The organism is Cupriavidus sp. 05T41, assembly GCF_056396525.1.
Window position 1 is genome coordinate 1 of the sequence record NZ_JBFTLQ010000031.1, and the last position, 54,094, is coordinate 54,094.

Below are 54,094 nucleotides of genomic sequence, written 5' to 3' on the forward strand. Positions count from 1 at the left end.
CAACAGGCATGCTGGGTATTGGAGGATTTCCATAAGGTTGACGAAAGCGAAAAAGATCAGCTATCCCAATTGATGAAAGTCTTCATGGACTTGGCGGACGACTACCCGGATCTGAAAATCATAGCGTTGGGAGCGGTTGATACAGCACGTCAGGTCGTCGACTACGATCCGGAAATGCGGAACCGAGTAGCTGAAATTCAGGTATCGCTGATGACGGAAGCGGAGATAGAAGCCATCATTGCCAAGGGTGAAGCTGCATTGAACATCCGCTTTAGCAACGACATCAAGAAGGTCATATCGCGCCACACGAATGGCTTAGCGTCGGTTTGTCATCATCTATGTCTGAATATGTGCAATGCTGCCGGCATCACCGAAACTGTGCACGGCGCGCCTCTTCAATTGACCAAACAACATTGCGACGAAGCTGTACAAACGTACGTAGATGAGGCGTCAGATAGCATAAAAAGCGCATTCGACAAGGCGCTCAAAAAGCGACGCACCGCTCAGTACGACAATGCGCGACTCATTATTAAAGCACTCAGCACTCTCAGCGAAGCAGGCGCAGCCCGTGCCGATATTCATCGAAGAATTCAGCAAGCCGAGCCACGGTATCCTGAAAACAATTTGAAGTATCTTTTGCCAAAGCTTTGCACGGAAGAGTATGGGGCAATTATTCGCTTTGACTCCAATTCCGGGCGATATTCGTTCTCTGACCCTATTTATCGTGCATACGCATTAGCACTTTTTCAACAGGAAAGCGAATATAGTGCGCACAACGACTTCGAGGAAACCCTAAGGCGTCTGCTAACCGCTAAAATCGGGAGAGACGTGCATATTATGATCACCCATAAGATGCCAGACAACCCTAGCTGATTATATCTGCGGCCGTTCGTTTTCTAGTGCATCTTTGTCGTGTGCCGATTCGCCAGGCTTCAGGTGACACACGGAAAATAAGAGGCGTACCCTCACATTCTGCCCACCCCTGAATATCGGCATTCGATTGTATTCGCAGTTCATTCAACGGGCCTCAAAGGCTGAAAAGGGTCGAGCTCGGCCGTGGGCCCCGTCCCCAGCGCCACGCCGTTCCGGGTGACAGCCTGACTCTACCCATCCCGCAGATCGGCGCAGGCAAAAAAAGCGCACCATAGCCGGGTGGTATGGCACGCTTGACAACCAAGATGGATCGTCTGACATCAGTTTCTGGATAAACGCTCGGCGGAGCTTGACGTAGCGCAAAGCGAGCCCGGTCACACTGCTAGCCGTGGCAGCCTAGCAACAGCCTCCCAGCAGGCATGCCAGCAACCGATGGCCGAGCCACAGCCATACCAAGCAAACGACAAGCAGGCAGGCCGGAGCGATGACCAGGAGCAGAATCGCTTGCAGGAAGATCATGCTTGGCCTCCCGTCAGCACTGCTGCCTTACGGTCGAGCTTGTCCTTCAGCGTGGTTGCTGCCCCCGCTGTAACTTGGCCAACTGCCTCGCCCTCCGCATAGAACTCCTCCACGATGGCCGGTATTTCTTCTTCGGAATCCTCGAACGCACCGTCGCCAAATCCCGCTCTGGCGACAGAGTCCAGCGCTGCCTGGTCAAATCCCGATGCCTTCTGGTGAACGTCGGTTTGCTTGGCTTCCGTGATGGCGTCCTCCAACGTCATGCCCTCCCGCACCGTCAGGTCCACATAGTAGATAGGAGTACGGTAGCTTTGAGTGGTGGACTTGGCTCGGATGCGCAGCTCCAGCGGCAGGGAAGCCAGCAGCCCGCCAGACACGGCATGGAAGTAACGCAGCCTGGCAGCAATGGTGCGGATACTGTTGTAGCCCGTGGTCCGGAAGATGAAACTGCCAAGCGGATCGTCATCGCCAATGCGGACATTGAGCCTACCGTAGGGCTTGCATCCCCCCTTGGCCAGGTCACAGCCGTCGGGCGACGGGCACGGCAAGGACTGCAACCCGGCAGAGGTGTAGCGGCGACAGGTCTCGCCATTGCCGACACAGACAGGCCTCCCGCTTTGCCGGTCGAACAGGCTGTACTCGGCTCGGAGGTTGAGTTCGGGATCACTGAACAGGACCGTGACCGGAATCGAGCGCAGCTTGCCATTGCTGGCCTTGCGGAGAGCCTCATCGAACGGGTGCAGGATCCATCCGTCCTTACCCTGAACTTGAGTGGTGACGGTGAACTGATCGTCCTTCGCAGGCAATCGCTTGCCTTCCTTCTCTACCACGTGACCGATCGAGATGCGACCCAGCACGGGCGGGGTAATTGCCAAATTTTTAAGCATCGGTGTATCTCCAAGAAACGCGCAGGCCCGCCCCCAGGGTTCCGCAGGGGCAGGCACGGCACAGCCCAAGCGAACAAGGGCATTGGGTTACAGGATCAGGAACCGACGGCTGCCGGGCTTGGTGAGGGGATAGCGTTGCAACAGGTCAGGCTGGTCTTGCAGCAGCTTGTCGGTGTCTAGGCCCGTGCCGTCCTTGCTACGTTTCCAGGAGACGGACCCGGTTTCGAAGATCGCCTTGGTGGCTTCGCCCATGGACTGCTGCAGGCGCTGCTTGAGCTGCGCTTCGAGCTTGGCTCGTTCTGCAATCTCGGCCCGAACCGTTACCAGGTCAGCGAAGGCTGCCGACAGGTTGCAGTCTTCCGAGAAATCCGCAGTCGCCCCGGTGTCGCGTGGATACAGGCATTGAAGAGCAGAGGCTGCCGAGTCCGAGCCATCTGCTGGCGGCGGCGTGTCCGTTTCCACGTACTGCCAGAAACGTTGCTCCAGTTCGATCAGTCGGGCGATCAGGGCATCGTCCCGCTCGATGCGATGGATTTGCAGATCCTGGCCGCAGATCAGCACCGCCACATCTCCGGCTGCCTTGCCCGTCACAGCCAACTGATGCTGGACCTGCAACTGGACGTACCCCGGCACTCCATCCCGCCACAGCCTCGCCCCGTTCATGCCCGCCGTCTTGCACTCCAGCAGACCCACGTCAGGGGCTCCGACTACCTCCCGGTCGATGTTGGCCAGCATCCACGGAATCTCTCGATGCCGAAGCACGGCATTGACCCGACGAACACGATTGCCGGTGCGTTTGGTGTAATGGGCGGCGACGATGGGCTCCAGCAGAGTGCCCCAATAGATTGGCTGAGTTTCGTCGTCTGGGTCAGGCTTGCGTAGTTCAACATCTCGGCCCGTTTTTTCCAGCCACAGCTCCAACTGCGATTTGTACGGGTTAAGCCCGACTGCTGCTGCCGCATCCGAACCGCCGATGCCTTGCTTGCGAACTTCCAGCCAATCGCCTCGGCTCATGTCATTGGTGGAGACCAGGCGCAGTGCTGGCCGCCCCGGCTTTCCTGCTTGATTTAATGCGGGTTGCATAGGACCTCCCAGAGTGAAAAATGCCCGGCGAGGCAGAACCTCAACCGGGCGACACGTGGAACTACTGTGAACTTCAGGCAACCAGTTTCAGGGCCTCCTCCCAGGCACGCTGCTTCAAGGTGGCACCGGCACCGAACCAGGCAGCGTCTCGACGGTGATCTTCGCTTCGGGCACGGCGCTCATGATCGACATATTCCGTTATCGAATTAACCAGCCCCCACGCCGTTCCAGAGGCCGACGGAAGATCCGCCCCTTTGCCGCGTCCGGCGAAGAGCTCATTGACCGCTTTGATGGCTCTGTCGTTCGTTGCTGTTGCCGAGCTGCCCGATGCTGTGCTTGCCGGGTATGTCAGGACTCGCCGGAAATACGATTCGACCGTTTCAGGCTTGACCTTGCGCTCGGACAACGCTTGCATGCGGGCCATAAATGCCCCCCAAGATGAGATCGCAATACCGAGTTGTCGCTTCACGGCCTGCGCATCGAATTGACTGCGGTGTGGGACTTTGACGGCGCCCGTGTTGTCGCCCAGCGCCACAGCGAGCGTGTTGTTGCACACGACGCGCACGGAAGTGAACTGCGCGGTGGTGGCGAGCGTGCCGTCGCAGGCCGTTGCTAACAGCAGATAGCCGTTCACTTCGTCTTGGCCTTGGAGGGCGACGCTTTGGCCTGTGCGTGCCAATGCCCAGAGCTTCTTGCCGTCTTTGAGGACGCCAGCCGTTTCCAGTTCGAAGCCGCCAACCTCAGTGAGGTCACGATAGAACTCAAGGATTTCACGGGGCTGGACAACCTGATAACGACTCGACACGACTGACAGCGGGGCCTTGGTGTCGCTTCGATACAGCACCTTTTGCTCTGGGAACGCATGAATGGACCCAAGACCGCCGTCTCCGGCAACGAAACGGACATCGGCTTCTTCGATGTGCCAGTCCATGTTTGCTTGCTTCGCCCAGACCTCGATGGATTGTTTCGGGGCAAGTTGATTACCGAGGCCGTGCCACGGCTTCTGGCCGACATAGGCCATTGATTGAACGAGATGCATGGGGACTCCTGAAAATAGACGAGCGCAGGCCCCAGGCCAAGCCTGGAAGGACACGAGGAGGATGAAAGGGGGGAGATCGAACCAGCCAAGGTGGCTGGGGCAGGCAGAACTGCCTACGGAAAACTAGAACGGATCAAGCGAAGGCGTCGTTGGGCTCAAAGCCCGTACCCTGCATGAGGCAATTCTTGACGTAGCAGATAACTGCGGTGACCGCCTCAATGATGATCGCAAGAACGAAGTTACGGAATGACCTCATGATGCTCCTTGGTTGGCAAGGGAGGCCGGGTGGCTTCCTATGCTCTTCTTATACCAAGGGACGTTCGAGTAGTTGAAAGCAACCGGACTGTTACTGAGACCGCATGTCCGTGTCGAGAGACAATTGCTCTGCCAAATCCAGGATAAGCTTTCGACGAGCCTCAGGCATATCTCGAATGCGGCTGAGCAACCGGAGTTCGTCCGCAGTGGGAGCCAAGGGTTCAACCTTGGTCTGTCTGGCCGAGCTCGCTTTTGATCGAGCTGCTTCGGGAATGCCAAACCGAAGCCACTGCACCGGCACGCCTAGCCACTGAGCAAGGGTGTCGATCTTGTCGGGCGTAGGCATAGCCTTGCCAGTGAGCCATTTGTGGGCTGCCTGAGCCGAGACAGGCTCACTCGGGTGTCGGAGGTTGAATTGCAGGGCGAGTTCACTCGGCGCGTCAATTTTCTTGGGGCTGCGCGTCAGGGCCTGCTTCAAACGGGTGGCAAAGGCTTGCTTTTCTTCCGGGCTGGGCATGACCCCGAGTGTCGGAGAACTTAGGAGTCACATGGAAACCATATGGTTGTTGACATCAACCGTTAGGTTTATATTTGCCACCTTGACCCATTGTGCGTAGAGGTTCTCGTGGCAAATACAGTAGATACTGGCCTTACCGCAGGAGGGACTGCCAAGGCTGCTCTCGGTGGAGCCGCTGCAGGGGGCGTGATAGGCACGCTGATCCTGGATGGTGCTCTCATTGGGGCCGCAGGGGGGCCTGCGGGGGCACTTGCCGGGTTGGCCGTCGGCGCAGTCGCCGGAGTTGCGATCTACGGGCACTCGAAGTGGCGGGCGGCACAGACGGTCGGTTCATGCTCCAGCTGCGAACTACCGGTTCTGGCCGGCGATGCCGACGGAGGTGCTTCCACATGTGCTAAGTGTAGGGTGTCGGTCTGCAAGGCTTGCAGGTGCTCCAACCTGCTGGCGGAAGCGTTCGTGGACTCCGACTGGGTTCGGACGGCGTGTCTTTGCCCGTCATGCTCCGTTGAAGCCAGCCGTCTCCTAGAGGGCGCCAAGTCGTTGGAGCTGTATGCAGCAACGTACAAGGGCGCAGTCACCTTCGACGCAAGCCGTCCACAAACTGACATTCAGTCGGACTTCTTCCGCTCGCAGGAAGAGGCCGAACTGAACTTGCGGCTGCTTGCTGCTGAACAGGGCTTCAATCTCGTGGCTCACAGGCGGTACGAATCCCGACAGCAGCAGGATGGCAACTACGTCTACAAGGCTTGGCGGGCGTCTGGTTGTGCGGGCTACAAGGCCAGTAACCAGCGGTGATTGAACAACAGGGGATGGGTGTGCAAGATCAAACGAAATCCAGAACCGCAATCACGTGCCTGAAGCTCGTTGTTGTCTGGGGACTTTTCGGGGCTCTTCTGGCAAAGGTCGTTTTGGAAGAAGGCTTCGGTGCAAGCGCCGATGTTGCAGTTCGTGGAGTCCAAGGAGGCACGTTGATTGCGGCGCTGCTTTCCATTGGCTGTTACGCAATGATTCTAGCTTGGAGGCGTGCGGCTGTGGGCAATGGTCAAAGCACCGACTCCGGGAGCTTGGAGCAAAACTTTTTCCATGCTCGGGCCACGTGGTTTGTTCGGGCAGCCATCGGTCTTCTGGTGGCCGTCGGCGTCCTTGTTGGCATCGCCAGGACGGGGCAGTCCAAGCTAGCTGATGGGAAAGTGGCAGCAGCATCCGCAAGCGGGAGCGAGGCTACGTTTCCTCCCTGCAAAGCAGCAGGAATGTTCGCTAATGCGGCGGCATCCAAGCGAGATCAAGGCATGCCCAGGGAAGAGATGCTGCGCCGCTACCAGCCCAATGAGATCATGAACCGGCGGGCATGGGGTCAGTTGGTGAATATGGTCTACGATCACCCAGAGCTGAGCCCCGAGGCCATCGAGCGAGCATTTACTTCCCACTGTTGAGAAGCCGGCTGGCACCGTGGAAGCTTGATCGACAGCCAGCTTTCCACTCCATCCATGCGCGTGAACTAAAATAGTTTTAGTCAAGCAATTATCTAGAAATTGTCTTGCGCTGAATAAAAATAAAAGGAAAACGCGCATGTTCTACGCACAGAACACAGTCCGCCTGGCAGTGGAGCGTATTGGCGGACCGACAAAGGCAGCCCACGCTCTAGGCTGCTCGAATGGCAGCATCCACAGCTGGATCAATCGGCAGTACATCCCCAACATCGACAAGGCCAAGCTCTTGGCGAGGCTCGCCAACGTCGACGTCAATGACCTGAGGGGGACGAGATGACGGTAATCCCAAAGCCCTACGAGGAACGTGCCCAGGCCAAGCGGAACATCGCTCAGGCCAAGCAGGAAATTGAGGCAGCCCTGAGAAAGACCTGGCCTTCCTTCTATGAGGAGCCGCCAAGTGACGAAGTTGGCTCAGCTAATTGCCACAAGCTGAGCCGCCCCCAAATCGACACGGGAGTACGGGCGCTGGTACTGGCCTGTAATTTGTACGGCGGGTCCATGGGTGACATGGATATCTACAGACTGATGCGTGCCTACCTCTGGGACCAGGACGCAAGACAGCGGATCAATCAAATCATCGAGGCAAGTCAGGCTCCCAAGCGCAAGGCTCCCGGCCCACACTAGTAGGCCGAAAAATGCGACTCAAGAATTGGGTTCGATGAGGACTTCACCCTGACTTTCGCCTTGCATGGGGCGTTGCAGTATCCCTGCGAGGTTTGCGGACGCCTGACCGACATTCAGCATCTCCTCCGTCGCCTTCATTACGGCTGCTCGAACGGGATCATGATCCAAGCGTGCGTAGATTGCCGTAGTCGCCGTCGATCGGTGATTCAAGCTCTTTCCGACCACCACGAGTGTTGCGCCCGTTTTTACCTGCCAGCTAGCCAAGGTGCGACGCAGATCGTGGATGCGCAGGTCTGGCAGCAGTTGCGAGGGGGCGACAACCCCAGCGTCCATCGTCCGATCACGCAGCAACGCCAAGCCTTTTTCCACCTCTGTCGAGCTAAGGAATCGCTGAATCTCCTCAGCAAGAGTATCCTCCTCCCACACTAGGTGTTCGCCTAGTTGTTGCAAGAGTGTCTGCCCTGCCATGCGAACCTTGATCCGATGCCACCCTTTCTTTGGCTCAACAAGGTGGCCCGTATCTCCAGACCCCGGGAAGACATAGAGGCTTGCGCTTCCCTTCTTGCGGCGCTCCAGAATTTCCACGGCTTCCTTGACGAGCATAACTGTTTGCGCCTCCCCGTTTTTTGTCCGTGGGATTCGCCACATGCCTTCCGCCAAGTGGAGCTCAGCCCAGGCCATCTCCAGCACGTTGGCACGCCGCGCCCCGGTCAAGAGTGAGATCAAGAAAAAATCCCGAATACAGTCGTTGGGCTCAGCCTGGACGGCTCGGAAGAAGTTGGGGAGTTCTGCGCCTTGTATGAAGCGATCCCTAGATTTCGCAGCATTCTTCTTGATACCTACGGCCGGATTCTGGCCCCACATATCGACCGAATTTGCCCAACCAAACACGCTAGAGATCAATGCGAGCACCCGATTAGCAGTGGCGGCGTGCCCATCCGCTGTGATACCCGAATGGACGTCGGCGATGTTCTTGCGGCCAATCTCCGACAACCGCTTCCTCCCAAGCGGCGCAGAAAGATACTGTCTGTACTGGCTTTCATCCTGCTGCCAAGTTCGCTTCTTGATCTTGCTGTGTCGCTTCATGTACTCGGCGAAGAGATCAGCAAAGGTCATCACCGCACGAGCTTTGCGCTGGCGCTCGGCAAGGTCAGTACCGATAGCCAACTCGGCAGTGTGAGACATCGCCTGTTGCCTTGCCTTCTCAATAGAGATGTCAGGGAAGCGGCCAATCGTCAGGCGTACTGGGCTACCGCCCTTAACTCGCCGAAATACGGAGAATGTCTTGACACCCGCCGCTGTCACTCGCAGTTGTAGACCAGGCGTCTTAGTGTCGTGGTAGGTGGCCCGCCCCTCGGCCGGGGCCGGAATGGCGAGCAATGCCGCTTTGGTGAAATTGATATGACTTTCGCTGGGCATCTGGGGTTACGCTGGGGTTACGGAGTCAGTGAAAAATAGCATACTCTCATCACCCCCAGTCTACCGGCTGCACAGATTTTTCCCAATAAAATCAATGACAAAATGTGCCAATCGACGTCAGTGAATGATATGGCCTTCTGATTCGTAATGAGAAGGTCGGGGGTTCGATTCCTCTCTTCGGCACCACAAGCATTCCAGAGTATTGCCAGCAGTGCCAAGCAACCCGGACAGCCCAGAGCTCTCCGGGTTTTTTGTTGCCCGGCGCCGGCGAATCCCGGGGCGCCACGCCTGCCAGTCACCGCGGGTCCTTGGTACCATCCAGCCCAGCCTCGCAAGCGAACCCGGTTGCGCTGCGCCGCCCGCAACGCGACTCTTTGGAGATCATGCCGTGAAATACATGAAGGTATTGGCAGCAATGGCCTGCCTGGTATCGGCGGCTTGCACCACGTCTGCGCCCGCGCCCGCGCCATCCGGCGGCAGGCAGATGTCGACGTACGACGCAGACACCGAGTACACGGTCGAGTACGTCCCGGATGGCTTCACGCTGATGGTCAACTATCGCTACCCGGGGTTCACCGTGCGGTCCAGCACGGCGCAGACGGCGTGCAAGGCAGCGCTTTCCAGTGTGGCCAACAGCCTCTCCGAGCGCCGTCAGCGGCAAATCGAACCGCTCGACGACCGGCTCGTCAAGCTCACCACCCGCAGGAACTGGTCCGGCACGATGGCCACCTGCTCTGCCACAGCGCCAATCGCCTGGAAGCGCTGACGCCGGGCCGGCACGCCCGGCAGAGCATTTTCTCTTTCCCCCCGCACACATCCCGCGCCCGCCAAAAGCATGGCGGCAGGACAGCCGTTGACAGCCTCCTGTCCGTCACATCCCTCCTTGGGCTTACGCCGTTCGATTCATTGAATCTGCACGCCCCAGGCACCAGACTGGTATCACAAGACAACCAGAACAACGGGTAGCGACTCCAGGCGCCCGAATACACAGGACGAACCGGCCGGCAGCGTTCCGGCACGCGTTCGCCATTGCTGCGCAACCGGGGAACAGCATGCATACCGCTCCGACATAGCCGGCGCCGCGCCGGATTTGCAGGTTGGCCGTGCCCGCGCGCACCCGCGCGCCGCGCGCGGCCGATCCACGCCACGACAAGAACAAAGGAAGCGGCCATGGATGCTTGTCCAGTCCCTGGTACGGCGAGCCGTTGTCTTTTTCCGCGCGGATTCGTCGTGCTGCTTGCCATGTGCGCATCACTGGCAGCGGCGCCGGCGCGCGCGGACGATGCAAAGCCGCCGGATATCCCTGTACCTTCGCCGGAAGGCTTGCCGGCAGCGGACACGCCCGCCGCCGCTCCCGCTCCCGGATTCTCGCCGCAGGTCTGGCTCAATGCGGGCTTTCTCTCCTATCACTTCAACCACGCTGCGCACTACAACGCGTACAACTGGGGATTCGGCATCGATCTTCGCGTCAGCGAGGATTTCACCTTGTCCGCCGGCGAATACCGCAACAGCATGCGCTACCACTCGACCTACGCCACCGTGAGCTGGCAGCCCCTGCACCTGGGACCGCTCCGGATCGGCGTCGCGGCAGGCGCGGTGCGCGGGTATCCGGATATCAATCATGGCGGCTGGTCACCGATGGCCGCACCGGTGATCGGTGTCGAGTACCGCCGCGTGGGCGCGAGCCTGATCTATGTGCCGACGATGCGAGGCAAGGTCGACGGCTGCATTTCCTTGCAAATCAGGATACGGGTCTGGTAGCGCGCGCGTATTCGCACGAGGGCACGAGGGCACGCGGGTGGCCCCAGCGGCATCAATTGCGATGCGCTGCCCGATGCGATGGGTGCCTGTCCCCCGGTGTGGCTGGATGCCTCCGACCTTGCCGCAAGCCGCGAGGCGCGCCGCGAGGGCTTCTGCAGAAAAAAACGCCGCATGCGCAAGCATGCGGCGTTACGGAAGGAGGGCCAAGGGATGGACCCTCATCGGGAATACCACCCCCGGGGAAGAGAGCGGTATGTGGCTACTGTAATCACTGGCGCCACGCCAACCAATCAGCCGCTTCCTAATTTCCATTCGGAAATTTCGGCAAATCAAACCCGCGCGCCAAGTACCGGGGGGGGCATTGCCTACCTTGACGGCATTGCGCGCCGCTGCCGGACAACGCGCAGGACAAGGGGGAGAAAAAGGGAGAAGGAAATGGGGATCGCCCGCTGGCCGGACGATCCCGCTGCGAGGTCAGACCAGCGCGATGCGGTCCTCGACCAGCCGGAACTGGCCGCCCGGCTTGTCCTCCATGATCTTCATGGACTTCTGCCCGATATGCGCGCTGACCCCGCCGTGGATGCGCCGGCTCACCTCGATCACCGCCCCGGGCGAGGGGCGCAGCTGCTCGGCCAGCCTGGCCAGCCTGGCGTCCAGCTCGATGGAGTCGCGGGTCAGCTTGAACAAGGTCGCGCGCGCCTTCTCGCGCAGGTCGCCGACCGCTTTCTCGGGGTTCTTGGCGAAAAAGTTGACCAGCTGCTGCACCTTGGCCTGGTCGGTCTCGAGCTGGCGGCGCTGGGCCTCCGCTTCGGCCTTCTCCGCTTCCGCATAGGGATTGGTGCCGACCTGCACGATGGTGGCGGTGCCTGCGGACGCGCCGAGGGTGGCGGTGCGCACCGCCGCCTTGGCCCGGATGCGGCCGCCGGTGATATTGCCCTGTCCGCCCTTGGGACTGCCCGCGAGGATGCTGCGCCCGGCGGCCACGTCGCTCTGCCGGATGCCGCTTTCCACGGTGACATCGGTGCCGGCCTCGACCACCGCGCTTTCGATGAAGCGCGCGTGCAGCGCGCCCTTGCAGCGCACGCTCGCCAGCGCCGCCGCGCCATCGCCGCCCTGGTGCGCGCCTTCGGCCCGGCCGATGATGCCGCCCTTCACCACGACGTCGCCGCCCGCCTCGACATGCGCGGCCTCGATGGTGCCGCTGACGATGACATCTCCGGTCACCCGCACCGTCATGCCGGTCTTGATATCGCCGTTGACGCGCAGAGTGCCGTCGAAGGTGACATTGCCGGAATGCATGTCCACCGCTTCTACGTCGACCACCGGGCTGACCGAAACGCCATGCGGCAACAGCGTCGGCGAGCCGGAGATCGCCGCCAGCAGGACGCCCGGATCGGCGGGATCGGGGGCCACGCCCGTCAATCCATCGGCATAGGGCGGATCGGCCGCCTCCGGCGCCGCCACGGGCTTGCCGAAGACGTCGACGCCATCCGTGCCCTGGCGGGCCGGGATGCGGCGCATCAGCGGCGTGCCCGGGTTGACCAGCAGCAGGGTCCCGAGGTCGCGCAGGTCGACGCGGCCACTTTCGTCTTCCGCCACCAGGGGCTTGCGCGGCGCCAGCAGGCTTTCGAAGCGCGCTGGCGTGCCGGGCCGCGGCGCGCGCCCTGCGGCGATCTCCACGCTGTCGCATAAGCCCGCCTCGAAGACCGTGCGCAGGATGTCGCGGTCAGGCTCGGCCACGATGCCGCGCTCGGCCAGCGCGGCGCGGACATCGTCACGCACCACCGCGCGGCCGCCTTGCGCCGGCAGCAGGCTCAGGCGCACGCTCAGCCCGTCGGCGCTGATGTCGATCTCGAAATAGCCGTCGGTGACCTCTCCGATCAGCGCCTGCACCGGCGCGCCTTCGGTGGCGCGCTGGCACTGCGAGAGAAAGCCGCCGACCGCGGCTGTGTCCAGCCTGGCCCCGCCCCAGCCTGCGGCGGCCAGCGCCGCCTCCAGTGCCGCGCGGTCCGGCGGCATCCGCCCCGGCGCCATGGCATAGGTGGCGTGCAGATGCCGCGTGGCCTCATCGAGACTGACCCGCAAGCCCCCTTCTACTGCGTCAACTGGGTGTTCTCCCCGACTTTCCATTCCGTCGTTCCCTCTGGTGGATCTGTCCGGGCGCGCGGTCCCGCCCGCTGCGCCACTTGCCATTCCGGGCCGCCCCCGCCGCGCGCTGACGCAGCCCGCGACCAAAGGGTGCGGCGGCATCGCCGTGGGTACCTGGGCTTCTGGCATCTGCCCGCGGGCGCCGCGCACGGGGCCCCGGGTTGTCTTTGCGCGCCGCTGATCTTTGTTCTTTCTGGCGCACACAACACCAACGGCGGCCTTGCGGAAAACTTGAGGGCCGCGCGCCGGGATCCCGCCGAAACCAGGCGGCAAGCAGGTGGCGAGCACCGGCATCCGCTGCGGCGGTTGCGCCACTCCGCCCGGCCGCCGGCGACTTTCGGTAAACTGCCGCTATTCCGGCGCCGCGTCGTCCGCTTTGGCGCACGCCCCACTGCCTCACCGCTTTTCCCAGGTTCCCCAGATGGCCCAGAAGTCCCCGGCGTCGAAGACGCCCGCCGCACCGGCGCCCAGCCCCCACGAAATCCGCCCCGGCCAGTCCGTCGAGCTGCTCAAGGCGCTGCATATCCTCACGCGCGACGGCAAGATGAACCAGGACAGCCGCCGCAAGCTCAAGCAGGTCTATCACCTGTTCCAGTTCATCGAGCCGCTGCTGCAGGACCTCAAGCAAGACCATCCCGACGTGACGCTGGTGGACCATGGCGCAGGCAAGTCCTATCTGGGCTTCATCCTGTACGACCTGTTCTTCAAGGACCACCTGGACAACTCGCACATCTTCGGCATCGAGACGCGCGAGGAACTGGTGCGCACTTCTCAGGAGCTGGCCGCGCGGCTTGGCTTCAAGGGCATGTCCTTCCTGAACCTGTCGGTGGCGGACTCGATCACCTCGTCGCAGCTGCCGCCCGCCATCGACATCGTGACCGCGTTGCATGCCTGCAATACGGCCACGGACGATGCCATCCGCTTCGCGCTGGAAAAGCACGCGAAGTACATCGTGGTGGTGCCCTGCTGCCAGGCCGAGGTGGCCGGCGTGCTGCGCAAGAACAAGGGAAAATCGCTCGCCAGCCCGCTCACCGAGATCTGGCGCCACCCGCTGCATACGCGCGAGTTCGGCAGCCAGGTCACCAATGTGCTGCGCTGCCTGCAACTCGAAGCGCACGGCTACCAGGTCAGCGTGACCGAGCTGGTGGGTTGGGAGCATTCGATGAAGAACGAACTGATCATCGCGCAGTACAAGGATCTGCCGCGCCGCCGGCCCACCGAGCGCCTCAACGAAGTGCTGAAGACGCTGGGGCTGGAGGAAATGTCGGGACGCTTCTATACCGGCGAAAGCCACGGCGAGGCAGCCTGCGCCGTGGCGCAGTGAGTTTCCGGCCTGATGCGTGGCGGCGCCCGCCCGGCGCGCCGCTTCAGGCGCGCATCAGCGCCCGCCACCCCTCCAGGCCGAGCTTGCGCATGGTGTCCTGGTTGCGCTCGTAGATATCCGCCGCATCGGGAAAGGCCTCCACGGCACGCGCGATGCTGTCTTCGCGCAGCAGGTGCAGGATCGGATAGGGCGCGCGGTTGGTGTAGTTCTCGATATCGTCCGGCTCGGTTCCGTCGAACTGGTAGTCCGGGTGGAAGCTGGCGATCTGCAGCGTGCCGGCCAGGCGCAGGCTCTTGAGCAGGCGTTCGGCGAAAAACAGCGCGTCGTTGTAGTCGAGAAAATCCGCCAGCGCGTGCGGCAGGATCAGCAGCGTGGTGTCGGTCTCGGCCGGATCCGCCTCGGCCAGCAGTTTCAGCTCGGCCTCGAGGTCGGCCATCACGCCCTCGCTATCGGTGGCGCCGCTCACCGCGTAGCGGATCTGTTGCTTGACATGCACGGCCTTGGCGAACGGGCAGAGGTTAAGGCCGATCACGGCGCGCTCCAGCCACTGCCGGGTGGCTTGCAGGACGGATTCGGTGGACGGCGGAGCTGAAGTCATGACGATGGCGAACGGCGCGAAACCACCATTTTAGCGCCCGGCCCGCACGTCTCGCTCAGCGGCGCTGGCCGTAGATCTGCCTGGCAAGCGTATCGGCCTGGCGCATGGCCGCGTCGCGCTCGGCCGCGCTCAGTTTGCCGCAGACGTACTCGAGGTTGGCGGTATCGAGGTCGGTCACGCGGCGATCGCCGGACAGCACGATCACCTTGCGCCACGCGCAGGCACGCACGCGGTCCTTCTCCAGCCCGAGGCAGCCTGACTGCAGGCAGTAGGACAGGTTGCGCTGGGCCAGGAAGTCGCCATGCATGGCCTTGTCCTGCAGCCCTTGCGCGGTTTCCTGCGCAAACGCCGCCGGCGCTCCGCACAGCAGGCCGAGCACCAGGCCGGCAGGCACGCCTCGCGCGGCAGCGCGCACTACGGCGCGAAACGCCGGGAAAGAAAAAGATACGGTCATGGGAAACGCACGCTGGCGGCATCGAGGACCGGATCTTATCAGCCGCCGCCGGGCTGCGCCGGCCACCCCGCGCCGGGCCATGGCGAGCCGCCCTATATAATCCGATCCGCCGCGCCGCACGCCCAAGGCACGCCTTTCGCATTGCCGCGGCTCACCGCCCTTCCTCCGGATTCAAGCCATGTCTGCACCCGCCGCCTCTCTCTCCGCCAGCATCGCCGTGATCGGTGGCGGCCCCGCGGGCCTGATGGCGGCCGAGGTGCTGGCCGCGCGCGGCTGGCGCGTGGACGTGTACGACGCCATGCCGTCGGTGGGCCGCAAGTTCCTGATGGCCGGGCGCGGCGGCATGAACCTGACGCACTCGGAGGCGGCGCAGCCCTTCCTGGCGCGCTACGGCAGCCGCAGCACGCAGATCGCGCCGCTGCTGGCGGGCTTCGATCCGCAGGCGCTGCGCGAATGGGTGCACGGGCTGGGCATCGAAACCTTCGTCGGCAGCTCGGGCCGGGTCTTCCCCACCGACATGAAAGCGGCGCCGATGCTGCGCGCGTGGCTGCACCGGCTGCGCGAAGCCGGCGTGCAGTTCCATATGCGGCACCGCTGGCTGGGCTGGGCGGACGACGAGGATACCACCGGCGCCCTGCGCTTCGCCGCGCCCGAGGGCGAACTGCGCGTACAGGCGGATGCGGTGGTGCTGGCGCTGGGCGGCGGCAGCTGGGCGCGGCTGGGCTCGGACGGCGCCTGGGTGTCGCTGCTGGCGGCGCGCGGCGTCGAGGTGGCGCCCTTGCGCCCCGCCAACTGCGGCTTCGACGTGGCCTGGAGCGAGCACTTCGGCTCACGTTTTGCGGGGCAGCCGGTCAAGGCCGTGGCGATCGGCCTGCAGGACCGCGACGGCAACCAGCACTATCGCCAGGGCGAGTTCGTCATCACCGCGGGCGGCATCGAAGGCAGCCTGGTCTATGCGCTGAGCGCGCCGATGCGCGACCTGCTGGACAGCACCGGCGAGGCCGTGATTCATCTCGACCTCGCCCCGGGCCTGAGCGCGGAGCGCGTGGCCGAGGCGGTGCAGCGCCCGCGCGGCGCGCGCTCGCTGTCCAGCCACCTGCAGAGCAAGCTGGGCATTACCGGCGTCAAGGCCGGGCTGCTGCGTGAATGCCTGTCGAAGGAAGATTTCGCCGATCCCGCGCGGCTGGCCGCCGCGATCAAGGCGCTGCCGCTGCGCCTGCTGCGCGCCCGCCCTATCGACGAAGTCATCAGCAGCGCAGGCGGCATCACGTTCGAGGCGCTGGACGCCCGGCTGATGCTGCGCGCCATGCCGGGCGTGTTCTGCGCCGGCGAGATGCTGGACTGGGAAGCGCCCACCGGCGGCTACCTGCTCACCGCCTGCTTCGCCAGCGGGCGCGCGGCCGGGCTGGGCGCCGCTGCCTGGCTGGAACGCGCTGCCTGAAGCAGCGCTTCGCTCAGGGCAGCGCTTTGCTCACACGCCCTTGACGATGCTCAGCGCGACGGCCTCCGCCACCTCGATGCCGTCGATGGCCGCCGAATAGATGCCGCCAGCGTAGCCGGCGCCTTCGCCGGCCGGGTACAGGCCTTCCACGTTCATGCTCTGGTAGTTGTCCTTGCGGCGGATGCGCAGCGGCGATGAAGTGCGCGTTTCCACGCCGGTCAGCACCGCGTCGTGCATGGCAAAGCCGGCGATTTTCTTGTCGAGCTCCGGCAAGGCCTCGCGGATGGCCTCGGTCACGTACGACGGCAGCACGTCGGAGAGATCCGTCGGCGTGACGCCCGGCTTGTACGACGGCTCCACCGAGCCCATCGCGGTGGACGGCCGGCGCGCGATGAAGTCGCCCACCAGCTGTGCCGGCGCATTGTAGTTGCGCCCCCCCAGCTCGAAGGCGCGCTCTTCCCAGTGGCGCTGGAAATCGATGCCCGCCAGCGGGCCGCCAGGAAAGTCCTCGGGTGTGATGCCGACCACGATGCCGGCATTGGCGTTGCGCTCGGCGCGGTAATACTGGCTCATGCCGTTGGTCACCACGCGGCCCGGCTCGGACGCGGCGGCCACCACCGTACCGCCCGGGCACATGCAGAAGCTGTAGACGGCACGGCCATTGCTGGCGTGGTGCACCACCTTGTAGTCGGCGGCACCGAGCAGCTTGTTGCCGGCGAACTTGCCGAAGCGGCTGCGGTTGATCAGGCCCTGCGGGTGCTCGATGCGGAAACCCAGCGAGAACGGCTTGGCTTCCATGAACACGCCGCGCGCATGCAGCATCTGGAAGGTGTCGCGCGCGCTGTGGCCCACGGCCAGCACCACGTGGTCGGCTTCGAGGTATTCACCGTCGTGCAGCTTGAGGCCGCGCAGCTTGCCATTGTCGATGTCGACGTCTTCGACGCGCGTACCGAAGCGGATCTCGCCGCCCAGCGCGAAGATCTCCGCGCGCATCTTCTCCACCATGCTGACCAGGCGGAAGGTACCGATGTGCGGGCGCGCGAGATAGAGGATGTCTTCCGGTGCGCCAGCCTTGACGAACTCCTCCAGCACCTTGCGGCCGTAGTGCTTCGGGTCCTTGATCTGGCTGTACAGCTTGCCGTCGGAAAAGGTGCCGGCCCCGCCTTCGCCGAACTGCACGTTCGATTCGGGATTCAGCACGCTCTTGCGCCACAGGCCGAAGGTGTCCTTGGTGCGCTCGCGCACTTCCTTGCCGCGCTCGAGGATGATCGGACGGAAGCCCATCTGCGCCAGGATCAGCCCGGCGAGCAGCCCGCACGGGCCCATGCCGATCACCACCGGACGCAGCGTCGTGCCTTGCGCCGGCGCCTTCGCCACGAAGCGGTAGGCCATGTCCGGCGTCACGCTCCAGTTGGGCTTGCCTGCCATGCGCCCGATCGCCGCGGCTTCGTCTTTGACCGCGATATCGATGATGTAGGTGAGCTTGATGTCGGAGCGCTTGCGGGCGTCGTGCGCGCGGCGGAACACGGTGAACCCGGTCAGGCCATCGGCCGTGACACCGATCTCGGCCAGGCGCGCGCGCACCACGGCATCGAGATCGCTCTCGGCATGGTCGAGCGGGAGTTTGACTTCACTTAGACGTAGCATGGGAACCTGGAATTCTGCGGCCGGTAGGTCCGCCCCGCATGGGACGCGAACTGCACTCTGGGTGAGCGTCGGGCTGGCCGGACCGCAATTTTATAGTTTTTCGGGCCAGGCCCTGCAATCTCTGCCCCGCGGCGGCGAAATTGTGAGATCTTCCGCACCCCGGCACACCCGCGCGCATGCCTTCGCGCCCTTGCCTTTCACAGCAACCCATCAAGGAACACCATGATCGATGGACTAGTCAGCGGCCGCCTCCATGGCCACGCCAGCGAACGCACCGGCCAGGGCGGCAGCCTGTTCGTCACCGCCAGGCTCAAGGCCACGCTCGGCGACGGCGACACCGTGATCGTCAACGTGATCGCGTTCGCCGACAAGGTGCGCGCCGCGCTGCTGGCGCTGGAAGACGGCGAATCGGTGGCGCTCGCGGGCAGCCTCACGCCCAAGGTCTGGACCGACAAGAACGGCGACACGCGCCCCGCGCTGGACATGGTGGCGCACGGCCTGCTGAGCGCCCGCGACGCCCAGCCCTGAGCGCCGCAGGCGTGCCGAGCGCTATGACTGCGCCGGCTGCAGCAGCGTCGCGAAGCGGGCCAGGTCCACATTGCCGCCCGAGATCACGATGCCCACGCGCTTGCCGCTGACATCGAGCCGCCTGGCGAATACCGCCGCGGCCGCCAGGCAGCCGGTCGGCTCCACCACCATCTTCATGCGCCCGGCGAAGAACGCCATGGCCTCGACCAGCTCGGCGTCGCTGACCGTGACGACATCGTCGACCAGGCTGCGCAGCACCGGGAAGGTCAGGTTGCCGAGGTGCTGGGTCTGGGCGCCGTCGGCCAGCGTGTCCGGCGTGTCGATATGCACGATCTTGCCGCTGCGCAGGCTGCGCTGGGCATCGTTGCCGGCTTCGGGCTCGACGCCGATCACCTGGCAGCCCGGGTTCAGCGCGCGCGCGGCCACCGCGCAGCCGGACAGGAGCCCGCCACCGCCGAGCGGGGTGATCAGCACGTCCAGCGGGCCGGCCTGCTCGAACAGTTCCTTGGCGGCGGTGCCCTGCCCGGCCATCACGTGCGGATGGTCGTATGGCGGGATCAGGGTCAGGCCCTGTTCTTCCGCCAGGCGGCGGCCGATGGCTTCGCGATCCTCGGTATAGCGGTCGTACAGCACCACCTCGCCGCCATAGCCGCGCGTGGCGGCGATCTTGATGGCCGGCGCATCCTGCGGCATCACGATGACCGCGCGCACCCCGAACAGCCGGGCGGACATGGCGATGGCCTGCGCGTGGTTGCCCGAGGAGAACGCGATCACGCCCGCCTTGCGCTGCGCTGGCGTGAACTGCGCGATGGCGTTGTAGCCGCCGCGGAACTTGAAGGCGCCCATGCGCTGGAAGTTTTCGCACTTGAAGAACAGCTGGGCACCGCTCTGCGCGTCGGCAAAGGCGGACGTCATGACCGGCGTGCGGTGGGCTACGCCCTCCAGCCGCCGGTGGGCCTCGACCACGTCGTCATAGGAAATTGCAAGTTCGCTCATTTTTGTTGCTCTCCGTGAATGCATTGCGGTGCGGCGGGGGATGCGGCGGCCCGGAATCGCGCAGCGAGGCCCAGCCAGCGAGCCCGCCACGGCTGCGCGGCGGGCCGGTACAGCCTCAGCGTGGCGGCGCGCCTGGCCAGCACTTCCACCCAGCCTGCCGGCAACGTGACCGAACTGCCGGCCGCCAGGCGCTGCGGCTGCCGCCATATCGTGTCGGCGAGCCAGCGCGGCGGCCCGGACAATTCGAGCTCGCCCTCCATCAGGTACAGCGTGGTGCCGGCTTTGGCATAAAACCGCAGCATACGGCTGGTCTCGAGATCGAGCAGCTGGGCCTCCGGCGCGCCAGCGGGCGCCATGACGCGCGCAGGCGTCACGGCAGGGATGACAGGTTCGGCGGATTCGGTCGGGTCTGAACGATAGCCTTGCATGATGCGGCTCCGTGCTGTGATGGCAAGGCTCCAGACTATCGGGCCGCCCCCCGGCAAAACAGGCACACGGATGCACGAGGTGAACCGTAACAGAACACCGAAAAATCATCTGTTACGATACAGAACACCTACATCTGTATCTGTTGCGCAGGCCGCCGCCGCGCCACCATGCCGCATGGACTCCGCCCCGCTCTACCGTCAGCTTGCGCAGCACTATCGCCATGCCATCGAAACCGGCACGCTGAAGCCGGGCGACCGCGTGCCGTCCGTGCGCACCCTGATGGAACTGCATGGCGTGAGCCTGTCCACCGCGTTGCAGGCTTGCCGGCAAATGGAAAGCGACGGGCTGCTGGAGGCCAGGCCGCGCTCGGGCTATTTCGTGCGGCACGCGCCGCCCGCGCGCCACCAGCCGCTGGCCCCGATCGCGGAGCCAGCCGCCACGCTGCCGGACCCGGCGCAGTATGTCGGCATCCATGAGCGCATTTCTGCCATCACCGCCCGTGGGCGACAGCACTCCGTGGCGGTGAACTTCGCCGGCGCCTGCGGCGCGCCCTCGCTCTACCCGGCGCAGGCGCTGCGCGATGCGGCGGCACGCGCGCTGCGGCGCCACCCGCTGCTGTTCGGCAGTGCCGCCGATGCCGACGGACACCCCGCCTTTCGCGCGGTGCTGGCGCGGCACGCGCTGTTGTCGCGCATCACGGTGGCGCCCGAGGACATCCTCGTCACGCACGGCTGCACCGAGGCCCTCAACCTGGCGCTGCGCGCAGTGGCGCAGCCCGGCGACGTGATCGCCGTGGAATCGCCGACCTACTATGGCCTGCTTCAGATCCTCGAAAGCCTGGGCATGCGTGCGCTGGAGATTCCCAGCAGCCCGCAGACCGGCATCTCGCTCGAAGCGCTGGAACTGGCGGCGCAGACCTACGACAACATCCGCGCCGTGGTCGTGGTGCCGAACCTGCAGAACCCGCTGGGCTGCATCATGCCGGACAGCAACAAGGCGCAGCTGGTGGCCTGGTGCGAACAGCGCGCCATTGCGCTGATCGAGGACGACTGCTTCTCCGCACTGGCTGACACGGAGGCGCCGCTGGCGGCGCTGAAGGCCTGGGACCGCAGCGGCGGCGTGATCCACTGCGCGTCGCTGCACAAGATCCTCGCCCCCGGCATGCGGCTTGGCTGGATCGCCGCGGGCCGCTGGCAGGCCCGCGTGGAAATGCTCAAGTACAGCCAGTCGCGCCCCAACGAGTTGCTGGCGCAGATGGCGCTGGCGGACTATATGGGCTCGGGCGCCTTCGAGCGCCACCTGCGGCGCCTGCGCGAGCAACTGCGCAGCCAGCGCGCGCAGGTGGCGCAGGCGATCGCCGCCGAATTCCCCGCCGGCACGCGTGCCTCGAATCCAAACGGCGGCCTGCACCTGTGGGTGGAGCTGCCCGGGCCGGTGTCCTCCGAGGCCGTGTTCGACGAGGCCCTGGAAGCCGGCATCCGCGTGGTGCCGGGGGTCATGTTCTCCAACTCCAATCGCTTCGACCATTTCCTGCGCCTGAACTGCGGCATGCCGTTCTCGCCGGAGATCGAACGCGCGCTGCGCACGCTGGCTGCCGTGGCCGCACGGGTGGCCGGCAAGCCGCAGCGGACCGGACGCGGCGAGGCGCGCGCAAGGGGCTAGGCACCGCCCGGCCACGGCCCGGCGCTTGCCAGGGGCAGCCTCCGTCGCCTGGCCCGCCGTTCACGCCACCGATTCCGCCATTCATCGCAGCGTGCTGGGCGCGGGCGGAGGCAGCCGGCAAACTGGCGAGCCTTGCCGAAGGTGGCAAGACGCCTACCAGGAGAAAAGATGGCACTCCCTTCCCTCCCCCACGCTGCAGACTCGATCGGCTCGGCCCTGCGCCTGTGCACCGCGCGCCGTGCCGACCAGGCACACCGCAAGGCGCGCGCCGAAGCGAGGCCGGCCAGGCCCGGCCCGGACACCGGCGACGATGGCGCCGCGCGCACGGAACATGACCATGCGCAAAGCAAGGCGTTCGCGGTCGCCGCTAACATGGCCGCTGTTCCCGAGCAGACCATGCGCGACATGACTTCCATCCAAGCCCCGGCCCGCGGCAAGCTCGACGAGCTGCGCCAGCTGGCTTCGCACCTGACTGCCGGCTCGCTGCTGCAGGCAGCCACGCTGCAACTGATCGCCGAACAGGAAAACGCGCCGCAGCGCTTTGCGCCGGCCCGCATTGCCGAACTCTCGCGCCAGGCCTGAGTCGCCGCGAGGCGGCGTTGAAGTGGCCGCGAAGTGGCCGCGAACGCGACACGGAAGGCCCCCGGCTGCGCGTAGGCTTTTACGCCACACACCTCCCCATTTTTCTCCCCGCTGCCCTATGCTATCGGCGGTGCGCGCATGGCAGCGGTCCGGCAAAGGCCCGGACGACCGGGTCAGCCGGCCCGGCGCGCCAACGGGAAAGGGAGAAAAACACATTGACGGCCACCAGCGACGCGTCGCGCATCGACGACGAATACAAGACCCTGTTCCGGCTCGCGCCGGTTTCGCTGTGGCTCGAAGACTTCAGCGCGGTGCGCGAGTACTTCCAGGTCCTGCGGGCACGGGGCATCACTGACTTGCGCAGCTACCTGCGCCAGCATCCGCGGGAGGTCGCGCGGTGCTCGGCGCTGATCCGCGTCTTGGACGTCAACAAGCGCACGCTGGACCTGTTCCGCGCCTCCGACCTGGCCGACCTGGTCAGCAATCTCGACACCGTCTTCCGCGACGACATGTTCGACCAGCATGTCGAGGAGCTTGGCCAGCTATGGGACGGCGGGCTGCATTTTTCCAGCCAGACCGTCAACTACACGCTCGAAGGCAAGCGGCTGGACATCCGCCTTGAGGCGACCGTCATGCCCGGCCACGAAGACACCTGGGCGCGCGTACTGCTGTCCATCGAGGACATCACGGTGCGTGTGTCCACCGAGCGCGAACTGCGCCGCAGCGAGCAGTACGCGCTTGGCTTGTTCGAACATTCGCCGGTCTCGCTGTGGGTGGAGGACTTCAGCGCCGTCAAGCTGCTGCTGGACGAAGTGCGCGGCGCGGGCATCACGGATTTCCGCACATTCCTCAACGTGCATCCCGATTTCATCTCGCGCTGCATGCAGGAAATCCGCGTGCTCGACGTCAACCAGCAGACGCTCCTGATGTTCAGCGCCTCGTCCAAGGCAGAGCTGCTGTCGCGCCTGGGCGATGTGTTCCGCGACAATATGCGCATCCAGTTCGCCGAGCAGCTGATCGACCTGTGGAACGAAAGGCTGTGGCAGCAGCGCGAGGTCGTCAACTACGCGCTGGATGGCCGGCCGGTCGACGTGTTCATGCAGTGGTCGGTCTTTCCGGGCCACGAGGCGGACTGGGACCAGGTGCTGGTCTCCCTGACCGACATCACCGCGCGCAAGAAGGCCGAGGCCTACGTGGAATTCCTCGGCAAGCACGATGTGCTCACCAAGCTCTACAACCGCGCCTACTACGAGGATGAGCTGGCGCGCCTGGGCCGCAAGGGGCCGTGGCCGGTCAGCGTGATCGCGCTGGACCTGAACGGGCTCAAGCAGGTCAACGACCAGCTTGGCCATGGCGACGGCGACGCGCTGCTGCGCCGTACCGGCGAGGCGCTGAAGAAGGCCGTGGGCGACCAGGTCTGCGTGGCGCGCGTCGGCGGCGACGAATTCATGGTGCTGCTGCCGGGACGCGACGAGCGCGGCGTGGCCACCGTGATGGAACAGATCCACCAGGTGGTGGAGCTCAACAACCAGTTCTATCCCGGCACCGCGCTGAGCCTGTCGATCGGCACCGCCACCTGCCATATCGGCGAGCGGCTGAGCGACGCGATCAAGCTTGCCGACGCGCGCATGTACCAGGCCAAGCGCGCCTACTACGAGGCGCTGGACGACGAGCGCGAGCGCCGGCGCCGCTGAGACAGCGAGGGCGCGGCGCAGGCGCGCGGACGACAGGAGACAGAAGGCAGAAGGGCCGGCGAATGCCGGCCCTTCTGCCTGGGAGACGAGGCGCGGCGCTCGCCGCGCCGGCCTCGCCGATGCTTCCTCAGAGATACACGATCAGCGCCACGCCGGCGGCAATCAGGCCGAACTTGACCACGTAGTACGCCTGGCGGTTCCAGGCCTTGAAGCGGCGGCGATACTGCCCGCCCACCCAGACGATGCGGAACAGCCGGTTGATCATGCCGGTCTGGTCGCTTTCTTCGTTGGGCGAGCTCGCGGCGGTCATGACCTTGCGACCCATCCAGCGATTGACCTTGCCGGCCCAGCCGAAACGCATCGGGCGCTCGATGTCGCAGAACAGGATCAGCCGGTTGCTGTCGCTCTTGTTCTCCGCCCAGTGCAGGTAGGTCTCGTCGAACACCACGCCCTGGCCGTCGCGCCAGCTATGGCGCTCGCCGTCGACCTCGATGAAGCAGCGGTCGTCGTTGGGCGTGGCCAGGCCGAGGTGATAGCGCAGCGAACCGGCGAACGGATCGCGGTGCGGGTTGAGCTTGCCGCCGGGCGGCAGCTCGGCGAACATCGCCGCCTTCACGCTGGGCAGGCCGCGCAGGAGTTCCACCGTCCGCGGGCACAAGACCTCGGCGGACGGGTGGCGCGCCTCATACCATTTCAGGTAGAAACGCTTCCAGCCGTATTTGAAGAACGAGTTGAAGCCCGCGTCGTCGTTCTTCTCGGCAGCCTTGATCTTGCGCATCGCGGCCAGCGCCAGCCCTTCGTCGCGGATCTGCGGCCAGGCGGCGCGGATCTTCTCGAGCTCGGGGAACCGGTCGACGGGAATATACGGCGTGCGCGGCACGCCGGAGAAGATGTACATGAAGCAGTTGACCGGCGCCACCAGCGCCGAATGATCCAGCAGCTGGCGCCAGATGCGCAACCTCACCTTGCCGCGGAAATGCACGTAAAGGACCGCGCCCAGATACGCCGCGACGATTATCCACTTGATCACCCGAAAATCCTCCAAATCAGCAACACTAAGCGCCGTTGCCCGGGACGGGGAACGGCGCAGCGGCGGGGGCGAAAACCCGTAGTGTAGCGAAACGGCAGTCGCCCTGCCGAATGAGATTTAAAAGGCACGCCTGGCCGGCACGGAGCCAGCGTGGCCGCGCTCAGGAATTGCCGCGCGATTGGCGGGCGATGCGTTCGATCAGTGCGCTGGCATCGTCGGGCAGGCCCTGCAGCGTCAGCAGCCGCGCATTGAGCACCATGTTCTCCAGCACCAGCTTGGCGGTGGACGCCCACATGGTGGCGAGGAGGTCGTCCGCACGCATGCCCGCGGACTCCATCGCGCTCGAGCGCTGCGCCACCAGGCGGCACACCAGGCCGCGCAGCGTGGCATCGTCGAAGGGCAGGTCGGCGTAATCGATCGGGTCCTCTTTCTCGACTTCGACCATCAGTTGCATCAGCATCTCTTCGGTCATCGGCAAGCTCCTGGAAACGGCCGGCGGACATGACAGTCCTGATGACGACGCTAATCCGCGCGCATCGGCTTGTCAATGCGGCGCACGACCGGCACGTAGTCCGATGACTCAGGGAAAGCGATAGACAAGTCCCATCGCCTGGCGCTGAACAAAGCGGGTAAGCTCCTGTCTCACTAATTCCACTAACCAAACACTAGCGTCCATGACCAAGCGTTTGTTGTCAGCCATGCGCCAGTATGCGTGGTTCGGCGGTGTCAAACACCACGTAGTCCAAGGCGTCGAAGCACTGGCCACCTTGCTCAAGTCTCCCGCAGTCGCGGCCCGCGCAGTGGCCGCAATCGTTGCCGAAACCGAACAGGGCGTGCAGGTGTGGGTGTCCTACTTCGGCAAGCCGATGGATCCGCATACCACCTACGTCTTCTGGCCCACCCGCGCCCTCAAACCCGCGCGACGGCGTGTTGCCATGGTGCCGTTGCCCCCGCAGCGGCGCGATCGAGAATAGCCGCTCACCATCACCGCTTTCCATCACTGCAGCGCCCTGGCCGGCAACCGGCCCGAAGCGTAGCGGCGGGCGCCGGCCTCGAAAGATCCGGTACCCGCCCCGCATCTCCCTCCCCGCTGCCATCCCTCCCGCTGCCCCATTTTCCGCCTCCCGGCTCAGGCATCGGCCCAGCGGCGCAGCAGGTTGTGATAGACCCCGGTCAGTCCCACCACGGCGGGTTCCCTATGGCTCAGCGCCCGCGCCACGCGCTGGATCTGCGTGTCCAACTCGAACAGCACCGAGCGCTGGCCATCGTCGCGCACCATGCTCTGGATCCAGAAGAATGAGGACACGCGCGCTCCGCGCGTGACCGGACTCACGTGGTGCAGGCTGGTGGCGGGATACAGCACCATATGGCCGGCCGGCAGCTTCACGCGCTGCTGGCCGTAGGTATCCTCCACCACCAGCTCGCCGCCGTCGTAGTCCTCGGGTGCCGTCAGGAACAGCGTCGCGGAGAGGTCGCTGCGAATGCGGAAACTGGTGCCGCGCAGATGGCGGATGGCATTGTCGACATGGTTGTCGAACCCATGCCCGCCCTCGTAGCGATTGAACAGCGGCGGATAGACCTTGAGCGGCAGGGCGGCGGAGAAAAACAGCGCATTGGCGCCCAGCGCGTCCTGGATCAGGTCGCCGACCTGGCGCGCCACCGGCGAGCCCTCGGGCAATTGCAGATTGCGCTTGGCCAGCGCCGACTGGTGCCCGGAGGTGGCGTTGCCGTCGGTCCACTGCGCAGCGTCCATCAGTTCGCGGCATTGGGCCACCTGGGCCGGCGTCAGCACATCGGGGATCTGCAGCATCATGATTTCGGGTACCTCGGCAAGACAGTGGGCAAGGTTGGGGATTGGCCGTGACGGGCGAGCGCCGATTGTATGAGAAAGCACCCCGCCACTCAAATAGGAATCATTTCCATTTAATGCATACTTGATCTGGAGCAAGATGGGCCACGCAAGCAGGCCACGGTGATGGATGCGGCTCTTCCTGTAGGCCTCGCTCCGACAGCCGGGTCTCCGCCCGGCCACTACAATGAAGCTCACCCGGCCATCATGTGAAGGAGACGGAAATGCCCGAACCGGTACACGACGAAGCGTTGGTCAACCTCTACCTCGAGCAGATTTCCGCCCTGTCGATCAGCGCCTTCGACGGCGCCGACATCGCCAAGGAACTCGGACAACTCGTGCAGGAAGCCGCCCGCCAGTGCGCGGCGAGCAAGACGGCACCCGCTGGCAACAACCTGAGTGTGCTGGTCGAGCGCCTCGATGCGCGCGCCGAGGCCGCGCAGCGCGAGGACCAGCCGCAGGTGCGCGATACGTTCGCGCGTGCCGCCGAACTCGCCAGGATGCCAGCCTGAAGCCGGCACAGCGTCCTTGCCCGGCGCCGCGGCGCTGAACCTCCCGGGCCATGGCGGCCTCTAATCGCTATCGCCCGGTGTCCGCCGGGCAGCCAATGCTGAAGTGAACGCACCATGCGCCGCGCCCTGCTCCGCCTGCTACTGGCTTTCCCGCTGTTATCGCTGGGCGCCTGCGCAACCTACGACAACGGCTACGGCTATTCCCCATACAGCCCCTACGACCCCTACGGCTTCTACCAGCCCGGCGTCGCGTATCCGCCGGTCGGCTATGGGTATGGGTATGGCTACGACTATGACTATCCGCTGCCGTTCTACGGCGGTTTCTACGGCGGTGCCGTCGTCTACAGCTACCACTCTCATGGCTACCGCGGACCCGGCCACGGCTGGTATCACTATCGTGGTGGCTACCCCTATCACGGCATGGGACATGGCTACTATCACGGCGGCGGTAGCTGGAGCGGAGGCTCGGGACGCGTTGGCGGCCCTGGCGGGCGCAGCGGAGGCGGACGGGGGCGGCGCTGAGATTGCCGGTCTGGAGCCTGCGCGCAAGGCCGCGCGCAGGAGATCGACGCAATTCGGCTAGGCCTTGCCGCGCGGCGTGCGTGCGCTGGCGGCCAGACCTCCCAGCAATTCCTGGAGATAGCGATTGACCTGGTCCAGCGCTTCGAGCTTGGCACCGAAGGTCTGGAGCGGGAACGGATTATGGCGCTTCGCCACCACCGCGCCGTCCAGCGTGCGGATGACCTCGACCAGGATTGCCCATTTCGCCTTGGGCAGCGACTGGACTTCGTAGATGATCTTGTAGCCGTTGAACTCCGGCATGATGGCACCTCCGTGCTGCTGCACGCGGAACAGGCCACGTGCTTCAGCTTCAGAGTAGGGCGCCCCACAATGCGCCATCATGATCGCGATCAAACGCAGAAGAAGAATGCATATCACGACGTGATATGCGATGTTGTGCAATTTGCAATAACACTGGGAAGTGTGCCCCGAGGCACGCCAAGCCGCCTGGAGAGGCTCCGCGCGACCTCGGCCAGGCTTGAAGCAATGCGTGCGCTACCCCTCCGCGCGCCCCACGAGCTTGTCGACTATCTGGTAGCCCGCGGCAAAAGCGGCCTCCTCGGCCGCGCGCCGGCTTGCGAAGGGCACGCCGTCGCCCGACGAACGCTCGGTGTCGCCCGCATCGGACGGATCCGCACCCTCCTGGGCCACCCTCACCTCGTAGCGCCATTCGCCCAGACCGCCGACGGAGGCGACGCCGTCGGTCCGTTGCTGGGACACCAGGACATAGACATCCATGCCGCGATAGGCTTCGACGCGCCAGTCCGAATTGCTCATGAAATCCTCCCCGGTTGCCTGTCGTCGGGCACCGCGCACAAGCGCCGCGCCTCCGCTCCAGCCTAGCCCGCGCGTCGCGGGCAAGCAAGGCGGCGTAGGCCTACATCGCGATACGGCCGGGGTAAGGCGTGGCGCGCCAGGGGCTGGCGGGATCGTCGATGCAGGCTCTCGCAAACGACATATGGTGCGTGAGCCCGCCATCGGGGCCGCCCCACATCGCACGCCCGAGCAGATAGCTATGCATGACATGCTCCCACGACGCGAACTGCGCGAACACTTGTGCCGCCGCGCGCTCGATCACAGCCCAGGCCTGCACTTCGCTCTGCATCCCGCAGTCATAGGCCATGCGCGCGACATGGACGGCGCGGCTCATGTCCCATGCCAGCACGCCGCGAGCGAGGTCCTCACCCGAGGCGACGAAGCCATCCGCGCGCAGCCCCGGCAGCGCTCGCTCCAGATTGTCGATGCACCGCGCCAGGCGCACGGGATCGAAGAACTGGTCAAGCAGCACGATCTCCCGCTCGCGCGCCGCGCGCGGCGCGGTGAACAGGATCCGGCAAACCTGTGGATACAACGCGCGATGCCCCTCCTCCAGCAACCAGGCCAGCGTGCCCCGCGCTTCGCCGGGCGTATGGATATGCCAGCCATCGGCAAGCGCATGGGCCTGCGCGCGCGGCTCGGCACCTGTGCCGAGCCCGCGCACGTCGCCATCGAAGCGTCCGTCGTGGAGCAGGCCAAGCAGCAAGCCGCACGCACGCTCGCCGTGAGCCTGCATCGGGCCGCCCCCGGCAATGCCGCCGCGCGGCTTGCCCCTGCCAGCCGGGCGGCAAGCCGGCGCAGGCAGTGGCACACACGAAATGCGGCTACGTGGCGGGCGCCGGGCGGCGCCCGCCAGCATGGCAAACAGCAAGGCAAGAACGAACCAGGGCAAAGGTCGCATCGAGGAAGCTCCCAAGGGATGCGTTCGGAGAATGCGATCGCCCTGCACGAACTGCCGGAAGCAAGGCTGCGCGGAAGCGATCGAGAGACAAGCGCGCATCGGTTGCGCGCCGGATCAGAGATTAGCGATCCGCAATCCCCCTCGCGATGCGAAGACTCTGAATCGCTTGCGCGAGCGCGCGCATTGCCGGAAGCGAGGCCGACGTAGAATGGGCGGAACCGGGGAGGGGATCGGGGAGTTCGGGCGGGACAAGCAGATCCGGAAACGGAGCCCGGAAATGCAGAAAATGGAGCCAGAAATGAAAAAGGGCTTCCATTTCTGGAAGCCCTTTTAATAGGTGGTGCGGCTGGCAGGATTCGAACCCACGACCCCTTGGTTCGTAGCCAAGTACTCTATCCAACTGAGCTACAGCCGCACTCGAGAAGGAAATTATATCGTACTTTCAGAGTTTGTGAACCCCCTTTGTGCTTTTTTTCGCTTTTTCTGACAGCGCACCCGGACTTTCTATAATGAGAGCCCTCTCGAAGTGATTCACACCATGAACAAGGCATTTGTCAAAGAGTCGTCCGACGACGAGGACGACGACCTCCCCGAAGGCGCAACCCCGCTGCCGCCGGGCAGCAAGAACTACATCTCGGCGCAAGGCTACCAGCGCCTGCGCGACGAGCTGATGCACCTGATCGATGCGGCACGCCCCGAGGTGGTCCAGATCGTGTCGTGGGCGGCGTCCAACGGCGACCGCTCGGAGAATGGCGACTACCACTACGGGAAGAAGCGCCTGCGCGAGATCGATCGCCGCATCCGCTTCCTGACCCGGCGCCTGGACAAGGCCGAGGTGGTGGACGCCTCCCTGCAGGGCGACAACGACCAGATCTTCTTCGGCGCCACGGTGACCTACGCCAACCAGGCGGGCGAGGAAACCACCATCACCATCGTCGGCATGGACGAGGTGGACCTCGACAGCAACCACGTGAGCTGGATCTCCCCGATCGCGCGCGCGCTGATCAAGGCGCGCGAGGGCGACACCGTCCCCTTGCGCACGCCCGGCGGAGTCGAGCAGATCGATATCCTGGAAGTCCGCTACCCGGCGCGGGCCGCTGCGCAACCGGACAAGGCGTGAACCCCGGCCGCAGGCACGTCAGCTGTCGTTGCGGTCGCGGAAGATGCGGATCACGTCGGGATTGCGCCTGAGCGCCCGCATGACGTTCGCGAGGTGCAGGCGATTCTGCACCTGGATGATGAACTGCATATAGGTGGCTTCCTGGTGGCCGCCCTCCTGCTGCTCCATCGCGACGTGCGCCACGTTGGCGTCGGCCGAGGTCAGGTCCGCCGCCACGCGGGCGACGATGCCCTTGACGTTGCGCACCATCACCTTGATCGAGACATCGAAGGCACGCGTGGTCTTGCGCGCCCACATCACGTCGATCCAGTGCTCGGGATCCTTGCTGTGCAGGCGCTTGGCCACCTTGCAGTCCTGCACGTGGATCTGCAGGCCTTCACCCTTGCCCAGGTAGCCGACGATGGAGTCGCCGGGAATCGGGCGGCAGCATGCCGAGAAGATCATCGACATGCCTTCGTCGCCGGTGATCGGCACCGCCGGCGCTTCGTCGCCGGCGAAGGTCTGCACCGCGGCGAGCAAGGCGCTGTCGACATCGCCGGACAGTTCCTGCAACAGGATTTCCATGCGCTTGGCCACCACGGCGGGCACGCGCCGCCCCAGCGCCAGGTCGGCGAAGATGTCCTCGCGGTGCTTGTTGCCGGTCCATTGCACCATGCGGTCCCATACCGATTGCGGTAGCGCCTTCAGTTCGATGCCGAGCTGGCGCGCGGACTGCTCCAGCAGGCGCTCGCCGAGCTGGATGGCTTCGTCGAGCCGCGTGGTCTTGAGATAGTGGCGGATTGCCGCGCGCGCCTTGCCGGTGCGCACGAACGCCAGCCACGCCGGGTTGGGCTTGGAGTACGGCGCCGTCACCACCTCGACGATGTCGCCGCTCTTGAGCTCGGTGCGCAGCGGCAGCAGCTCGTTGTTGATCTTGACCGCGACGCACTGGTTGCCCAGGTCGCTGTGCACGGCATAGGCGAAATCAAGCGCGGTGGCGCCGCGCGGCAGCGCGCGGATATGCCCCTTGGGCGTGAACACGTAGACCGCGTCGGGGAACAGATCGATCTTGACGTGCTCGAGGAATTCCTGCGAATCCCCGGTCTGGCTCTGGATATCGAGCAGCGACTGCAGCCACTGGTGGGCCTGCTGCTGGATGTCGTTGGCCTGGTCGGCCTGGTGCTTGTACATCCAGTGCGCGGCCACGCCGGCTTCCGCGATCTGGTGCATGTCGCGCGTGCGGATCTGGAACTCCACCGGCGTGCCGAACGGACCCACCAGCGTGGTGTGCAGCGACTGGTAGCCGTTGATCTTGGGGATGGCGATATAGTCCTTGAACTTGCCCGGCATGGGCTTGTACAAGCCATGCAGCGCGCCCATCGCCATATAGCAATGCATCTGCGTTTCCACCACCACGCGGAAACCATAGACATCCAGCACCTGCGAAAACGACAACTGCTTGTCGTGCATCTTGCGGTAGATGCTGTACAGGGTCTTTTCGCGCCCGGACAGTTCGGCCACGATGCCCGCGTCGCCCAGCGCTTTCTGCGCCGTCTCCAGGATGCGCCTGACCACCTCGCGCCGGTTGCCGCGCGCGGCCTTGACCGCTTTTTCGAGCGTGGCGTAGCGGAACGGCGAGCCGACCTTGAAGGACAGTTCCTGCAGTTCGCGGTAGGTGGTGTTGAGACCGAGCCGGTGCGCGATCGGCGCGTAGATCTCCATGGTCTCGAGCGCGATCCGGCGCCGCTTTTCGGGCGGCACGAAATCGAGCGTGCGCATATTGTGGGTGCGGTCGGCCAGCTTGACCAGGATCACCCGCACGTCGCGCGCCATGGCCAGCAGCATCTTGCGGAAGCTTTCCGCCTGCGCCTGCTCGCGGCTCTGGAATTCGAGCTTGTCCAGCTTGGTCAGGCCATCGACCAGTTCCGACACCTTCGGGCCGAATTTCTCGGCCAGCTCGCTCTTCGTGATGCCCTGGTCTTCCATCACGTCGTGCAACAGCGCCGCCATGATGGACTGGACATCGAGCTTCCAGTCCGCGCACAGCTCGGCCACCGCCACCGGATGCGTGATGTAGGGCTCGCCGCTCTGCCGGTATTGCCCCAGGTGGGCCTCGTCGGAGAACTGGAAGGCCTCGCGCACGATGGCCTGGTCGACCGGCTTGAGGTAGGCGAGCTTTTCCATCAGCCGGGTGATCGAGATCACCTGCTGGCGCGGCGGCACCGCGGGCTGCGAGGTAGGACCGAAGAAGTGGCGGTAGGACTGCGCCAGCACTGCGTCGATGAACAACGCGTCGCCCGACGCGGCTGCGACAGGCGCCTCGTTCAGCTCGCCTTCGGCCGCGGCGTGCGCGGCCCTGCCCTTGCCCGAGCCCATTGCGGGCGCGACACCACGCTCGCCAACGACATTGTCGCCGAGCGGATCAGGAAGATTGGGAGCGCCTGTGCGTGCGGTCACGTTCGGCTGACCGCTCCCGGCACGCTTGCGCGGAACGGGCGGCATTGCGTCGCCGCCCGCATCACCAGGCCCTTCTCCGTGCGAGCGCGCCGGCGCGGCCGTGGGGCTCGCCGTTGCGGCAGGAGGAGAAGGCTGGGATGAAGACATAAGGGCGGCCTCTGAAATCTGGCTGTGCAATCGTGTTCGCGGACAGGTACGTTAGCAGATGCAGCAAGTGCTGAATGCAAAGGTACGCATTGCGAAGACTGGCCACGGCCGCCCGAAGATCAGGTAGGTACCTTCTTGAGCATCTCGATGCCGACCTGGCCCGAGGCGATCTCGCGCAGCGCCACCACGGTGGGCTTGTCCTTGGCCTCGACCTTGGGTGTGTGACCCTGCACCAGCTGACGGGCCCGGTAGGTCGCCGCGAGCGCGAGCTCGAAACGGTTCGGGATGTGTTTCAGACAATCTTCGACGGTAATACGCGCCATATCAAATCCACCTTGGGACAAAACCTATGCGATGCCGGCTATTTTACAGCACGCGGCAAAAAACGTTCCCGCGCGCTCCGGCTCAATGAATTCCGAGCTCGATGAACAGCTCGGTGTGGCGTGCCTTCTGCGATGAAAACCGCAGACGGGTTGCACGGATCACGCAGCGCAGCTGCTCCAGTGCCTGCTCGAAAACCTCGTTGATGATGACGTAGTCCGACTCGGAGGCGTGCGCCATCTCGCTGCCCGCGGCAAGCAGCCGCCGCACGATCACCTTGGGCTCGTCCTGGCCGCGCTTGTTCAGGCGCTCCTCGAGCGCTGACAGCGACGGCGGCAGGATGAAGATCTCCATGGCGTTGGAGAAGCGCTGGTGCACCTGCTGCGCGCCCTGCCAGTCGATTTCCAGCAGCACGTCGTTGCCCTGGGCCATCTGCTGCTCGATCCAGACGCGCGAGGTGGCGTAGTAGTTGCCATGCACCTCGGCCCACTCGAGGAACTCCCCGCGGTCACGCGCCGCGCGGAAGGCATCCACCGTGGTGAAGTGATATTCGCGGCCATCCTGCTCGCCGGGACGCGGCGCGCGGGTGGTGTGGGAAATCGACAGGCGGATGGCCGAATCCTGCGCCAGCAGCGCGTTGACCAGCGTGGACTTGCCTGCGCCGGAAGGTGCCACCACCATGAACAGGTTGCCGGGATAGGCGGTATCGATGGCGACGTGGGGCATGGTTTCACTCATGATGGTTATTCGAGGTTCTGAATCTGTTCGCGCATCTGCTCGATCAGCAGCTTGAGCTCCATGGAGGCATCGGCCAGTTCCTTGGCGGCGGCCTTGGAACCCAGCGTGTTGGCCTCGCGGTTGAGCTCCTGCATCATGAAATCGAGCCGCTTGCCGACCTGGCCGCCCTTCTTGAGGATATGGCGGGTTTCGTTCAGGTGGGCCTGCAGGCGCGAGAGCTCCTCGGCGATGTCGATGCGGATGCCGTAGACCGTGGCTTCCTGGCGGATGCGCTCGCCGATCTCGTCGCGGCTCATCGAGGTCATGCCGTTCGGCGCGACCAGGTTGAACGCTTCCTGCAGACGCTCCGTCAGCTTCTCCTGGTGTTGCGCGATCAGTTGCGGAATAGCGGGCGTGAGCCGCTCGACGATGGCGAGCATGGTGTCGATGCGTTCTTCCAGCGTGGCCTTGAGCGCGTCGCCCTCGCGCCGGCGCGCTTCCAGCAACTGGGCCAGCGCGTCCCTGGCGGCCCCGGTCACGGCTTCGCGCAGCGCATCCTGCGACAGCTCGGGCTCGACCAGGACGCCAGGCCAGCGCAGGATCTCGCCCATGCGCAGCGTGCCGGCCTGGGTGAAGGTGGCCGCCACCGTCGCCTCCATTGCACGGATCTGCGTCAGCAGCGCGTCGTTGAGCGCCAGCGTGGCGCCGCCCGTTCCGGCCTCGGCACGCTGCAGGTTGATACGGCACTCCAGCTTGCCGCGCGACAGCTTGCCCATGAGCATTTCGCGCAGGGCCGGCTCGAAGGCGCGGCATTCTTCGGGGGCCCGGAAGAACAGGTCGAGGAATCGCGAGTTGACAGTACGGAATTCGACCGAAACGGAAGCCGTCCTGCCGGTCGGCGCGCCGTGCGCGTCGGTCAGCGGCGCCTGGCGCGTCGCCAGGCCGTAGCCTGTCATGCTGTGGATCATTGAATAGTCTCGCGAAATGGCCGGCTGGCCGCATGGGTTCTGGCGGCACGGGGAGCCTGCTGCCCCGCTCTTGCGCCGTTCGAACGCCGGAAAGAGGGCCAAAAATGGCCGCAATTGTGTTCTTTACAAGTCATCGATTAGTCAGGACAATCCGGAGGCAATCAAGGTCCCGAATCCTATGACAGAGTCCAAGGGCGCAATACCTCCGAAGAGCGCACCGCTGCCCATTGGCACGCTGCTGTCCAACTATCGTATTGTAAAGAAGTTGGCCAGCGGGGGGTTCAGTTTCGTGTACCTCGCCACTGACGAGACCGGCTCGCCCGTCGCCATCAAGGAGTACCTGCCGTCGTCGCTGGCGCGCCGCAAGCCTGGCGAGCTGATCCCGGTGGTACCGGAAGAAAGCGCCGCGTCGTTCCGGCTCGGGCTCAAGTATTTCTTCGAGGAAGGCCGCTCGCTGGCGCGCATCTCGCACCCCAGCGTCGTGCGCGTGGTGAACTTCTTCCGCGAGAATTCCACCGTCTACATGGTGATGAATTACGAGCTGGGCAAGACGCTGCAGGAACACATCCTGCATGCGCGCCAGCAAGGCCGGGCCAAGGTCCTGCGCGAGCATTTCATCCGCAAGGTCTTCCACGCGCTGATGAGCGGCCTGCGCGAGGTCCATATCCACAAGCTGCTGCACCTCGACATCAAGCCCGGCAATATCTATCTGCGCGAGGACGAATCACCGATCCTGCTGGATTTCGGCGCCGCGCGGCAGATCCTGACCATGGAGGCGGCGCGCTTCCAGCCCATGTACACGCCCGGCTTCGCCGCGCCCGAACTCTACGGCAAGCACAGCGATCTTGGCCCCTGGACCGACATCTACAGCCTCGGCGCCACGCTTTACGCCTGCATGGCCGGCATGCCGCCGCAGGAGGCGAACCAGCGCGAGAAGGATGACCGCATGGCCGAATCGCTCACGCGCCTGCGCACCAGCTACACCGACGGCCTGGTCGACCTGGTCGAATGGTGCCTGCGGCTGACCCCGTCCGAGCGGCCGCAGAGCGTGTTCCGGCTGCAGAAGGAATTGCGCGAGCAGACCAACGCGCTGGGCGAGCAGGCCGCCGCCAGCGCGCCAGCCCCCACCACGGCCGAACGCCCCATCGCCAGCCGCTTCCTGACGCTGCTGCGCAAGCGCGACGAACCTGCCGCCGGCGTCCCCGCCGGAGAAATCGGCGCAGGCGGCGAATAAATCACAACCAGGGCGCCCAGTGCCGCCCTCGAGAAACCGACCCCAACAGCCAACATGCGATTCTCCGTCTACCAGGAAAGCAGAAAAGGCGGCCGCCGCATCAACCAGGACCGCATGGGGTATTGCTTCACGCGCGATGCCCTGCTGATGGTGCTGGCCGACGGCCTCGGCGGCCATGCGCTCGGCGAGGTCGCCGCGCAGCAGGCACTGCAGACCCTGGCCCGCCAGTTCCAGGCGCAGGCCCGGCCGTCGATCCGCAACCCTGCCGATTTCCTGCAGGACACCATCATGCTGGCCCACCGGGAAATCCATCGCTATGCGGAGGCCAACGGCCTGGCCGACGTGCCGCGCACGACGGTAGTCTGCTGCCTGGTGCAGAACGGCCAGATCCATTGGGCGCACGCCGGCGACTCCCGGCTGTACCTGGTGCGCAAGGGCAGCCTGCTGACCCGCACGCGTGACCACTCCAAGATCGAGAACCTGCTGCAGCAGGAGCGCGTCTTGCCGATGCAGGTGGCCAACCACCCCGAACGCAACAAGCTCTACAACTGCCTGGGCTCCCCCAACCTGCCGCTGATCGACATCGGCGGACCGCTGCGCCTGGAGCCCGGCGATGTCGCCCTGCTGTGCTCGGACGGCCTGTGGGGCAGCATCGAAGAGCAATTGCTGGTCGACAAGGTGACCCACCTGTCGGTGGTGCACGCCATCCCCGACCTGATCGAGCAGGCCCTGGAGAATGCCGGCGAAGGCGCGGACAACACCACCGCCATCGCCATGATGTGGGAACTGGACGCGCATCTCTCCAACGAAGAGGCGGTAGCGACCGAAACCCTGCCGCTCAACACCTTCACCACCTCCATCCTCGAGAACAACGGCGGCGACACCGACCTGCTGTCGGAGGAGGAAATCGAGCGCTCCATCGCCGAGATCCGCGCCGCGATCGACAAGACCACCAACTTCATGCGCTGAGCGGGGCCGGGCAATCCGGCCAGGGGGTACCGCATAAGCCACTCTTCGCGCAAAAAGCCGGGAATGGCGCGCCATCCGCGCGCCATGCAGACGCCGAACGGGCGCGCGCGGCCTGGCGGCGGTAAAATCCCGCTCCTGGACTGTCTCCCGAGAAAAAATCCCCCATGCGACCAAGTGGACGCGCTGCCGATGCGCTGCGCCCTATCACCCTGACCCGTCACTACACCCGCCACGCCGAAGGTGCCGTCCTGAGTGCGTTTGGCGACACCAAGGTCTTGTGCACGGCCAGTGTGCTGAGCAAGGTGCCCCCGCACAAGAAAGGCAGCGGCGAAGGCTGGGTCACCGCCGAGTACGGCATGCTGCCGCGCGCCACCCATACCCGCTCGGACCGTGAGGCCGCGCGCGGCAAGCAGACCGGCCGCACGCAGGAAATCCAGCGCCTGATCGGCCGTGCCATGCGCTCGGTGTTCGATCTCGCCGCGCTGGGCGAATACACCATCCACCTCGATTGCGACGTCCTGCAGGCCGATGGCGGCACGCGCACGGCGGCCATCACCGGCGCCTTCGTGGCCGCGCACGATGCCGTCTCCGCGATGCTGCGCGACGGCCTGATCAAGACCAGCCCGATCCGCGACTTCGTCGCGGCCGTGTCGGTCGGCATGGTGGACGGCGTGGCCGTCCTCGACCTCGACTACGCCGAGGACAGCGGCTGCGACACCGACATGAACGTCGTGATGACCGGCAGCGGCGGCTTCGTCGAAGTGCAGGGCACCGCCGAGGGCGCGCCGTTCAGCCGCGCCGATCTCGACGCCATGACCCGCCTGGCCGAGCAGGGCATCGCCGACCTGGTGACGCACCAGCGCCGCGCGCTGGGCCTGGCCTGATGGCTGGATCCCATACGGTGAACGCAATGCAACGCCTGGTCCTCGCCTCCAACAACCCCGGCAAGCTCGGCGAGTTCGGCGCCCTGCTGGCGCCGCTGGGCTATGACGTGGTGCCGCAAGGCCAGCTTGGCATCCCCGAAGCCGAAGAGCCTTTCGCCACGTTCGTCGAGAACGCGCTCGCCAAGGCGCGCCACGCCAGCCGCCTGGCCAGCCTGCCGGCGCTGGCCGACGACTCCGGCATCTGCGTGGACGCACTGGACGGCGCGCCGGGCGTCTACTCTGCGCGCTACGCGCAACTGGTGGGCAAGGCAAAGTCCGATGCCGCCAACAACGCGCACCTGATCTCGCAGCTGGCCGGCAAGCTCAACCGCCATGCCTACTACTACTGCGTGCTGGTGCTGGTGCGCCACGCCGACGATCCGCGCCCGGTCATCGCCGAAGGCGTGTGGGCCGGCGAGGTGGTCGACGCACCGCGCGGCAATGCCGGCTTCGGCTACGACCCGCACTTCCTGCTGCCGCAGATCGGCAAGACCGCGGCCGAGCTGAGCCCCGAGGAGAAAAACGCCGTCAGCCACCGCGCGCTGGCGCTCAAGGTGCTGACCGAACGCTTGCGCGCCTCGGGCCAGCACGGCCAGCCATGATCCCGATCATTCCCGTGGGCGCGGCGAGCGCGCCGGCGGACACCAAGTCGCTGTGGCTGCAGCCCGGCCAGCTCTCGCTGCCGGCGTCGCCGCCGCTCTCGCTCTACGTGCATATCCCGTGGTGCGTGCGCAAGTGCCCGTACTGCGACTTCAACTCCCATGCCGTGCCCGGCGCGGACGGCAGCCACGATATCCCGGAAGACGCCTATCTCGATGCGCTGCGGGCGGACCTGGAACAATCGCTGCCGCTGGTATGGGGCCGCCAGGTCCATACCGTGTTCATCGGCGGCGGCACGCCGAGCCTGCTGTCGGCCGCCGGCATGGACCGCCTGCTGTCCGACATCCGCGCGCTGCTGCCGCTCGATGCCGACGCCGAGATCACGATGGAGGCCAATCCCGGCACCTTCGAGGCCGAGCGCTTCGCCAGCTACCGCGCCAGCGGCATCAACCGCCTGTCGATCGGCATCCAGAGCTTCAACGACCGCCACCTCGCCGCGCTCGGGCGCATCCACGGCGGCGACGAGGCGCGTGCCGCCATCGGCATCGCGCTGGCCAACTTCGATAACGTCAACCTGGACCTGATGTACGCGCTGCCGGGGCAGACCCTGGCGGAATGCGTGCAGGACCTGGAAACCGCGCTCTCGTTCGGCACCACGCACCTGTCGCTGTACCACCTGACGCTCGAGCCGAACACCTTGTTCGCCAAGTTCCCGCCCGCGCTGCCGGACGACGACAGCGCCTACGAGATGCAGGACCTGATCGAGGCGCGCACCGCGCAGGCCGGCTACCGGCACTACGAGACCTCGGCCTATGCCAGGCCCCATCGCGAAGCGCGCCACAACCTGAACTACTGGCGCTTCGGCGACTACCTCGGCATCGGCGCCGGCGCGCACGGCAAGCTCTCGTTCCCGCACCGCGTGCTGCGCCAGATGCGCCACAAGCATCCGGCCACCTACATGGCGCAGGCCATGGCCGGCAACGCAGTGCAGGAAAGCCACGACGTCGCCGCGGCGGATCTCCCCTTCGAGTTCATGCTCAACGCGCTGCGCCTGACCGACGGCGTGCCGGCCAGCACCTTCTTCGACCACACCGGCCTGCCGCTGCATACCATCAGCCGCGACCTGGCCGCCGCCGAGAAAAAGGGCCTGCTCGAAGCCGATCTGGCCACCATCAGGCCCACCGAGCTGGGGCGCCGCTTCCTCAACGACCTGCAGGAGATGTTCCTGAAGGGCTGAGCCCCGGCAGCGCCCCTGCAAGCAAAACGGCCACCCTCGCGGGTGGCCGATTGCATCGTGCGGCACCTTCGATCAATAGGGCATTGCCATGTCGTTGGCAACCTGGGCGCGGGCGCCGATGCGCAGATTGCTCACATTGCGCTGCGTGACCGTGGCCATGCGGCCATCGTCGAGACGCACGTTGACGCGATAGACGGTCTCGGTGCCGCTGCTGGCACGCTTCTCGACCTGGTTGCCTGCCACGCCACCCACGACCGCGCCGCCGATGGTGGCGACGGTATTGCCGGTGCCGCCGCCGATCTGGTGTCCCAGCAAGCCGCCGGCAACGCCGCCGATCACGGTGCCCAGCAGGCCCGAACTGCTTTGCTGCGTGGTGACCGGCTCGATCGACTCGACCCGGCCGTACAGCACCGATCCGGGTGGCGCCTGGTAGGTGGTGGCGCCCGGAGTCTGGTAGGCGGGCTGCTGCTGCGGCGGAGGCGGCGGGGCGTTGTTGTAGCCGCCGCCATACCCACCGTTATAGCCACCGCTGTAGCCGCCGCCCGGTGCCGCGCATCCGGCCAGACCCGCCACGGCGACCGCTGCCGCCACACCCACCAGAATTTTGCCCTTCATCAAATATCCTCCTCGATTGACCGCAATGTTGACCGCAATGGCTTGCATTGCCGAAAGCCGGGGAACGCGGCCCTGTCGCCATGCGCCCCCCCACGCATCATAGGAGCCCGGCACCACTTCGAAGGTTCCGCCCTGTCCGACAGACACCGACAAGACCACATCAGGCAATCCTGCCCAAGAGCACGCGACCAGGCGCAGCTCCCTTGCTATAATGCGCGCTCTTTCCTTCCCGGAAGCGTGGCCGAGTGGTTTAAGGCAGCAGTCTTGAAAACTGCCGATGGGGTGACCCATCCGTGAGTTCGAATCTCACCGCTTCCGCCAGTTTCCCTGTCACACGGCGGCCTGCGGGTTGCGTCATTGCGCTCCCGCCTTGGCAAGCGGCACGCGCGCCGGCCACGAGCGCTGGTCGCCCCCGGCGGCATGCGTGCCGACCTTCCCCCCTTGATGCCCGCAAGCCCGTGCACGGCGCTTGAACACTGAACGGCCCTGCGCGTCTCGATCGCGTGATCGCTTGATGACCGCATCAACGCCCTGCGCCTCCTGCCCGAGCGGCGGGAATAAATCCCGGTCGCGGCTCGTTTACCGTATTGGGCAGGCCGAACGGAACCCGGTGTGAGGACAGACGCGATGTCGAGGAGATCGATCGACACTGCGGCCGGTCGCCGGAGTCCTGCCTCATGCATCAGCCTGGCAATCCAGGGCAGGACACGAGGAGATCGAATTGGAAGTGCTTCGCCTGATTCCGGCCGTGCTGCCCGCCGCCATGGCGCCGGCGCCATATTTCACCGGCGGCTCGCCCGCCCCTTGCTACAGCGGCAGCCGACCGGGCAGCCTGGCCGGCTGGCTGCGGTGAGCCTGGAGCAAGATCTGGCGGCCTGGCTACCGCAACTGCGGCGCTATGCGCGCGCGCTGACGGGCGACGCCGCCTGGGCGGACGACCTCGTGCAGGACACCGTTGAGCGCGCACTCGGCTGGGCCTCGCTGCGCGCCCACAAGAATACGCGCGCCTGGCTGTTGACCGTGCTGCGCCACCTCTATATCGACCAGTTGCGCAAGCGGCATGAGTTCACCGTCGATGACGGCGACCCGCTCTGGGAGCGGCTGGAATCGCCGGACCAGCAGATCGAGGGATTGCTGTTGCGCGATGTGCAGCGCGCGCTGTACCGGCTGCCTCCGGACCAGCGCGAGGTGCTGTTGCTGGTGGCGCTGGAGCAACTGAGCTACCGGGAGGCCGCCGCGATCCTGCAGGTGCCCGTGGGTACCGTGATGTCGAGACTGTCGCGCGCGCGCGAGCACCTGCGCGCCCTTCTCCAGGATGGCGCCGGCCAGCGCCCCACCCAACTCAAAGCCGTGAGGAGCACGTCATGACCGACGATCGCGATCCTGCCACGCCGCCGGAGCCGGACCTCGAACGTCTGTCGGCCCTGGTAGACGGTGAGTTGTCGCCACGGGCACAAGCCGAAGCCCTGGCCGGGCTGGCGCATGACGAGCAGGCCACCGCGCGGGTGGCCGACTACCGGCGCCAGTGCGCCGCGCTCAAGGCGCTGTTTCCGCCGCAGCACGATGCGCGCTACCTGGTGGTGCGCGCGCGGCCGAACTGGTGGTGGCGTGGCGCAGCGGCGCTGGGGTGCCTGGTCGTCGGCCTGGCGCTCGGCACGGGCGCCGCCCGCTTGCCGGGTGCCGCGGCCGACCCCGCTGCCTTTGCCCGCCATGCCGACCTGGCCTATGCGGTCTTTGCCGTCGAGCAACGCCACCCGGTCGAGGTGCCCGCATCCGACCAGGCTCATCTCGTGGCATGGCTGTCGCGCCGGCTGTCGCGCACGCTGACCATCCCGGTGCTGGACGACTTCGGCTACAAGCTGATGGGTGGCCGGCTGCTGCCCGGCGCAACCGGCCCCGCGGCGCAGTTGATGTACGAGAACCCGGCGGGAGAGCGGCTGACCCTGTACATCGCCTCTGCCTCCTCCACGCATCCCTCGGTCAGCGTGTTGCGCGAGAATGAAAGGCGCACCTTCTACTGGGCCACCGGCGGCGCGGGCTATGCCGTTTCGGGACAAAGCACCGAGCCGCGCCTGCGGGAGATTGCACTGGACGTGTGCGGCAGCCTGGGCGGCGCCCCCGAGGAATGGCGTTGAGCGGTGGCCGATAAATCCCGTGCTCCGGGGGAATAAAGCCGGCACCTGATCCGTTTACATCGTGTGCAGGACCGTTCCGCGATGGACACGGAAACGGGACCCGCAGGCAAACCGATGTGCCTTCAGATAAGACCGGATTCCATACGGACATGCCGGAACGGGGCGCTGCGATCACAGACCGCTTTCACCGCTCTCGCCCCTCCCCCGGAAAACCAGCGCCGTAGGCCGTATCGTGACGTCGGGAGTTCTCGCTCGGGATGAACAACCATGGGCAAGCATTTCGCAGCCGCGGCGGCGGCACTGGCCGCCCTCGGCTTTGGCCTGCCGGCGGCAGGCCAGGACATATCAGGCCCACCCTGCGAGGAGATGTCGGGACAGGCCGTGATCAACGGCGTCCTGCAGCAAGTCCAGGGCCTGGCCTGCCTGCAACCCGATGGCAGCTGGCAGATGGTCGACACCGGCGACGCGGGCGTGATTACCTACGCCGCGCCCTACTATGACCCGTGGTATTGGGCACCATATGGCGTGGCGTTTGGCGGCGTGATCTTCATCGATCGCTTCCATCATGCCCACCATGTCGCACACGCGTTCTTCCGTGCGCCCGGGATGCGCGTCGGCGGTGGCTTCCGTGGCGGATTTCATGGCGGCGGGTTCCATGGGGGCGGTGGTGGCTTCCACGGCGGCTTCCATGGCGGCGGCGGAGGCGGCGGAGGCGGCGGCCATCACTGATGCGCATGCCATGGTGAACGTCACTCTCCGGCCGGCATCGTCAGCAGGCGGTACGCCTGCTCCTCGGAGATCTTCAGGCGGTAGTGACGAGACAGCATGCGGGCGAACTGGCGCGCCGCGGATGGCTCGCAGTGCCTGAGCTGTTCGCGGTAGGCCTCCAGTTCGAAACGCAGGCGCCAGCGCGGGCTGAGCAGGTAGAGCACGCCCATCAGGCCACCGGAGCGCCAGAATTGGCGCACATGGACCTTCTCGTGCTCGATCAGCGCATGGCTCGCGCCGGGCCGCAGCAAGATCAGCGGGCCGGGCGCGAATCCGTCGAAGCGGCGCGGCACCAGCCAGCGGGTCTCGATCAGCAGACACGGCGGCGACTTGCAGAGGCGGATCCTGGGGCGGTGCATGCCAACAAGCGTAACAGGCTTTGCTGCCAGCCTGCGCGACAGGCAACGCCCGCGTCCGCCCAATAAAAAAGCCCTGCCGTGAAGCAGGGCCAAGGAGCGTGAAACCGGTGCGCCCCGCCATCGGCGTGGCGTGGATTTATTCGCTGGTGATCTTCCCGGCTTCGATCACGGTCTTCCAGCGCTGCAGTTCCTGTTTCTCGAACTGGTCGAACTGCTCGGGCGTATTGGCGACGACCTCGAAACCGCTTTCGGCCAGCTTCTGCCGCATCTGCGGTTCGGCCAGCGCGCTGACCAGCGCGGCGTGCAGCTTGCCCTTGACGTCCTTGGGCAGCCCGCGCGGCGCGGCCACGCCCTGCCACGAGTAGACGTCCACTTCCTTCACGCCGCCTTCTGCCATGGTCGGCACATTGGGTAGCACCGCCGAGCGCTTGTCGCCGGTCACGGCCAGCGCCTTGAGCTTGCCGCTGCGGATATGCTGCAGCACCGCGTTGACGTTCTGGAACGAGGCGTCCACCTGCCCCGCCAACAGGTCGGAGATCGCGGGCGCGCCGCCCTTGTACGGCACGTGCAGTCCGTCGGTGCCGGATTTCTGCCAGAACAGCGCCGCGGTCAGGTGGTCCGACGAACCCGCGCCGGAGGTGGCGAAGGCGACCTTGCCCGGGTTCTTCTTCATGTACGCAACCAGTTCCTGCAGGTTCTTGGCCGGGAAATCAGGCTTGGTCACCAGCACGTTGGGCGCGCGCACGGCCACCGTCAGCAGGTCGAAATCCTTGGCCGGATCGTAGGGCAGGTTCTTCTGCAGGAAGGGGTTCACGGCGTACACGCCGATCGACGCCACCATCAGCGTGTAACCGTCGGCGGGCGCGCGCTTGACCATGGTCGCGCCGATGGCACCGGTCGCGCCCGGGCGGTTGTCCACCACAAATGGCTGGCCGAGCTTCTCGTTGAGCGGCACCGCCAGCATGCGCGCAATGGTGTCGGTGGAGCCGCCGGCCGGGAACGGCACCACCACCGATACGGCTTTGGTCGGCCACGTCTGCGCAGCGGCGGCGGTCATGCTGCCGGCTGCCGCCAGGGCGGCGATCAGCGCCCCGGCAAGCTTGAACAGCCTGCGCCGCGCGGCGGGTTGCTGGAACTTGGTCATCGTTGTCTCCTGGTTTCTTGTTGGATTTCTTGATGTCGCGAGCTTTCGACTTCTGATTGATACCGCTTTTTTATTGTTGGCGTTCCAGGCGGGAGGACGGCACCCCTACCGGACCATGCACGGCGCCTTGTTGTTGAACTTCCAGCCCGGGATCAGGAACTGCATGGCGACAGCGTCGTCGCGCGCGCCCAGCCCCATGCTCTTGTAGCGTTCGTGCGCCAGCGCCAGCTGCTCCACGTCGAGTTCCACGCCCAGGCCCGGCGCCGTGGGCACGGCCACCTTGCCATTCTCGATCTTGAGCGGCGCCTTGGTCAGGCGCTCGCCGTCCTGCCAGATCCAGTGCGTGTCGATGGCGGTGACGCGGCCCGGCGCGGCGGCGGCCACGTGCGTGAACATGGCCAGCGAGATATCGAAATGGTTGTTGGAATGCGAGCCCCACGTGAGACCCCACTCGGCACACATCTGCGCCACGCGCACCGAACCCTGCATGGTCCAGAAATGCGGGTCGGCCAGCGGAATGTCCACCGATTGCAGGCGCACCGCATGGCCCATCTGGCGCCAGTCGGTGGCGATCATGTTGGTGGCGGTGGGCAGGCCCGTGGCGGTGCGGAACTCGGCCATGATCTCGCGGCCCGAATAGCCGTCCTCGGCGCCGCAGGGGTCTTCCGCATAGGCCAGCACGCCATGCTTGTCGCGGCACAGCCGCACCGCCTCGGCCAGCGACCACGCGCCGTTGGGGTCGAGCGTGATGCGCGCCTTGGGGAAGCGCTCGGCCAGCGCGAGGATCGCTTCCATTTCTTCGTCGCCGCGCAGCACGCCACCCTTGAGCTTGAAGTCGTTGAAGCCGTAGCGCTCGAACGCGGCTTCGGCCAGCCGGACCACGCCCTTGGCGTCCATCGCCGCTTCATTGCGCAGGCGGAACCATGCGTTGTCCGCATCGGGCTCGCCGCGGTAGCCGAGCGTGGTGCGGTTACGGTCGCCGACGTAGAACAGGTAGCCCAGCATCTCCACCGCATCGCGCTGCTGCCCTTCGCCCAGCAGCGCGGCCACGGGCACGCCGAGGTGCTTGCCGAGCAGGTCGAGCAGCGCCGCTTCGAGCGCGGTCACCGCATGGATGGTGATGCGCAGGTCGAAGGTCTGCAGACCGCGGCCGCCGGCGTCGCGGCTGGCGAAGGCGCTGCGCACGCGGTTGAGCACCGCCTGGTGGTTGCCGATCGACTGGCCCACCAGCAGTTCGCGCGCATCTTCCAGCGTCTGGCGGATGGCTTCCCCGCCCGGCACCTCGCCCACGCCGATGTTGCCGGCACTGTCCTTGAGGATGACGATATTGCGGGTGAAGAACGGACCATGCGCGCCGGACAGGTTCATCAGCATGCTGTCGTGGCCGGCCACTGGGACCACGCTCAGTTCGGTGACGACCGGCGTGCCGCCGGGCGCGGACGTCGAACGTGTCGCCGACGCATCGTGGCTTGCGGGATTGGGCGTTTGGGTCATGTCGGGTTCCGGCGGAAAGCGCGGCGGTCGACCAGGCGACGCTGCGCTTAGGGTTGTCTCGGGCTTGGCGGTGCCGGATCGTGCCGGCTTTCTCATGCTAGCGATTCCGGCAGATTGTGCGCCCAGCAAGGCTGGCCGCGCATGTTTGTTGCCGGATGGCTGTTATCGGTCGTCATATGACTTACGACGAAGTATAATGAGCGCATTGCGATCCGGTCAAGTCCCCGCCAACCATGTCAAACCCCATGCTTGCTTCCTCCACTCCGCTGCGGCGCCGCGGCCGTACGCTTGCCGAAGAGGCAGTGAGCAGCCTGAGCGAACGCATCCAGCAAGGCGCGCTCAAGCCGGGCGACAAACTCCCGACCGAGTCCGAGATCATGAGCGCGCTCGGCGTCAGCCGCACCGTGGTGCGCGAGGCGCTGTCGCGACTGCAGGCCAGCGGCCTGGTCGAGACGCGCCATGGCATCGGCACCTTCGTGCTGGCCCGCCCCGCCGAAAGCGCCTCGCCGTTCCGCATCGATCCCGCCACCATGGTCACCGCCATGGACGTGCTGGCCATGCTGGAATTCCGCGTCAGCCTGGAAGCCGAGGCGGCCAGCCTGGCAGCCTCGCGCCGCAGCGACGAGCAACTGGCTACCATGCGCCAGGCCCTGGACGAGCTCAAGCGCACCGCCACCGACGGCAAGGACTCCGTCGGCGCGGACTTCGAATTCCACCTGACCATCGCGCGCGCAACCGGCAACCGCTATTTCACCGACATCATGGGCCACCTGGGCACCATGGTGATCCCGCGCAGCCGCCTGCACGTGAGCGCGCAAGAGCGCGAGCAATATCTCGAGCGCGTCAACATCGAGCACGAGAATATCTACGACGCCATCGAACGGCGCGATCCCGAAGGCGCCAAGGCGGCGATGCGCATGCACCTCACCAACAGCCGCGAACGGCTGCGCAAGGCGTCGGCCGCGCTCGACGCCGGCTGATCCGCGCCCCGCACCCGCCTGGCGCGGGTTCTCCCGCTTGCAGGCAAGGTCTCTGATGTTGTAGGATGTCTTATAACGAAGCGCAGCGAATGCGACTGTGCCCGGCCCGTCACCCGCCCGCTGCCCGGGCGCCTTAATTGACCGCAGTTGAAGGAACCCTCATGACCATCACCGGCGAAATGCTGATCGGCGCCAGCGCCGTACGCGGCACCGCGAAGATCCTCCATGCCACCAACCCGGCTACGGGCGAAACGCTCGCACCGGAATTCCACGGCGGCGACGCGGCCGATGCCGAGCGCGCCTGCGCGCTGGCAGAAGCGGCCTTCGATACCTACCGCAACACCTCGCCCGAGGCCCGCGCCAGGTTCCTGGAGTCCATCGCCACGGGCCTGGAAGCGCTGGGCGATACGCTGATCGAGCGCGCCCATGCCGAAAGCGCGCTGCCGATCGCGCGCCTGCAGGGCGAACGTGCCCGCACCGCCAACCAGCTGCGCCTGTTCGCGAGCGTGCTGCGCGACGGCCGCTGGCAATCGGCCACGCTCGACTCCGCCCTGCCCGAGCGCACGCCGCCCCGGCCTGACCTGCGCCTGCAGAAGATCGCCGTGGGCCCGGTCGCGGTATTCGGCGCCAGCAACTTCCCGCTGGCGTTCTCGGTGGCCGGCGGCGACACCGCCTCGGCGCTGGCGGCCGGCTGCCCGGTCATCGTCAAGGCACACTCGGGCCACCTCGGCACCTCCGAACTGGTCGGGCGCGTGATCCAGAAGGCGGTGGCCGATGCCGGCCTGCCGGAGGGCGTGTTCTCGCTGCTGGTGGGCTCCGGCTTCACCATGGGCACCGCCCTGGTGGCCAATCCGTCGATCCAGGCGGTCGGCTTTACCGGCTCGCGCAGCGGTGGCCTGGCCCTGGTGCAGACCGCGAACAACCGGCCGCAGCCGATCCCGGTCTACGCCGAGATGAGCAGCATCAACCCGGTGTTCCTGCTGCCCGCGGCGCTGAACGCACGCGCGGCCGAGATCGCGCGCAACCTGGTGGATTCGCTGGTGATGGGCGTGGGGCAGTTCTGCACCAACCCGGGCCTGCTGCTGGCAGTGGACAGCCCGGCGCTGGACGTGCTGCGCCAGGGCACGGTCGCGGCACTGGCGGAAAAAGCTGCCGCCACCATGCTGACGCCCGGCATCTGCCAGGCCTACGACAACGGCGTGGCGCAACTGAGCGATATCGAAGGGCTGCGCCGCATCGGCAGCGGCCTGGCGCCCACCGGCCCCAACCAGGCGCGTCCCGCGCTGTTCGAAACCACGGCGGAACGCTTCCTTGGCGACCACCGCATGGAAGCCGAAGTCTTCGGCCCCTCGTCGGTACTGGTGGTCTGCCGCAACCACGAGGAAATGCTCGCCGTGGCGCGCCGCCTGGAAGGCCAGCTCACCGCCACGGTGCAAGCCGATGCCGGCGACCGCGCCGAGGCCGCCAGCCTGCTGACCGTGCTCGAACGCAAGGTCGGCCGCGTGCTGTTCAACGGCTATCCGACCGGCGTGGAAGTCTCGTACGCGATGGTGCACGGCGGTCCGTTCCCGGCCACCTCGGACACCCGCGCGACCTCGGTGGGCGCGTCCGCCATCGACCGCTTCCTGCGTCCGGTGTGCTACCAGAACGTGCCTGTCGAGCTGCTGCCGCCGGCGCTGCAGGATGGCAATCCGCTGGGCGCATGGCGACTCACTGACGGCCAGCTGGGCCGCGACTAAGCGCGCGCCGCGTCTCGCACCGCCATGAAAATGGGCCGGAATTTCCGGCCCATTTTCTTTCGGCAAGACCGGGAGACGTCACGCGAACCGGGACTGGCCATTCCAGCCGAGGCCTTGAAACGCGCCGGCCGCGTCATCGCCCGAATTCGGCAACGCTGCTGCCAGATGCGTGGCACGCACAGCAACGCTAAGTATCTACGTGTCCCGCAGCGGATCGCCGGCCAAGAAGCAGCCGGCCACCTGGGCCGGCGGGATGCGAACACCCGGGATGCTCAGTAAGGTGGACTGATCACGACGTACTGCCCACCCTGCGGCTGGTACCACGTATTGCCGCACTGCTGGTAGACCATGCCACCGTAGTTGACGGGCACGCACCCTGGCGGGACGGTGCGCACCATGGAGCCCACGACTGCGGCAGTCACCGCAACCGTGGCCGTGACCGCGGCCGCCGTCGCGACCGGGTGATAGTCATTGTCCCAGCCGCCGTGGCAACAACCACCGCCCTCGACGTTCACGTTGACGTTCTTGCTGGCGTTGACGTTGACGTTCCTGTTGACGTTGTTGACGTTGTTGACGCTTGTACTGCGGACATCGTTGGTACGCGCGTCCGCGCTCCTGTTGTCGATCTGCCTGCCCCCGCCTCCAGCGGCGGCTGCAGCGCCGCCGCCGCCACGAGCGCCGCCGCCGCCACCGCCGCCACCGCCGCCCACGCGCGCCTCAGCCACAGGGGCCCAGCCATAGGTCGCCAGAACGAGAACGCTCAGGAGCACCAGGAACAACTTGCCGAATGCTTGTCTCATGGCGGCTCTCCTTTACTGGTTCTTCACGGGAACGAACTCGGCCAATCTGGCACCCTTCGGCGGCGTGAAGGTGAAGGTCGACTCCTTGAACTTTGGATTCAGCCTCCAATCGAGCAGGGTGACCGATTGCGGACGCGCGTCGTCGGCGCGATTGGTGATCACCAGCTTGCGCGGCAGAGGCTTGGTCCCGTTGGCAATCCAGATCTGCCAGTCGATCGCGCCCTGGCGGAAGGCGTAATGATCACAGAGCTCGCCGTCGACAAAGTCCTGGCCGGCATTCATCGCCGACTCCATATTGTCGAGCGGCGCGGCGGGGGTGCCCCACAGGAACAGGTCCGCGATCGGTAGTTCGATGCCGAATCGTTCCTTCAGGCGGCGCACCAGCCCGGCGAGGTTGTCGGCGAATTCCGCCTTTGAATAGGATTTCTGCGCCGGTGTATAGAGTGTCACCGTCTTGCCGTCGTAGATGAGGTCGCGTTGGGAACGGGCGCTATGCATGCGGGTGCGCAGCTTGTTCGGACGATCCACTTCGAGGTCTGCCGTCGCCGTGTGCTGGAGCTTCTGGCCGTCGGCCAGCACCCGCTCGCCGGTCAGCTCGATCGATACCTCGAAGCGCTTGAGCGACTGGAGATAGGTGCCCATGTCCTTGAGCGCCTGGATGGCTGCCGGATTGACTGCCTTGGCATCAGGCTGGGCCGTACCTGCCGGCGGAGCCGGGGCAGCCGGCGCGGCCGCGGATGCCGGGGCAGCCGGTGGAGCCGATGGTGTCGGGGCGAGCGTGCTGCATGCCCCGAGCGACATCGCCAGCAGGCTCGACGCCAGTATTCGTACCATGGTGATCTCCCAGAGTTGTGAAGGCCCGCCTGGAGCAATACGAATTGCGCAGTCGCCATGCCTATGCTTGCAGAGCCGCCGGAGAATTGGAATTAACTCTTGTAAGTACGTGATCTCAATTTTTTCAAGCGCGCAACGGCTTGCGCAGAGAGCAAGCCGGATCTGCGGGGCCTGAGCCGGGAACAACACGTCATCGGCCACCGGGGAGGCGAGCAGGGCACAACGCCATCGCGCGGTCGTAGCGGCCGGCCGGCAACAAGGCTGTGCATCGTCGGCGCGGCAAGCGGCGTGCCAGGTGCGACCTGCACGGCGAACCCACTGTGCCAAGGTGCCGGTCGACGTGATCCAGCGCCCCCGGACCGGATCGATCCCCTCGCAAGGCGACGTATCAGGCCCGACCGACGCACGGGGCGAGTTGACGACATGCACGCCTCGCACATCTCAAGTGAATACGATCGCCTTGCACTACTTCCTTCATCGCATAAATTACCTCTGCCTCGCGAGAGGTATTGAAATTTTTCACATCGAAATCACCGTAAGGCGAAGCGAACGAAGAAAGCCTTGTCTTGCGTCATTCATGAAAAAACATTGCCGGTATCGATGGAATTAAATTTCCATGGATCGATGCTGCCCGCGAATAACAGGAGGAGCAAAAATGGCTGTTCTGGATACCATCCGAAACGCGTTGAAGCCGGATGACACGAAGGCGCGCGAGCAACTCGAGATCTTGAAGAAGGCGGCAATGGGGGAGCTCGATAAATACCGCTCCGAGCTGATACAAAAGATGCGCAATCCGGACGCATTCCGGGAGGAGATCGTTCCGTACAAGATGTTCGAGCATATCGAGCAATATCGGGTCAGCGTCACTGACAAGGCCGCCGACGAAATTTCTTCAGTCGTCGATTCCTTTTTCTCGGGCGGCGAGAAAAACGTGAAGGACGGGTTCTCCACGCTGATCAAGTTCGCCTTCAACGCCATTCTTGGAAGCACATCGATCGGTGAATCGTCCACCAAGAATTGGTATATCGCCCTGGAGCGCGGCGCACTGATCCGTGTCGATGTGATGGCGTGGCGCTATAACTTCTCGGGCGATGGACTGATTGCCGAAGTCAAGAATGCATTTTGCTTTACGGCAACCAAGTCCTTCGTGGATGCGGAGGAACTCAAGGCGCAGGAACTCATTTATTTCGTTGCCAAGAGCCTGAAGCTGGAATCCGTGGAAGAGATCGTGAAGAACCCGACCCTGGAGCAATACGTCAGGCTGCTGAAGGACGGCTACAAGCGGGCGCCCGTTCACGATGCCATCGATAACTACGCAAGGCTGGCGGGACGCCCGGTCATGCTGAGATAGCAGCCGGCCGGCGTGGATGGCGCTATCGGGGCGAGTCCCTGGCGGCGCCGTCCGGCCGGAGATCCACCGGAGACCGGCGCTCGCTTCGCGCATGCCGGACGGGGAACGTTTCGCCCAACGAAGAGGTGGCTCATGCCGTTCAATCAGACACAGATCGAATCGATCATCCGGAAGTACGACGAGAACAAGGCATCGCTGGGCCGATACCCGGTCCCCACGCCGGAGACCATCAAGGTCATAGACGCCGTCATGCAGCTCGTGGCGCCATTGGATCTGATCGACGGCAAGGCCGACATCGCGGACGAGCTCGGTCACATCGCCATGGCCGTGATGCACATGCAGACCCCGAAGATCCAGTACGCCTTCGTTGTCGCCTTCTCCGGTGGCCGGCTGTCCAAGCCGAACTTCGACAAGATCCAGGCCGTCCTGAAGCCAGCCCCGCTCGTCGCGGCATTGAACATGCCGCTCGTGCCGGCCGACCAGCTGGCTTTCCAGTTCGTGTACCACATGCCGCCGCCCGACATAGCGACGTGGCCCTGCGCGGAGCCAAAGGCGCTGCTGGTGGCCGAGAACCTGGATGCAACGCTCCTGGGCTTCGCCTGCCGGTGGTACACCTGCTCCCAGCTTGCCACGCCGCACCGGCTGGACATCTCCTTCGTCTCCACGCGCGAGGCCTTCATGCTGCCTTGCGAGGCATGCTTCAACCTCTTCGGTGACGCGGCGCGGTGGCCGCACGTCCATCTCTGAGCCGCGGAGACGGCCTGCGACCAGGCCGCACCGGCCCCCGGAATGCAAGACGCCCGATGCGGTTCACCGGGCGTCCCTCGCTGCAACCTGAACAGCCACGACTACGTGCGGCGGGGCGTCAACCTTTGGCCGGCTCAGGCGGCGGCACGCTCGACGGGCGCCGGCGCCTGCGGCGCCCGGATCACCGGCGCGTTGCCGCGCGAGCGCCCTGAACTGAGATAGTCCGCGATCGATTCCTGCGTCACCTCGCCGAGATACACGCCCCCGGCATCGAGCACCGGCAGCCAGCTGGTGTTGTGCTGGTACATGCGCGACAGGACGATGCGCAGGTGCTCGTCGAAGGCCCCGGTGGCCTTGAAGGGACGCATCGCATCGGCGCACGCGCCCTGCCCGCCCCGCGCATCGCGGCGCGTGACGTAGCCCAGCGCGCGCTGCGCGGCGTCCACCACCGGCAACTGGCGCACATCGGCTTCATCCATGATGCCGAAGGCCTGCGCCAGCGGCATGTCCGGGGTGCAGCTCTGCGCCATGGTTGCCGCGTCGCCGGCGCGCACCAGCAGCAGGCGCTTGAGCGTGTTGTCATGGCCGACGAAGGCCTGCACGAAATCGTCCGCCGGATGCGCCAGCAAGGCGTCGGGATGATCGAACTGCACCAGCTTGCCGCGGCGGAACACGGCCACGCGGTCGCCCAGCTTGATGGCTTCGTCGATATCGTGCGAGACCATGATCACGGTCTTGCCGAGCTGGCGCTGCATCTGGAAGAACTCGTTCTGGATGCTCTCGCGGTTGATCGGATCGACCGCGCCGAACGGCTCGT

At 65.4% G+C, this 54,094-nt stretch carries 58 protein-coding genes and 2 tRNA genes (1 of these 60 cut by a window edge); 31 read left to right on the plus strand and 29 right to left on the minus strand.

The window, feature by feature from the left end; all coding sequences use genetic code 11:
- Positions 1 to 873, plus strand: an 873-nt coding sequence (locus AC1DKV_RS19240) for a hypothetical protein (RefSeq protein ID WP_477137823.1), incomplete at its 5' end; no start/stop codon positions are given.
- 515 nt (positions 874 to 1,388) lie between these two features.
- Here AC1DKV_RS19240 and AC1DKV_RS19245 read toward each other — a convergent pair.
- The 4 genes from AC1DKV_RS19245 to AC1DKV_RS19260 form a co-directional block, all read right to left on the minus strand.
- The gene (locus AC1DKV_RS19245; RefSeq protein ID WP_477137824.1) at positions 1,389 to 2,279 is read right to left on the minus strand and encodes a recombination directionality factor; all 891 of its coding nucleotides are present in this window, start codon (positions 2,277 to 2,279) and stop codon (positions 1,389 to 1,391) included.
- An 87-nt stretch (positions 2,280 to 2,366) separates the two neighbouring features.
- The gene (locus tag AC1DKV_RS19250; protein ID WP_477137825.1) at positions 2,367 to 3,362 is read right to left on the minus strand and encodes a YqaJ viral recombinase family nuclease; all 996 of its coding nucleotides are present in this window, start codon (positions 3,360 to 3,362) and stop codon (positions 2,367 to 2,369) included.
- A gap of 73 nt (positions 3,363 to 3,435) precedes the next feature.
- Positions 3,436 to 4,401 carry a DUF932 domain-containing protein gene (locus tag AC1DKV_RS19255; RefSeq protein ID WP_477137826.1) on the minus strand — a complete coding sequence of 322 codons (966 nt, stop codon included), beginning with the start codon at positions 4,399 to 4,401 and terminating at the stop codon, positions 3,436 to 3,438.
- A gap of 346 nt (positions 4,402 to 4,747) precedes the next feature.
- Positions 4,748 to 5,173 carry a transcriptional regulator gene (locus AC1DKV_RS19260; RefSeq protein ID WP_477137827.1) on the minus strand — a complete coding sequence of 142 codons (426 nt, stop codon included), beginning with the start codon at positions 5,171 to 5,173 and terminating at the stop codon, positions 4,748 to 4,750.
- Positions 5,174 to 5,713: 540 nt separating this feature from the next.
- On the opposite strand from AC1DKV_RS19260, the gene AC1DKV_RS19265 reads away from it, so the two are divergent.
- The 4 genes from AC1DKV_RS19265 to AC1DKV_RS19280 all read left to right on the plus strand — a co-directional run bounded on the left by AC1DKV_RS19265 (position 5,714) and on the right by AC1DKV_RS19280 (position 7,287).
- Complete coding sequence (locus AC1DKV_RS19265; RefSeq protein WP_477137828.1) at positions 5,714 to 5,968, plus strand: hypothetical protein; 255 nt, start codon at positions 5,714 to 5,716, stop codon at positions 5,966 to 5,968.
- On the plus strand, positions 5,965 to 6,606 hold the full coding sequence (locus AC1DKV_RS19270; RefSeq protein ID WP_477137829.1) for a hypothetical protein: 642 nt from the start codon (positions 5,965 to 5,967) through the stop codon (positions 6,604 to 6,606). The genes AC1DKV_RS19265 and AC1DKV_RS19270 overlap by 4 nt, the downstream gene beginning before the upstream one ends.
- Before the next feature lie 136 nt (positions 6,607 to 6,742).
- Positions 6,743 to 6,940 (plus strand): helix-turn-helix domain-containing protein, encoded by a 198-nt coding sequence (locus AC1DKV_RS19275; RefSeq protein WP_477137830.1) that lies wholly within the window; start codon positions 6,743 to 6,745, stop codon positions 6,938 to 6,940.
- Positions 6,937 to 7,287, plus strand: coding sequence for a hypothetical protein (locus tag AC1DKV_RS19280; RefSeq protein ID WP_477137831.1), 351 nt, complete (start codon positions 6,937 to 6,939; stop codon positions 7,285 to 7,287). The genes AC1DKV_RS19275 and AC1DKV_RS19280 overlap by 4 nt, the downstream gene beginning before the upstream one ends.
- A gap of 18 nt (positions 7,288 to 7,305) precedes the next feature.
- On the opposite strand, the gene AC1DKV_RS19285 is transcribed toward AC1DKV_RS19280, so the two are convergent.
- A complete protein-coding gene (locus tag AC1DKV_RS19285; protein WP_477137832.1) occupies positions 7,306 to 8,706 on the minus strand; it encodes a tyrosine-type recombinase/integrase in 1,401 nt (466 codons plus the stop codon).
- 397 nt (positions 8,707 to 9,103) lie between these two features.
- On the opposite strand from AC1DKV_RS19285, the gene AC1DKV_RS19290 reads away from it, so the two are divergent.
- Positions 9,104 to 9,472, plus strand: coding sequence for a hypothetical protein (locus AC1DKV_RS19290; protein ID WP_441612725.1), 369 nt, complete (start codon positions 9,104 to 9,106; stop codon positions 9,470 to 9,472).
- 464 nt (positions 9,473 to 9,936) lie between these two features.
- Positions 9,937 to 10,467 (plus strand): hypothetical protein, encoded by a 531-nt coding sequence (locus AC1DKV_RS19295; RefSeq protein ID WP_441612405.1) that lies wholly within the window; start codon positions 9,937 to 9,939, stop codon positions 10,465 to 10,467.
- A gap of 474 nt (positions 10,468 to 10,941) precedes the next feature.
- On the opposite strand, the gene AC1DKV_RS19300 is transcribed toward AC1DKV_RS19295, so the two are convergent.
- Positions 10,942 to 12,597 carry a DUF342 domain-containing protein gene (locus tag AC1DKV_RS19300; protein WP_441612406.1) on the minus strand — a complete coding sequence of 552 codons (1,656 nt, stop codon included), beginning with the start codon at positions 12,595 to 12,597 and terminating at the stop codon, positions 10,942 to 10,944.
- A 439-nt stretch (positions 12,598 to 13,036) separates the two neighbouring features.
- Here AC1DKV_RS19300 and AC1DKV_RS19305 point away from each other — a divergent pair, with 439 nt between their 5' ends.
- Positions 13,037 to 13,939 (plus strand): class I SAM-dependent methyltransferase, encoded by a 903-nt coding sequence (locus AC1DKV_RS19305; protein WP_441612407.1) that lies wholly within the window; start codon positions 13,037 to 13,039, stop codon positions 13,937 to 13,939.
- Positions 13,940 to 13,982: 43 nt separating this feature from the next.
- Here the strand turns inward: AC1DKV_RS19305 and AC1DKV_RS19310 are convergent, their stop codons facing one another.
- A complete protein-coding gene (locus AC1DKV_RS19310; protein WP_441612408.1) occupies positions 13,983 to 14,537 on the minus strand; it encodes a DUF1415 domain-containing protein in 555 nt (184 codons plus the stop codon).
- Between the two features lie 55 nt (positions 14,538 to 14,592).
- Positions 14,593 to 14,991, minus strand: coding sequence for a hypothetical protein (locus AC1DKV_RS19315; RefSeq protein WP_441612409.1), 399 nt, complete (start codon positions 14,989 to 14,991; stop codon positions 14,593 to 14,595).
- Positions 14,992 to 15,169: 178 nt separating this feature from the next.
- Here AC1DKV_RS19315 and AC1DKV_RS19320 point away from each other — a divergent pair, with 178 nt between their 5' ends.
- Positions 15,170 to 16,432, plus strand: a complete 1,263-nt coding sequence (locus tag AC1DKV_RS19320) for a TIGR03862 family flavoprotein (RefSeq protein ID WP_441612410.1) — start codon at positions 15,170 to 15,172, stop codon at positions 16,430 to 16,432.
- A 30-nt stretch (positions 16,433 to 16,462) separates the two neighbouring features.
- On the opposite strand, the gene AC1DKV_RS19325 is transcribed toward AC1DKV_RS19320, so the two are convergent.
- Positions 16,463 to 18,079: an NAD(P)/FAD-dependent oxidoreductase gene (locus AC1DKV_RS19325; protein ID WP_441612411.1), complete on the minus strand. Its 1,617-nt coding sequence runs from the start codon at positions 18,077 to 18,079 to the stop codon at positions 16,463 to 16,465.
- A 222-nt stretch (positions 18,080 to 18,301) separates the two neighbouring features.
- Between AC1DKV_RS19325 and AC1DKV_RS19330 the strand changes: the two genes are divergently transcribed.
- Positions 18,302 to 18,607, plus strand: a complete 306-nt coding sequence (locus AC1DKV_RS19330) for a single-stranded DNA-binding protein (protein WP_441612412.1) — start codon at positions 18,302 to 18,304, stop codon at positions 18,605 to 18,607.
- Positions 18,608 to 18,628: 21 nt separating this feature from the next.
- Here the strand turns inward: AC1DKV_RS19330 and AC1DKV_RS19335 are convergent, their stop codons facing one another.
- Together AC1DKV_RS19335 and AC1DKV_RS19340 are read right to left on the minus strand one after the other, a co-directional pair.
- Positions 18,629 to 19,603: a threo-3-hydroxy-L-aspartate ammonia-lyase gene (locus AC1DKV_RS19335; RefSeq protein WP_441612413.1), complete on the minus strand. Its 975-nt coding sequence runs from the start codon at positions 19,601 to 19,603 to the stop codon at positions 18,629 to 18,631.
- Complete coding sequence (locus AC1DKV_RS19340; protein ID WP_441612414.1) at positions 19,600 to 20,031, minus strand: hypothetical protein; 432 nt, start codon at positions 20,029 to 20,031, stop codon at positions 19,600 to 19,602. The genes AC1DKV_RS19335 and AC1DKV_RS19340 overlap by 4 nt, the downstream gene beginning before the upstream one ends.
- Positions 20,032 to 20,206: 175 nt before the next feature.
- Between AC1DKV_RS19340 and AC1DKV_RS19345 the strand changes: the two genes are divergently transcribed.
- The 3 genes from AC1DKV_RS19345 (at position 20,207) to AC1DKV_RS19355 (ending at position 23,970) form a co-directional block, all read left to right on the plus strand.
- Positions 20,207 to 21,694: an aminotransferase-like domain-containing protein gene (locus AC1DKV_RS19345; protein ID WP_441612415.1), complete on the plus strand. Its 1,488-nt coding sequence runs from the start codon at positions 20,207 to 20,209 to the stop codon at positions 21,692 to 21,694.
- Between the two features lie 168 nt (positions 21,695 to 21,862).
- On the plus strand, positions 21,863 to 22,276 hold the full coding sequence (locus AC1DKV_RS19350; RefSeq protein ID WP_441612416.1) for a hypothetical protein: 414 nt from the start codon (positions 21,863 to 21,865) through the stop codon (positions 22,274 to 22,276).
- Positions 22,277 to 22,491: 215 nt separating this feature from the next.
- A complete protein-coding gene (locus tag AC1DKV_RS19355) occupies positions 22,492 to 23,970 on the plus strand; it encodes a sensor domain-containing diguanylate cyclase (RefSeq protein WP_441612417.1) in 1,479 nt (492 codons plus the stop codon).
- 127 nt (positions 23,971 to 24,097) lie between these two features.
- On the opposite strand, the gene lpxO is transcribed toward AC1DKV_RS19355, so the two are convergent.
- Positions 24,098 to 25,000, minus strand: a complete 903-nt coding sequence (lpxO, locus tag AC1DKV_RS19360; RefSeq protein WP_441612418.1) for a lipid A hydroxylase LpxO — start codon at positions 24,998 to 25,000, stop codon at positions 24,098 to 24,100.
- A 160-nt stretch (positions 25,001 to 25,160) separates the two neighbouring features.
- Entirely contained in the window at positions 25,161 to 25,472 is a 312-nt protein-coding gene (locus AC1DKV_RS19365; protein ID WP_441612419.1) for a hypothetical protein, read from the minus strand.
- A gap of 202 nt (positions 25,473 to 25,674) precedes the next feature.
- On the opposite strand from AC1DKV_RS19365, the gene AC1DKV_RS19370 reads away from it, so the two are divergent.
- On the plus strand, positions 25,675 to 25,974 hold the full coding sequence (locus AC1DKV_RS19370; protein ID WP_441612420.1) for a hypothetical protein: 300 nt from the start codon (positions 25,675 to 25,677) through the stop codon (positions 25,972 to 25,974).
- 155 nt (positions 25,975 to 26,129) lie between these two features.
- On the opposite strand, the gene AC1DKV_RS19375 is transcribed toward AC1DKV_RS19370, so the two are convergent.
- Complete coding sequence (locus tag AC1DKV_RS19375) at positions 26,130 to 26,813, minus strand: Fe2+-dependent dioxygenase (RefSeq protein ID WP_441612421.1); 684 nt, start codon at positions 26,811 to 26,813, stop codon at positions 26,130 to 26,132.
- Between the two features lie 260 nt (positions 26,814 to 27,073).
- On the opposite strand from AC1DKV_RS19375, the gene AC1DKV_RS19380 reads away from it, so the two are divergent.
- Positions 27,074 to 27,361 carry a hypothetical protein gene (locus AC1DKV_RS19380; protein ID WP_441612422.1) on the plus strand — a complete coding sequence of 96 codons (288 nt, stop codon included), beginning with the start codon at positions 27,074 to 27,076 and terminating at the stop codon, positions 27,359 to 27,361.
- Positions 27,362 to 27,475: 114 nt separating this feature from the next.
- Positions 27,476 to 27,883 (plus strand): hypothetical protein, encoded by a 408-nt coding sequence (locus AC1DKV_RS19385; protein ID WP_441612424.1) that lies wholly within the window; start codon positions 27,476 to 27,478, stop codon positions 27,881 to 27,883.
- 57 nt (positions 27,884 to 27,940) lie between these two features.
- On the opposite strand, the gene AC1DKV_RS19390 is transcribed toward AC1DKV_RS19385, so the two are convergent.
- The 4 genes from AC1DKV_RS19390 to AC1DKV_RS19405 form a co-directional block, all read right to left on the minus strand.
- Positions 27,941 to 28,183 carry a hypothetical protein gene (locus tag AC1DKV_RS19390; RefSeq protein ID WP_441612425.1) on the minus strand — a complete coding sequence of 81 codons (243 nt, stop codon included), beginning with the start codon at positions 28,181 to 28,183 and terminating at the stop codon, positions 27,941 to 27,943.
- A gap of 234 nt (positions 28,184 to 28,417) precedes the next feature.
- On the minus strand, positions 28,418 to 28,699 hold the full coding sequence (locus AC1DKV_RS19395; RefSeq protein ID WP_441612426.1) for a hypothetical protein: 282 nt from the start codon (positions 28,697 to 28,699) through the stop codon (positions 28,418 to 28,420).
- Between the two features lie 100 nt (positions 28,700 to 28,799).
- Positions 28,800 to 29,549 carry a DUF1266 domain-containing protein gene (locus AC1DKV_RS19400; protein WP_441612427.1) on the minus strand — a complete coding sequence of 250 codons (750 nt, stop codon included), beginning with the start codon at positions 29,547 to 29,549 and terminating at the stop codon, positions 28,800 to 28,802.
- A gap of 428 nt (positions 29,550 to 29,977) precedes the next feature.
- Positions 29,978 to 30,054: transfer RNA gene (locus AC1DKV_RS19405), tRNA-Arg, on the minus strand.
- 123 nt (positions 30,055 to 30,177) lie between these two features.
- On the opposite strand from AC1DKV_RS19405, the gene greB reads away from it, so the two are divergent.
- Positions 30,178 to 30,759 carry a transcription elongation factor GreB gene (gene greB / locus AC1DKV_RS19410; protein ID WP_441612428.1) on the plus strand — a complete coding sequence of 194 codons (582 nt, stop codon included), beginning with the start codon at positions 30,178 to 30,180 and terminating at the stop codon, positions 30,757 to 30,759.
- 18 nt (positions 30,760 to 30,777) lie between these two features.
- Here greB and AC1DKV_RS19415 read toward each other — a convergent pair whose 3' ends face one another.
- The 4 genes from AC1DKV_RS19415 to AC1DKV_RS19430 all read right to left on the minus strand — a co-directional run bounded on the left by AC1DKV_RS19415 (position 30,778) and on the right by AC1DKV_RS19430 (position 35,348).
- Positions 30,778 to 33,195, minus strand: coding sequence for a RelA/SpoT family protein (locus tag AC1DKV_RS19415; protein WP_441612429.1), 2,418 nt, complete (start codon positions 33,193 to 33,195; stop codon positions 30,778 to 30,780).
- A gap of 266 nt (positions 33,196 to 33,461) precedes the next feature.
- Positions 33,462 to 33,665 carry a DNA-directed RNA polymerase subunit omega gene (gene rpoZ / locus AC1DKV_RS19420; RefSeq protein WP_006578656.1) on the minus strand — a complete coding sequence of 68 codons (204 nt, stop codon included), beginning with the start codon at positions 33,663 to 33,665 and terminating at the stop codon, positions 33,462 to 33,464.
- An 82-nt stretch (positions 33,666 to 33,747) separates the two neighbouring features.
- The gene (gene gmk / locus AC1DKV_RS19425) at positions 33,748 to 34,401 is read right to left on the minus strand and encodes a guanylate kinase (protein WP_441612430.1); all 654 of its coding nucleotides are present in this window, start codon (positions 34,399 to 34,401) and stop codon (positions 33,748 to 33,750) included.
- 5 nt (positions 34,402 to 34,406) lie between these two features.
- A complete protein-coding gene (locus AC1DKV_RS19430; protein WP_441612431.1) occupies positions 34,407 to 35,348 on the minus strand; it encodes a YicC/YloC family endoribonuclease in 942 nt (313 codons plus the stop codon).
- A 178-nt stretch (positions 35,349 to 35,526) separates the two neighbouring features.
- Between AC1DKV_RS19430 and AC1DKV_RS19435 the strand changes: the two genes are divergently transcribed.
- The 5 genes from AC1DKV_RS19435 (at position 35,527) to hemW (ending at position 40,311) form a co-directional block, all read left to right on the plus strand.
- Positions 35,527 to 36,582 (plus strand): serine/threonine protein kinase, encoded by a 1,056-nt coding sequence (locus tag AC1DKV_RS19435; RefSeq protein WP_441612432.1) that lies wholly within the window; start codon positions 35,527 to 35,529, stop codon positions 36,580 to 36,582.
- Positions 36,583 to 36,636: 54 nt separating this feature from the next.
- Positions 36,637 to 37,551 (plus strand): PP2C family protein-serine/threonine phosphatase, encoded by a 915-nt coding sequence (locus tag AC1DKV_RS19440; protein ID WP_441612433.1) that lies wholly within the window; start codon positions 36,637 to 36,639, stop codon positions 37,549 to 37,551.
- 164 nt (positions 37,552 to 37,715) lie between these two features.
- Positions 37,716 to 38,435: a ribonuclease PH gene (gene rph, locus AC1DKV_RS19445; protein ID WP_441612435.1), complete on the plus strand. Its 720-nt coding sequence runs from the start codon at positions 37,716 to 37,718 to the stop codon at positions 38,433 to 38,435.
- 26 nt (positions 38,436 to 38,461) lie between these two features.
- Positions 38,462 to 39,076 (plus strand): RdgB/HAM1 family non-canonical purine NTP pyrophosphatase, encoded by a 615-nt coding sequence (gene rdgB / locus AC1DKV_RS19450; protein ID WP_441612436.1) that lies wholly within the window; start codon positions 38,462 to 38,464, stop codon positions 39,074 to 39,076.
- Positions 39,073 to 40,311: a radical SAM family heme chaperone HemW gene (hemW, locus tag AC1DKV_RS19455; protein WP_441612437.1), complete on the plus strand. Its 1,239-nt coding sequence runs from the start codon at positions 39,073 to 39,075 to the stop codon at positions 40,309 to 40,311. The genes rdgB and hemW overlap by 4 nt, the downstream gene beginning before the upstream one ends.
- A 72-nt stretch (positions 40,312 to 40,383) precedes the next feature.
- On the opposite strand, the gene AC1DKV_RS19460 is transcribed toward hemW, so the two are convergent.
- Positions 40,384 to 40,926 carry an outer membrane lipoprotein gene (locus AC1DKV_RS19460; protein ID WP_441612438.1) on the minus strand — a complete coding sequence of 181 codons (543 nt, stop codon included), beginning with the start codon at positions 40,924 to 40,926 and terminating at the stop codon, positions 40,384 to 40,386.
- Between the two features lie 231 nt (positions 40,927 to 41,157).
- On the opposite strand from AC1DKV_RS19460, the gene AC1DKV_RS19465 reads away from it, so the two are divergent.
- The 5 genes from AC1DKV_RS19465 to AC1DKV_RS19485 all read left to right on the plus strand — a co-directional run bounded on the left by AC1DKV_RS19465 (position 41,158) and on the right by AC1DKV_RS19485 (position 43,790).
- Positions 41,158 to 41,247, plus strand: a tRNA-Ser gene (locus AC1DKV_RS19465).
- Positions 41,248 to 41,647: 400 nt separating this feature from the next.
- Entirely contained in the window at positions 41,648 to 41,779 is a 132-nt protein-coding gene (locus AC1DKV_RS19470; protein WP_441612439.1) for a hypothetical protein, read from the plus strand.
- The gene (locus AC1DKV_RS19475) at positions 41,776 to 42,294 is read left to right on the plus strand and encodes an RNA polymerase sigma factor (protein WP_441612440.1); all 519 of its coding nucleotides are present in this window, start codon (positions 41,776 to 41,778) and stop codon (positions 42,292 to 42,294) included. The genes AC1DKV_RS19470 and AC1DKV_RS19475 overlap by 4 nt, the downstream gene beginning before the upstream one ends.
- Positions 42,291 to 43,061 carry an anti-sigma factor family protein gene (locus tag AC1DKV_RS19480; RefSeq protein WP_441612441.1) on the plus strand — a complete coding sequence of 257 codons (771 nt, stop codon included), beginning with the start codon at positions 42,291 to 42,293 and terminating at the stop codon, positions 43,059 to 43,061. Before AC1DKV_RS19475 ends, AC1DKV_RS19480 begins: the two co-directional genes overlap by 4 nt.
- A 267-nt stretch (positions 43,062 to 43,328) precedes the next feature.
- Complete coding sequence (locus AC1DKV_RS19485) at positions 43,329 to 43,790, plus strand: hypothetical protein (RefSeq protein ID WP_441612442.1); 462 nt, start codon at positions 43,329 to 43,331, stop codon at positions 43,788 to 43,790.
- 20 nt (positions 43,791 to 43,810) lie between these two features.
- Here the strand turns inward: AC1DKV_RS19485 and AC1DKV_RS19490 are convergent, their stop codons facing one another.
- The 3 genes from AC1DKV_RS19490 to gudD all read right to left on the minus strand — a co-directional run bounded on the left by AC1DKV_RS19490 (position 43,811) and on the right by gudD (position 46,826).
- Positions 43,811 to 44,188, minus strand: coding sequence for a hypothetical protein (locus AC1DKV_RS19490; RefSeq protein WP_441612443.1), 378 nt, complete (start codon positions 44,186 to 44,188; stop codon positions 43,811 to 43,813).
- A gap of 136 nt (positions 44,189 to 44,324) precedes the next feature.
- Positions 44,325 to 45,332, minus strand: a complete 1,008-nt coding sequence (locus tag AC1DKV_RS19495) for a Bug family tripartite tricarboxylate transporter substrate binding protein (RefSeq protein ID WP_441612444.1) — start codon at positions 45,330 to 45,332, stop codon at positions 44,325 to 44,327.
- A 105-nt stretch (positions 45,333 to 45,437) separates the two neighbouring features.
- Positions 45,438 to 46,826 carry a glucarate dehydratase gene (gene gudD, locus AC1DKV_RS19500; protein ID WP_441612446.1) on the minus strand — a complete coding sequence of 463 codons (1,389 nt, stop codon included), beginning with the start codon at positions 46,824 to 46,826 and terminating at the stop codon, positions 45,438 to 45,440.
- 233 nt (positions 46,827 to 47,059) lie between these two features.
- Between gudD and AC1DKV_RS19505 the strand changes: the two genes are divergently transcribed.
- Both AC1DKV_RS19505 and AC1DKV_RS19510 read left to right on the plus strand, forming a co-directional pair.
- Positions 47,060 to 47,806, plus strand: a complete 747-nt coding sequence (locus AC1DKV_RS19505; protein WP_441612447.1) for a FadR/GntR family transcriptional regulator — start codon at positions 47,060 to 47,062, stop codon at positions 47,804 to 47,806.
- A gap of 161 nt (positions 47,807 to 47,967) precedes the next feature.
- Positions 47,968 to 49,545, plus strand: a complete 1,578-nt coding sequence (locus tag AC1DKV_RS19510) for an aldehyde dehydrogenase (NADP(+)) (protein WP_441612448.1) — start codon at positions 47,968 to 47,970, stop codon at positions 49,543 to 49,545.
- A 272-nt stretch (positions 49,546 to 49,817) separates the two neighbouring features.
- Here the strand turns inward: AC1DKV_RS19510 and AC1DKV_RS19515 are convergent, their stop codons facing one another.
- Complete coding sequence (locus tag AC1DKV_RS19515; protein WP_441612449.1) at positions 49,818 to 50,345, minus strand: hypothetical protein; 528 nt, start codon at positions 50,343 to 50,345, stop codon at positions 49,818 to 49,820.
- Between the two features lie 12 nt (positions 50,346 to 50,357).
- Complete coding sequence (locus AC1DKV_RS19520; protein WP_441612450.1) at positions 50,358 to 51,608, minus strand: DUF2092 domain-containing protein; 1,251 nt, start codon at positions 51,606 to 51,608, stop codon at positions 50,358 to 50,360.
- 226 nt (positions 51,609 to 51,834) lie between these two features.
- Here AC1DKV_RS19520 and AC1DKV_RS19525 point away from each other — a divergent pair, with 226 nt between their 5' ends.
- Complete coding sequence (locus AC1DKV_RS19525; protein WP_441612451.1) at positions 51,835 to 52,530, plus strand: hypothetical protein; 696 nt, start codon at positions 51,835 to 51,837, stop codon at positions 52,528 to 52,530.
- A 132-nt stretch (positions 52,531 to 52,662) separates the two neighbouring features.
- A complete protein-coding gene (locus AC1DKV_RS19530) occupies positions 52,663 to 53,277 on the plus strand; it encodes a hypothetical protein (RefSeq protein WP_441612452.1) in 615 nt (204 codons plus the stop codon).
- 134 nt (positions 53,278 to 53,411) lie between these two features.
- On the opposite strand, the gene AC1DKV_RS19535 is transcribed toward AC1DKV_RS19530, so the two are convergent.
- Positions 53,412 to 54,094, minus strand: partial view of an osmoprotectant ABC transporter ATP-binding protein OsmV gene (locus tag AC1DKV_RS19535; RefSeq protein WP_441612453.1) — the 3' portion only. It continues 493 nt past the right edge of the window; the window shows 683 of its 1,176 coding nt (coding positions 494–1,176); the start codon falls outside the window, past its right edge; the stop codon is at positions 53,412 to 53,414.

Bases quoted from the DNA above. Each gene is read 5' to 3' on its own strand.
- AC1DKV_RS19245 (WP_477137824.1), bottom strand. From the start codon at position 2,279: ATGCTTAAAAATTTGGCAATTACCCCGCCCGTGCTGGGTCGCATCTCG.
- AC1DKV_RS19250 (WP_477137825.1), bottom strand. From the start codon at position 3,362: ATGCAACCCGCATTAAATCAAGCAGGAAAGCCGGGGCGGCCAGCACTG.
- AC1DKV_RS19255 (WP_477137826.1), bottom strand. From the start codon at position 4,401: ATGCATCTCGTTCAATCAATGGCCTATGTCGGCCAGAAGCCGTGGCAC.
- AC1DKV_RS19260 (WP_477137827.1), bottom strand. From the start codon at position 5,173: ATGCCCAGCCCGGAAGAAAAGCAAGCCTTTGCCACCCGTTTGAAGCAG.
- AC1DKV_RS19275 (WP_477137830.1), top strand. From the start codon at position 6,743: ATGTTCTACGCACAGAACACAGTCCGCCTGGCAGTGGAGCGTATTGGC.
- AC1DKV_RS19280 (WP_477137831.1), top strand. From the start codon at position 6,937: ATGACGGTAATCCCAAAGCCCTACGAGGAACGTGCCCAGGCCAAGCGG.
- AC1DKV_RS19285 (WP_477137832.1), bottom strand. From the start codon at position 8,706: ATGCCCAGCGAAAGTCATATCAATTTCACCAAAGCGGCATTGCTCGCC.
- AC1DKV_RS19290 (WP_441612725.1), top strand. From the start codon at position 9,104: ATGAAGGTATTGGCAGCAATGGCCTGCCTGGTATCGGCGGCTTGCACC.
- AC1DKV_RS19300 (WP_441612406.1), bottom strand. From the start codon at position 12,597: ATGGAAAGTCGGGGAGAACACCCAGTTGACGCAGTAGAAGGGGGCTTG.
- AC1DKV_RS19305 (WP_441612407.1), top strand. From the start codon at position 13,037: ATGGCCCAGAAGTCCCCGGCGTCGAAGACGCCCGCCGCACCGGCGCCC.
- AC1DKV_RS19310 (WP_441612408.1), bottom strand. From the start codon at position 14,537: ATGACTTCAGCTCCGCCGTCCACCGAATCCGTCCTGCAAGCCACCCGG.
- AC1DKV_RS19315 (WP_441612409.1), bottom strand. From the start codon at position 14,991: ATGACCGTATCTTTTTCTTTCCCGGCGTTTCGCGCCGTAGTGCGCGCT.
- AC1DKV_RS19320 (WP_441612410.1), top strand. From the start codon at position 15,170: ATGTCTGCACCCGCCGCCTCTCTCTCCGCCAGCATCGCCGTGATCGGT.
- AC1DKV_RS19325 (WP_441612411.1), bottom strand. From the start codon at position 18,079: ATGCTACGTCTAAGTGAAGTCAAACTCCCGCTCGACCATGCCGAGAGC.
- AC1DKV_RS19330 (WP_441612412.1), top strand. From the start codon at position 18,302: ATGATCGATGGACTAGTCAGCGGCCGCCTCCATGGCCACGCCAGCGAA.
- AC1DKV_RS19335 (WP_441612413.1), bottom strand. From the start codon at position 19,603: ATGAGCGAACTTGCAATTTCCTATGACGACGTGGTCGAGGCCCACCGG.
- AC1DKV_RS19340 (WP_441612414.1), bottom strand. From the start codon at position 20,031: ATGCAAGGCTATCGTTCAGACCCGACCGAATCCGCCGAACCTGTCATC.
- AC1DKV_RS19345 (WP_441612415.1), top strand. From the start codon at position 20,207: ATGGACTCCGCCCCGCTCTACCGTCAGCTTGCGCAGCACTATCGCCAT.
- AC1DKV_RS19350 (WP_441612416.1), top strand. From the start codon at position 21,863: ATGGCACTCCCTTCCCTCCCCCACGCTGCAGACTCGATCGGCTCGGCC.
- AC1DKV_RS19365 (WP_441612419.1), bottom strand. From the start codon at position 25,472: ATGACCGAAGAGATGCTGATGCAACTGATGGTCGAAGTCGAGAAAGAG.
- AC1DKV_RS19370 (WP_441612420.1), top strand. From the start codon at position 25,675: ATGACCAAGCGTTTGTTGTCAGCCATGCGCCAGTATGCGTGGTTCGGC.
- AC1DKV_RS19375 (WP_441612421.1), bottom strand. From the start codon at position 26,813: ATGATGCTGCAGATCCCCGATGTGCTGACGCCGGCCCAGGTGGCCCAA.
- AC1DKV_RS19380 (WP_441612422.1), top strand. From the start codon at position 27,074: ATGCCCGAACCGGTACACGACGAAGCGTTGGTCAACCTCTACCTCGAG.
- AC1DKV_RS19385 (WP_441612424.1), top strand. From the start codon at position 27,476: ATGCGCCGCGCCCTGCTCCGCCTGCTACTGGCTTTCCCGCTGTTATCG.
- AC1DKV_RS19390 (WP_441612425.1), bottom strand. From the start codon at position 28,183: ATGCCGGAGTTCAACGGCTACAAGATCATCTACGAAGTCCAGTCGCTG.
- AC1DKV_RS19395 (WP_441612426.1), bottom strand. From the start codon at position 28,699: ATGAGCAATTCGGACTGGCGCGTCGAAGCCTATCGCGGCATGGATGTC.
- greB (WP_441612428.1), top strand. From the start codon at position 30,178: ATGAACAAGGCATTTGTCAAAGAGTCGTCCGACGACGAGGACGACGAC.
- rpoZ (WP_006578656.1), bottom strand. From the start codon at position 33,665: ATGGCGCGTATTACCGTCGAAGATTGTCTGAAACACATCCCGAACCGT.
- gmk (WP_441612430.1), bottom strand. From the start codon at position 34,401: ATGAGTGAAACCATGCCCCACGTCGCCATCGATACCGCCTATCCCGGC.
- AC1DKV_RS19430 (WP_441612431.1), bottom strand. From the start codon at position 35,348: ATGATCCACAGCATGACAGGCTACGGCCTGGCGACGCGCCAGGCGCCG.
- AC1DKV_RS19435 (WP_441612432.1), top strand. From the start codon at position 35,527: ATGACAGAGTCCAAGGGCGCAATACCTCCGAAGAGCGCACCGCTGCCC.
- AC1DKV_RS19440 (WP_441612433.1), top strand. From the start codon at position 36,637: ATGCGATTCTCCGTCTACCAGGAAAGCAGAAAAGGCGGCCGCCGCATC.
- rph (WP_441612435.1), top strand. From the start codon at position 37,716: ATGCGACCAAGTGGACGCGCTGCCGATGCGCTGCGCCCTATCACCCTG.
- rdgB (WP_441612436.1), top strand. From the start codon at position 38,462: ATGCAACGCCTGGTCCTCGCCTCCAACAACCCCGGCAAGCTCGGCGAG.
- hemW (WP_441612437.1), top strand. From the start codon at position 39,073: ATGATCCCGATCATTCCCGTGGGCGCGGCGAGCGCGCCGGCGGACACC.
- AC1DKV_RS19460 (WP_441612438.1), bottom strand. From the start codon at position 40,926: ATGAAGGGCAAAATTCTGGTGGGTGTGGCGGCAGCGGTCGCCGTGGCG.
- AC1DKV_RS19480 (WP_441612441.1), top strand. From the start codon at position 42,291: ATGACCGACGATCGCGATCCTGCCACGCCGCCGGAGCCGGACCTCGAA.
- AC1DKV_RS19485 (WP_441612442.1), top strand. From the start codon at position 43,329: ATGGGCAAGCATTTCGCAGCCGCGGCGGCGGCACTGGCCGCCCTCGGC.
- AC1DKV_RS19490 (WP_441612443.1), bottom strand. From the start codon at position 44,188: ATGCACCGCCCCAGGATCCGCCTCTGCAAGTCGCCGCCGTGTCTGCTG.
- AC1DKV_RS19495 (WP_441612444.1), bottom strand. From the start codon at position 45,332: ATGACCAAGTTCCAGCAACCCGCCGCGCGGCGCAGGCTGTTCAAGCTT.
- gudD (WP_441612446.1), bottom strand. From the start codon at position 46,826: ATGACCCAAACGCCCAATCCCGCAAGCCACGATGCGTCGGCGACACGT.
- AC1DKV_RS19505 (WP_441612447.1), top strand. From the start codon at position 47,060: ATGTCAAACCCCATGCTTGCTTCCTCCACTCCGCTGCGGCGCCGCGGC.
- AC1DKV_RS19510 (WP_441612448.1), top strand. From the start codon at position 47,968: ATGACCATCACCGGCGAAATGCTGATCGGCGCCAGCGCCGTACGCGGC.
- AC1DKV_RS19515 (WP_441612449.1), bottom strand. From the start codon at position 50,345: ATGAGACAAGCATTCGGCAAGTTGTTCCTGGTGCTCCTGAGCGTTCTC.
- AC1DKV_RS19525 (WP_441612451.1), top strand. From the start codon at position 51,835: ATGGCTGTTCTGGATACCATCCGAAACGCGTTGAAGCCGGATGACACG.
- AC1DKV_RS19530 (WP_441612452.1), top strand. From the start codon at position 52,663: ATGCCGTTCAATCAGACACAGATCGAATCGATCATCCGGAAGTACGAC.